47 protein-coding genes (2 of these 47 cut by a window edge) are annotated in these 57,671 nt (G+C 39.9%); 24 read left to right on the top strand and 23 right to left on the bottom strand.

Annotated elements, in window-relative coordinates; genetic code table 11:
* A protein-coding gene (locus NSMS1_RS00265; protein ID WP_224089656.1) for a DUF4351 domain-containing protein crosses the window boundary here: on the top strand, positions 1-226 show its 3' end. Its footprint begins 695 nt before the window's first position; 226 of the gene's 921 nt are visible here — the last part of the coding sequence; its start codon lies off the left edge, out of view; its stop codon occupies positions 224-226.
* Positions 227-306: 80 nt separating this feature from the next.
* Here NSMS1_RS00265 and NSMS1_RS00270 read toward each other — a convergent pair whose 3' ends face one another.
* Positions 307-1,146, bottom strand: coding sequence for a prephenate/arogenate dehydrogenase (locus NSMS1_RS00270; RefSeq protein WP_224089658.1), 840 nt, complete (start codon positions 1,144-1,146; stop codon positions 307-309).
* Between the two features lie 96 nt (positions 1,147-1,242).
* Here NSMS1_RS00270 and NSMS1_RS00275 point away from each other — a divergent pair, with 96 nt between their 5' ends.
* The 3 genes from NSMS1_RS00275 to NSMS1_RS00285 all read left to right on the top strand — a co-directional run bounded on the left by NSMS1_RS00275 (position 1,243) and on the right by NSMS1_RS00285 (position 4,468).
* On the top strand, positions 1,243-2,808 hold the full coding sequence (locus tag NSMS1_RS00275; protein ID WP_224095408.1) for a pentapeptide repeat-containing protein: 1,566 nt from the start codon (positions 1,243-1,245) through the stop codon (positions 2,806-2,808).
* A gap of 131 nt (positions 2,809-2,939) precedes the next feature.
* The gene (locus NSMS1_RS00280) at positions 2,940-3,521 is read left to right on the top strand and encodes a DUF1517 domain-containing protein (RefSeq protein WP_224089661.1); all 582 of its coding nucleotides are present in this window, start codon (positions 2,940-2,942) and stop codon (positions 3,519-3,521) included.
* 68 nt (positions 3,522-3,589) lie between these two features.
* Positions 3,590-4,468, top strand: coding sequence for a hypothetical protein (locus tag NSMS1_RS00285; RefSeq protein ID WP_224089669.1), 879 nt, complete (start codon positions 3,590-3,592; stop codon positions 4,466-4,468).
* A gap of 87 nt (positions 4,469-4,555) precedes the next feature.
* Here the strand turns inward: NSMS1_RS00285 and NSMS1_RS00290 are convergent, their stop codons facing one another.
* Positions 4,556-6,757: a PAS domain S-box protein gene (locus NSMS1_RS00290; RefSeq protein WP_224089671.1), complete on the bottom strand. Its 2,202-nt coding sequence runs from the start codon at positions 6,755-6,757 to the stop codon at positions 4,556-4,558.
* 539 nt (positions 6,758-7,296) lie between these two features.
* Here NSMS1_RS00290 and NSMS1_RS00295 point away from each other — a divergent pair.
* The 3 genes from NSMS1_RS00295 (at position 7,297) to NSMS1_RS00305 (ending at position 14,465) form a co-directional block, all read left to right on the top strand.
* Positions 7,297-9,846: a proteasome protein gene (locus NSMS1_RS00295; RefSeq protein ID WP_224089673.1), complete on the top strand. Its 2,550-nt coding sequence runs from the start codon at positions 7,297-7,299 to the stop codon at positions 9,844-9,846.
* Positions 9,847-9,889: 43 nt separating this feature from the next.
* The gene (locus NSMS1_RS00300; RefSeq protein ID WP_224089675.1) at positions 9,890-13,276 is read left to right on the top strand and encodes a molecular chaperone; all 3,387 of its coding nucleotides are present in this window, start codon (positions 9,890-9,892) and stop codon (positions 13,274-13,276) included.
* A 94-nt stretch (positions 13,277-13,370) separates the two neighbouring features.
* Positions 13,371-14,465: a hypothetical protein gene (locus NSMS1_RS00305; protein ID WP_224089677.1), complete on the top strand. Its 1,095-nt coding sequence runs from the start codon at positions 13,371-13,373 to the stop codon at positions 14,463-14,465.
* Between the two features lie 72 nt (positions 14,466-14,537).
* Here NSMS1_RS00305 and NSMS1_RS00310 read toward each other — a convergent pair whose 3' ends face one another.
* The 4 genes from NSMS1_RS00310 to NSMS1_RS00325 all read right to left on the bottom strand — a co-directional run bounded on the left by NSMS1_RS00310 (position 14,538) and on the right by NSMS1_RS00325 (position 20,021).
* Positions 14,538-15,197 (bottom strand): hypothetical protein, encoded by a 660-nt coding sequence (locus NSMS1_RS00310; protein ID WP_224089679.1) that lies wholly within the window; start codon positions 15,195-15,197, stop codon positions 14,538-14,540.
* 3 nt (positions 15,198-15,200) lie between these two features.
* Positions 15,201-18,251 (bottom strand): class I SAM-dependent DNA methyltransferase, encoded by a 3,051-nt coding sequence (locus NSMS1_RS00315; protein ID WP_224089681.1) that lies wholly within the window; start codon positions 18,249-18,251, stop codon positions 15,201-15,203.
* 36 nt (positions 18,252-18,287) lie between these two features.
* The gene (locus NSMS1_RS00320; protein WP_224089683.1) at positions 18,288-18,761 is read right to left on the bottom strand and encodes a hypothetical protein; all 474 of its coding nucleotides are present in this window, start codon (positions 18,759-18,761) and stop codon (positions 18,288-18,290) included.
* A 537-nt stretch (positions 18,762-19,298) separates the two neighbouring features.
* Entirely contained in the window at positions 19,299-20,021 is a 723-nt protein-coding gene (locus tag NSMS1_RS00325; protein ID WP_224089685.1) for a cytochrome b/b6 domain-containing protein, read from the bottom strand.
* A gap of 120 nt (positions 20,022-20,141) precedes the next feature.
* On the opposite strand from NSMS1_RS00325, the gene NSMS1_RS00330 reads away from it, so the two are divergent.
* Both NSMS1_RS00330 and trpD read left to right on the top strand, forming a co-directional pair.
* Positions 20,142-20,957, top strand: coding sequence for a DNA adenine methylase (locus NSMS1_RS00330; protein WP_224089687.1), 816 nt, complete (start codon positions 20,142-20,144; stop codon positions 20,955-20,957).
* 189 nt (positions 20,958-21,146) lie between these two features.
* On the top strand, positions 21,147-22,262 hold the full coding sequence (gene trpD, locus NSMS1_RS00335) for an anthranilate phosphoribosyltransferase (RefSeq protein WP_224089689.1): 1,116 nt from the start codon (positions 21,147-21,149) through the stop codon (positions 22,260-22,262).
* Here the strand turns inward: trpD and NSMS1_RS00340 are convergent.
* Positions 22,192-23,247, bottom strand: a complete 1,056-nt coding sequence (locus NSMS1_RS00340; protein WP_224095409.1) for a TIGR02281 family clan AA aspartic protease — start codon at positions 23,245-23,247, stop codon at positions 22,192-22,194. The genes trpD and NSMS1_RS00340 overlap by 71 nt on opposite strands.
* Positions 23,248-23,667: 420 nt before the next feature.
* Here NSMS1_RS00340 and carA point away from each other — a divergent pair, with 420 nt between their 5' ends.
* The 5 genes from carA to NSMS1_RS00365 all read left to right on the top strand — a co-directional run bounded on the left by carA (position 23,668) and on the right by NSMS1_RS00365 (position 27,717).
* On the top strand, positions 23,668-24,834 hold the full coding sequence (carA, locus tag NSMS1_RS00345) for a glutamine-hydrolyzing carbamoyl-phosphate synthase small subunit (RefSeq protein WP_224089691.1): 1,167 nt from the start codon (positions 23,668-23,670) through the stop codon (positions 24,832-24,834).
* A gap of 223 nt (positions 24,835-25,057) precedes the next feature.
* Positions 25,058-25,459, top strand: coding sequence for an STAS domain-containing protein (locus NSMS1_RS00350; RefSeq protein WP_190407893.1), 402 nt, complete (start codon positions 25,058-25,060; stop codon positions 25,457-25,459).
* A 300-nt stretch (positions 25,460-25,759) separates the two neighbouring features.
* A complete protein-coding gene (locus NSMS1_RS00355; RefSeq protein ID WP_224089694.1) occupies positions 25,760-26,245 on the top strand; it encodes a Mini-ribonuclease 3 in 486 nt (161 codons plus the stop codon).
* A 93-nt stretch (positions 26,246-26,338) separates the two neighbouring features.
* Positions 26,339-27,316, top strand: a complete 978-nt coding sequence (gene rlmB / locus NSMS1_RS00360; protein ID WP_224089696.1) for a 23S rRNA (guanosine(2251)-2'-O)-methyltransferase RlmB — start codon at positions 26,339-26,341, stop codon at positions 27,314-27,316.
* 98 nt (positions 27,317-27,414) lie between these two features.
* Positions 27,415-27,717, top strand: coding sequence for a DUF1816 domain-containing protein (locus NSMS1_RS00365; protein WP_224089698.1), 303 nt, complete (start codon positions 27,415-27,417; stop codon positions 27,715-27,717).
* Positions 27,718-27,813: 96 nt separating this feature from the next.
* Here the strand turns inward: NSMS1_RS00365 and NSMS1_RS00370 are convergent, their stop codons facing one another.
* Complete coding sequence (locus tag NSMS1_RS00370; protein ID WP_224089708.1) at positions 27,814-28,650, bottom strand: alpha/beta fold hydrolase; 837 nt, start codon at positions 28,648-28,650, stop codon at positions 27,814-27,816.
* Positions 28,651-28,973: 323 nt separating this feature from the next.
* Between NSMS1_RS00370 and NSMS1_RS00375 the strand changes: the two genes are divergently transcribed.
* Positions 28,974-29,987: an Npun_R2821/Npun_R2822 family protein gene (locus NSMS1_RS00375; RefSeq protein ID WP_411908656.1), complete on the top strand. Its 1,014-nt coding sequence runs from the start codon at positions 28,974-28,976 to the stop codon at positions 29,985-29,987.
* Between the two features lie 194 nt (positions 29,988-30,181).
* Positions 30,182-31,246, top strand: a complete 1,065-nt coding sequence (locus tag NSMS1_RS00380; RefSeq protein ID WP_224089712.1) for a hypothetical protein — start codon at positions 30,182-30,184, stop codon at positions 31,244-31,246.
* Between the two features lie 106 nt (positions 31,247-31,352).
* Here NSMS1_RS00380 and NSMS1_RS00385 read toward each other — a convergent pair whose 3' ends face one another.
* Together NSMS1_RS00385 and NSMS1_RS00390 are read right to left on the bottom strand one after the other, a co-directional pair.
* Entirely contained in the window at positions 31,353-32,000 is a 648-nt protein-coding gene (locus NSMS1_RS00385; RefSeq protein ID WP_224089714.1) for a CAP domain-containing protein, read from the bottom strand.
* A gap of 108 nt (positions 32,001-32,108) precedes the next feature.
* The gene (locus NSMS1_RS00390; protein WP_224089716.1) at positions 32,109-32,810 is read right to left on the bottom strand and encodes a CAP domain-containing protein; all 702 of its coding nucleotides are present in this window, start codon (positions 32,808-32,810) and stop codon (positions 32,109-32,111) included.
* A 304-nt stretch (positions 32,811-33,114) separates the two neighbouring features.
* On the opposite strand from NSMS1_RS00390, the gene NSMS1_RS00395 reads away from it, so the two are divergent.
* Positions 33,115-36,699, top strand: coding sequence for a response regulator (locus tag NSMS1_RS00395; protein ID WP_224089724.1), 3,585 nt, complete (start codon positions 33,115-33,117; stop codon positions 36,697-36,699).
* Between the two features lie 317 nt (positions 36,700-37,016).
* On the top strand, positions 37,017-37,499 hold the full coding sequence (locus tag NSMS1_RS00400) for a TerB family tellurite resistance protein (protein WP_224089736.1): 483 nt from the start codon (positions 37,017-37,019) through the stop codon (positions 37,497-37,499).
* Between the two features lie 157 nt (positions 37,500-37,656).
* Here NSMS1_RS00400 and NSMS1_RS00405 read toward each other — a convergent pair whose 3' ends face one another.
* Positions 37,657-38,340, bottom strand: coding sequence for an SDR family oxidoreductase (locus NSMS1_RS00405; RefSeq protein ID WP_224089738.1), 684 nt, complete (start codon positions 38,338-38,340; stop codon positions 37,657-37,659).
* Between the two features lie 84 nt (positions 38,341-38,424).
* A complete protein-coding gene (locus NSMS1_RS00410) occupies positions 38,425-38,670 on the bottom strand; it encodes a UPF0175 family protein (RefSeq protein ID WP_224089741.1) in 246 nt (81 codons plus the stop codon).
* A gap of 476 nt (positions 38,671-39,146) precedes the next feature.
* Between NSMS1_RS00410 and NSMS1_RS00415 the strand changes: the two genes are divergently transcribed.
* The 3 genes from NSMS1_RS00415 to NSMS1_RS00425 are packed head-to-tail and all read left to right on the top strand — an operon-like array spanning position 39,147 to position 42,593.
* Entirely contained in the window at positions 39,147-39,977 is an 831-nt protein-coding gene (locus NSMS1_RS00415) for a CheR family methyltransferase (protein WP_224089743.1), read from the top strand.
* The gene (locus tag NSMS1_RS00420) at positions 39,977-40,549 is read left to right on the top strand and encodes a chemotaxis protein CheB (protein WP_224089745.1); all 573 of its coding nucleotides are present in this window, start codon (positions 39,977-39,979) and stop codon (positions 40,547-40,549) included. The genes NSMS1_RS00415 and NSMS1_RS00420 overlap by 1 nt, the downstream gene beginning before the upstream one ends.
* Before the next feature lie 4 nt (positions 40,550-40,553).
* Entirely contained in the window at positions 40,554-42,593 is a 2,040-nt protein-coding gene (locus NSMS1_RS00425) for a response regulator (protein WP_224089763.1), read from the top strand.
* A 59-nt stretch (positions 42,594-42,652) separates the two neighbouring features.
* Here NSMS1_RS00425 and NSMS1_RS00430 read toward each other — a convergent pair whose 3' ends face one another.
* The 7 genes from NSMS1_RS00430 to NSMS1_RS00460 all read right to left on the bottom strand — a co-directional run bounded on the left by NSMS1_RS00430 (position 42,653) and on the right by NSMS1_RS00460 (position 50,354).
* Positions 42,653-42,943, bottom strand: coding sequence for a hypothetical protein (locus tag NSMS1_RS00430; protein ID WP_224089765.1), 291 nt, complete (start codon positions 42,941-42,943; stop codon positions 42,653-42,655).
* A gap of 199 nt (positions 42,944-43,142) precedes the next feature.
* Positions 43,143-43,763: a nucleotide exchange factor GrpE gene (locus tag NSMS1_RS00435; RefSeq protein ID WP_224089775.1), complete on the bottom strand. Its 621-nt coding sequence runs from the start codon at positions 43,761-43,763 to the stop codon at positions 43,143-43,145.
* Positions 43,756-44,370: a molecular chaperone DnaJ gene (locus tag NSMS1_RS00440; RefSeq protein WP_224089777.1), complete on the bottom strand. Its 615-nt coding sequence runs from the start codon at positions 44,368-44,370 to the stop codon at positions 43,756-43,758. The genes NSMS1_RS00435 and NSMS1_RS00440 overlap by 8 nt, the downstream gene beginning before the upstream one ends.
* 14 nt (positions 44,371-44,384) lie before the next feature.
* Entirely contained in the window at positions 44,385-47,114 is a 2,730-nt protein-coding gene (locus NSMS1_RS00445; RefSeq protein WP_224089779.1) for a peptidase M, neutral zinc metallopeptidase site, read from the bottom strand.
* On the bottom strand, positions 47,114-47,578 hold the full coding sequence (locus NSMS1_RS00450) for a LysM peptidoglycan-binding domain-containing protein (protein ID WP_224089788.1): 465 nt from the start codon (positions 47,576-47,578) through the stop codon (positions 47,114-47,116). The genes NSMS1_RS00445 and NSMS1_RS00450 overlap by 1 nt, the downstream gene beginning before the upstream one ends.
* A complete protein-coding gene (locus NSMS1_RS00455) occupies positions 47,575-49,785 on the bottom strand; it encodes an Hsp70 family protein (protein ID WP_224089790.1) in 2,211 nt (736 codons plus the stop codon). Before NSMS1_RS00455 ends, NSMS1_RS00450 begins: the two co-directional genes overlap by 4 nt.
* A gap of 149 nt (positions 49,786-49,934) precedes the next feature.
* On the bottom strand, positions 49,935-50,354 hold the full coding sequence (locus NSMS1_RS00460; RefSeq protein WP_224089792.1) for a DoxX family protein: 420 nt from the start codon (positions 50,352-50,354) through the stop codon (positions 49,935-49,937).
* 536 nt (positions 50,355-50,890) lie between these two features.
* Between NSMS1_RS00460 and NSMS1_RS00465 the strand changes: the two genes are divergently transcribed.
* Positions 50,891-51,484 carry a peptidoglycan-binding domain-containing protein gene (locus NSMS1_RS00465; RefSeq protein WP_224089794.1) on the top strand — a complete coding sequence of 198 codons (594 nt, stop codon included), beginning with the start codon at positions 50,891-50,893 and terminating at the stop codon, positions 51,482-51,484.
* Positions 51,485-51,554: 70 nt separating this feature from the next.
* On the opposite strand, the gene NSMS1_RS00470 is transcribed toward NSMS1_RS00465, so the two are convergent.
* From NSMS1_RS00470 to NSMS1_RS00485, 4 genes are all read right to left on the bottom strand, one after another.
* Positions 51,555-53,975, bottom strand: coding sequence for a sucrose synthase (locus tag NSMS1_RS00470; RefSeq protein WP_224089796.1), 2,421 nt, complete (start codon positions 53,973-53,975; stop codon positions 51,555-51,557).
* A 289-nt stretch (positions 53,976-54,264) separates the two neighbouring features.
* Positions 54,265-55,230, bottom strand: a complete 966-nt coding sequence (locus NSMS1_RS00475) for a LysR family transcriptional regulator (protein WP_224089806.1) — start codon at positions 55,228-55,230, stop codon at positions 54,265-54,267.
* Positions 55,231-55,512: 282 nt separating this feature from the next.
* The gene (locus NSMS1_RS00480; protein ID WP_224089808.1) at positions 55,513-56,190 is read right to left on the bottom strand and encodes a DUF305 domain-containing protein; all 678 of its coding nucleotides are present in this window, start codon (positions 56,188-56,190) and stop codon (positions 55,513-55,515) included.
* Between the two features lie 228 nt (positions 56,191-56,418).
* On the bottom strand, positions 56,419-56,574 hold the full coding sequence (locus NSMS1_RS00485; protein WP_224089810.1) for a hypothetical protein: 156 nt from the start codon (positions 56,572-56,574) through the stop codon (positions 56,419-56,421).
* A 113-nt stretch (positions 56,575-56,687) separates the two neighbouring features.
* On the opposite strand from NSMS1_RS00485, the gene NSMS1_RS00490 reads away from it, so the two are divergent.
* Both NSMS1_RS00490 and NSMS1_RS00495 read left to right on the top strand, forming a co-directional pair.
* Positions 56,688-57,488 carry an S-adenosyl-l-methionine hydroxide adenosyltransferase family protein gene (locus NSMS1_RS00490; protein ID WP_224089812.1) on the top strand — a complete coding sequence of 267 codons (801 nt, stop codon included), beginning with the start codon at positions 56,688-56,690 and terminating at the stop codon, positions 57,486-57,488.
* Between the two features lie 68 nt (positions 57,489-57,556).
* Positions 57,557-57,671, top strand: partial view of a DUF2301 domain-containing membrane protein gene (locus NSMS1_RS00495; RefSeq protein WP_224089814.1) — the beginning only. The gene runs 539 nt beyond the window's last position; the window shows 115 of its 654 coding nt (coding positions 1-115); it begins with the start codon at positions 57,557-57,559; its stop codon lies beyond the right edge, outside the window.

A 57,671-nucleotide genomic window follows, 5' to 3' on the forward strand; every position in this document is an offset into this window, starting at 1 on the left:
AGCTAGACAAGAAGGTATACAGCAAGGTGTACAGCAAGGAGAACAACAGCTAATTCTGCGCTTGTTAAATCGTCGCTTTGGAGAAATAGAGTCATCTTTAATCCAGCAGATTCAAGGATTATCTGTTGCAAAACTAGAAAATCTTGCAGAAGCGTTGTTAGATTTTGCCACAGTTACAGATTTAGAAATTTGGTTAAACCAACAACAAGAAATCGAAAATCATTAACTTGACAAAAGACTAATCTTGCTTACTTCGATTAGATGTAGAAGCGATCGCTTATCGTAAGGTAATCGCCTACCATATATCTAGTCAACAAAATCAGGTCTAGCGCGTTGTGTTGCTTGTAATTTAGCTTCTAAAGCAGCCCAATTTTCCTGCTCAATCAGATTAATTACCTCATCAAGATTGCGGCGATATTTTTGCAACGAACCCAACAGCGCTTGACGGTTGTATTGCGCCATCATTACCCCTAACTCTGGATTACCACCACCCACCCGGCTAGTATCTCGAAAACCTGAACTAGCTAAATTTTGCGCTAATTGTAAAACCTCTGGGTCATCTTCACTAATGCAGGCTGCAATTAACGAGGAACTCACCATTACAGGTAAATGGGAAATCCAACTCACAGCGCGGTCGTGTTGTTGGGGTTGACAATAGTAGAGATTAGCACCTAGCGATCGCACAATTTCCTCTACAATTGCGATCGCCCTTTTGGGTGTTGTCGCCTCTGGTGTCAATACATACGGTCTATCCACAAACAAATTTTTTTGAGCAGCTTCTATTCCACTATCTGCTGTCCCAGCCATTGGATGACCACCGACAAAATTTTCCCATAGGGGTGAAATTGCTTCTACTATCGGTGCTTTCACAGAACCAACATCAGTCACCACGGTAGACGGCGACAAATGATTAATCAACTGCTGCACTTGGGGAACAATAAGACCGATGGGTGTACAAATAAATACCACCTCTGCACCTGTTAATAAGTTCATATCAACAGCAGCTTCATCAACGCTACCTAAAGCTACGGCTGTCTCACAGGTAGATTGCTTGCGGCTAACCCCTAACACATGATGACCTTGCGATCGCAAATCATAACCCAATGAACCACCTATTAAGCCTAGACCTAAAATTCCAATTTGCATTTTTGTTATTAGTCATTAGTCATTAGTCATTAGTCCATAGTCGTTAGTCCATAGTCAACGGTTATTAATTGGTCTTAATTACGAATTAAATTTATGATGAATGTAGAGGAATTACTGACGAAATATGCGAATGGAGTAATTAATTTTAGTGGTATTGACCTATCAGAAGCTAATTTGAGTGGTGTTAAACTCTGTGGTGTGAATTTTAGTCAAGCTAATTTGAGTATAGTTAACCTGAGTGGGGCAAACTTAAGCGAAGCTGACTTCAGTTACGCCAAATTGAATGTAGCCCGGCTGAGTGGGGCAAACCTAACTAATGCTATTTTTAATTATTCTAGCCTCAATGTTGCTAATTTAGTTCGTGCTGACCTGAGTCGCGCTCAGTTGCGTGGGGCTTCGTTGGTGCGTGCTGAGTTAATTCGTGCTGAATTGAGTCGTGCTGATTTGTCTGAGGCGGACTTGGAGGGCGCTGACTTGCGCGAAGCTACACTCCGTCACGTTAATTTTCGCCAAGCCAACTTGAACGGAGTAATTCTTAAAGGTGCTTCTTTATTAGGAGCTAACCTGGAAATGGCTAATCTTAATGGGGCTGACTTAAGTCGTGCTGATTTAACTAATGCTAATTTGCGAGATGGCGAACTTAAACAGGTGAATCTCCGCTATGCAAATTTAAGTGGTGCAGATTTAAGTGGGGCTAACCTGCGTTGGGCTGATTTGAATGGTGCAAACCTGAGTTGGGCTGATTTAAGCGGGGCAAAATTGAGTGGTGCTAATTTAGTTGGTGCAGATTTGAGCAATGCTAACTTAACAAATGCCAGTTTAGTTCATGCCAATTTGATTCAAGCGAGATTAATTAAAACCGAATGGGTGGGTGCTGACCTGACAAGTGCTATTTTAACTGGTGCGAAACTTTACTCTACCTCTAGATTTGGTTTAAAAACAGAGGGTTTGATTTGTCAATGGATTGACTTAAGTCCAACAGGCGATCGCTCTATTATCCAAAAATTTGATAATGAAGATCCACGGGACTTTTTTAACGAAACACCCCCAACTATCCAAATTATCGTCGATGCAGCCTTAGAATCAGAAGCCAACTTCGCCCTTGCTGGTGCTTATTACCATATCGCCCAAGAATATCAATTACTACAACAACCCCCCAGCATGGAAATTACCCGTCGGCGGACTGTATTTACATTCTGCTTAGACAGTGACGCGGCTTTATTCACTACAGCTTGTATGGCAATCCTACCTTTTCAAGATGCTGCAAACACACAAAAAAATATTCATGCAGTGTTGACGATGATAGAAAAAGAAAATCTATCTTCCTCCAGGCTAAAAACACCCCAACGGGTGAAGCAATTGATGAGTGCGATCGCCCAAACTATAACTCAGGCCAAAACTATTAGAAAAACTAAAAAAAACCTACACTTAGCAGCTAAACTCAAATTTTTTCAAGCCCCAACCCAAACAATCTTAACTAATTCCAGCGCTCAAACTTTGATAGTGTATGAAAACCCTAACTTTGCTAAACGATTTATTAACTTTACCAATACTGAAACAGGTGTCTTGACTGATATATATAGTGAATCTGCTACATATACCCTACCTGGATTAAATACACTTATAGATTTTGTCAACAGTTTCCACTATGTGAATGAATAGTAGAAGAGCAGGAGGCAGGAGGCAGAAGGCAGGAGTTAATAATTTCTCCCTTGTCTCCCTCATCTCCCCCCACTCCCTACTCCCTACTCCCTACTCCCTATCAAACAAACCTATGGAGGCAACAAACTGATATGTTCAATAAAATGATGGGTAAGACTCGTTATGTAGTGTCTCGCTTGTTTCTGCACTTGGGCGGGTCTGATGTAGCGCCGATTTTGGGAGAATTAAACCGAATTGCACGAGATGCGATCGATGCGGAAGGCGAGATAGAAGCATTAGGGGAAGGATTGGTAGAACTGAGCGAAACCCTACTGCGTTATGATGAGTATTGGATCTCTGCTGCCAATGAAGGTGATGTATTCTGGAGCGAAGGCGAAGCAGGAGATTACGTCAACGATTTATTTAGCGATTCTGCGGCTAGATATGGTGCTGATTTAGAGTTAGATGGTGATGATTTCGATGAGCCTTTATCCTTACCCGCAACACGCAACATCGTCATTATGATTACAGTTGCTTTTGAGGGTGAAGTACCGGAATTAGAAACTGATTTGGCTAATATCCAAGCTTTAAAGGAAGGGTTAAAAGCCTTCATTAATTTACATTACAAACACAAACTCAGAGCTATACAGGTGCATTTCTCACCAGCACGATTAGGCGATGAACTGAGTAATGATCAGCTATTGCAATATTACCCAGAGTTGATACCTTTATAATTTGTGGGGTTGTCCGTACCTACGACCCATCAGAGAACTTGTTAAGCTCGAAAATAGATGACAATGCCATGATCATGACCATACTACGTAAATTTACAGTGCTTTTTTTAGCAGCTACTTTGTGTTTAACAACCGTCGCTTGTGGAGGAGGAGAACAAACCACCTCTACAAACGGGAATGTTAGACAAACTTCTGTTAGTACCAAACTCAATGACGGTCAGTATCAAGTACAACAAGCTACTTATGATGATGCTACCGGAGAATATACTTTATTTTTACTCAACAGCAAGCCCCCAACTTTTACCACCGAAAATTTACAAATGGCACGGCTGACTGATGAGGAAGTCAAAGAAGGTAAAAAAAGTTATTTGAAAGTTGAAAATGGACAGCCAGCTCTATACTTAACTGAAGATTTTAAGATTGAGTACGTCCATAACGTTACAGAGAATAAAACTAATCCCCAAACCGGACAACAAGAAACGGTTGTAGTTCGACGCGAAAATAGCTTTTGGGCCCCCTTTGCTGGTTCTGTAGCTGGTAGCATTGCGGGTCAAGCAATTGGTAATGCCTTGTTTAGACCCCAGTATTACGTTCCTCCTGTTTATCAGCCAGGTGGTATTAGCGGCTTTGGTGGATATGGTAGTAGCTACGACCAAGCAGTATCCAGCTATCGCAGCCGTTACAATGCACCACCCGCAGCCGTGAGAAATCGTACAGCTTTCCGCACCACCGGCACAATTAGAAGGTCGCCTACTACTCCTACCGTCCGTCGTACAGTACCACGCACCACAACCAACCGTCCTTCTGGTTCTGGTTTTGGCGGTAGCACCTTAAGACCTTCTGGCAATTCCAGCACAACCAGACGTAGCCCTAGTGGGAGCAGTTTTGGTAGTGGACGTTCTACCCCGCGTCGTTCCAATAGTGGCTTTGGCAGCAGAAGACGCTAAACAGTTGACAGTTGACAATGGACAATGGACAGTGAACGCTAAACAGTTGACAGTGAACAGTGGACATAACCTGTCAACTGTCAACTGTCAACTGTCAACTGTCAACTGATAAAGTGGAAGTGTAATGATAAACTCAGCCCCCTGTCTTGGTGCAGAGATACACTCTAACTGTCCCTGGTGATTATTGACGATAATTTGATAACTGATTGATAATCCCATGCCAGTGCCTTTACCTACAGGTTTGGTGGTAAAGAAGGGGTCAAATAAGCGAGTACGAACTTTCTCTGTCATTCCCGGCCCGTTGTCAGCAATATAAATTATTACCTGATTGTTAGTAGTAAGTTTAGTTTTAATTACTATTTGTGGATTGTTAATTACTGACTCTTCTAAAGCATCGATCGCATTAGTTAATAAATTCATAAATACTTGATTGAGTTGTCCGGCGTGACATACTATCTTGGGTAGGCTGCCGTACTCTTTGATTATTTGAATTGCTCTAGAATCAGCTTTAGCTTTGAGGCGATGTTGTAACAATAGTAATGTATTGTCAATACCTTCATGAATATCTGCCGGCTTCATGCCAGCTTCGTCTAAGCGAGAGAAATTACGTAAAGATAAAACTATCTGCCGGATACGTTCGGCCCCTATGTCCATTGAGTCTAGGATTTTAGGCAAATCTTGAGCGATAAAATCTAAATCTATCTGAGAAATTTGCTGATGAATTTCTGGTACTGGTGGGTGGTAGTGCTGTTGATATAGTTGGATTAAATGCAGTAATTCACAAACATATTCACGAGTATGGTTGAGATTACCATAGATGAAATTGACGGGATTATTAATTTCGTGGGCAACACCAGCTACTAATTGTCCCAGACTGGACATTTTTTCCGTTTGAATTAGTTGTGTCTGGGTTTGTTGGAGTTCTAATAAAGCCGCTTCTAGTTGCTGTGCTTTTTCTTGGGCAATTTGAGCAGCAATGCGATATTTGGCTTCAGATTGGCGTAATTCTTCTTCAGTTTGCTTGCGCTTAATACCAATGGCAATTGCACTAGCGGAAATACTTAAAGCATCCAAGGTAGACTGGTTGAGGGCTTGGCGAGAAAACATGGCCAGTACCCCAAATATTTCTCCTTCCACAATCAAAGGATAGCCAGCAAAGGCAATCATTCCCTCTTGCTTTGCCCATTCTTTATTTCCCACACGCGGATCTGTCTGCACAGAATTGGTAATGTGGGGTTTACCTTCTTCGGCGATTAACCCGATTTTGAATTGCCCAACTGGTACATATCTATGAGGCCCGTCAATGTGGGTATACATTCCCGAACTAACTTGCAGTTCAAGAACGTTATCTTGTTTATTGAGAGTCCAGATACGAGCAAAAGCTGCATCTAAATGTCTCACTATCGCCTGCGTACAGCCCTGCATTAAATTTTGTAAAGTATGGCTTTGAGAGAGAACCGAATCAACTTCAGAGCGAAAATCTGCTAATTTAACTCTCTGGGCTAATTCTGCTTCCGTGCGTTTGCGGTCTGTAATATCGTATGCTATACCCACAAAGTATACAACATTGCCATTCTCATCTTTAACCGGAGAGGAACTACTAGTATGCCAGCGCCAGCTACCATCCTTGTGTTTTGTGCGGTATTCTAAGGGAGCTTGCTTCTGCCCAGTTTTGACAACTGTTGATAGGTAGTCTGCACACACTGGCACATCATCGGGGTGGACAAAGGGAACAAAAGATTTACCTTCTACTTCCGCTATTTCATGCCCTAATAAATCAGTCCAATTAGGGGAAACATAAGAGAAAATACCCTCAAGTGTTAACACAAAAATAATATTATTGGCATTTTCGACAATCTGCTGAAATCTATGTTCACTTTCTAAAAGTGGTATTTCTCTAACGGGAGTGATATCACGAATTATAACTATAACTTCTTCGGGTGCTACAGATAGTAGTCTGGCGACAAATTTTTGCTCACCTGCGGGAGTGGGTTTAGTATATTCGCAATTTACTACGGTTTCGGTTTGCAGGGATTGGGCGATCGCCTGTTGAAAATTCTCTCTAACCTGCGGTGGTAAAAATTCCCAGATATACTTTCCCGTAATTAATTCTGGAAGATTATATAAGTTTTGTGTCGTCTCTAATTTGTAATCTAAAATCATGCCTTGAGCATTCAGGTGGAAGTAATCATCGGATATTAGTGGCAAAATAGCAACCAATTCCCGACTTTCTTGCCATCTCTGATGTTTGGTTGATTTTTGTTCTTTTAAGTAGTGTGGTGTATTCACTTTCTTGAACAAGAGTAGTTTTTAGAAGATTTGTTATGATTGTTTGTGATATTTTTTAGTAATTGCCTCGATTGAAAAACTAAATTTTAATTTTTTTATAACTTTTATAATAAATTTATATTTATACTAAAATTTTGCTATATGAAAATATTAGTTTTTTTCCTCCAATAAAGTATTCGGGAAAACACGTAAATTACTAATTCATGAATTAAAGCAAGGTGATATTAAATAAATTTAAGCAATAATTATTACATTAAATATTATTAGTTGTTTGATTATTTTCATTGCTCCGGCTTATAAGTTGGAAAATAGAAAAAACATAGAAAGACTGAATAGTAATAAAAAATACTCCTGAATCTCTTAACAAAAAAATAAAATCTTCAACTTCTGTCTTCGCTTGTATACCTTTGCGTGAGTAAATTACAACCTCATGCAGTAACGCCAAACATACTCATCAACAAAATGGCAGATAAGGAAGTGAAAATATTTTTTTTGTGTTATAAAACTCACAGAAATTTATCTTAGCGGAAGGCTACTCTATGGAGCCAGAGAAACTGGGAAGTTTTAAAGAGTACGGCGAACTGATTCTCCAAAAATTAGATTTTGTACCTCAATCTCCTTCACAACAAGAAGATTGGGTTCCAGCCAGCCTGGATGATTGTATTTTGCGCCTACGGGAAGCTGCGGTAAAAACTGTAGAATTGGCTACATCACCCGTAAAAATTGGCGTGATGGGAGAATTTAGTAGCGGGAAAACTCTCCTTTTGGGTAGTCTCATCGGCTATGCAGATGCTTTACCTATTAGCGAAAATCCCACCACTGGTAACGTCACAGCAATTCACCTCATCCCCCATCCTGGCTTTACTACTACCCAGGTGGATAACTTCACCGTTGAGTATTTGACACGGGAAGGGGTAAATGAGTGCTTGCGCTTCATGTTAGGAGAAGTAAACCGCCGCACAGTAGCAGCCGGACTCCCACCCCTGCAACCTGCTAAACTAAATTCTGGTAAGGATATTCTCGCTTGGTGCGAAGCTACTTGGAATAGTAGTAATAATTTGGAACTGCGTTATATTTTGCGCGAGTTGGTGTTATTTATCCGCGCCTACAGTTCCTACGGTGAAGCACTCTGTGGTGGAACCTACGAAATTGACCCCTCTGTCGCGCGTGAAGGTTTGCAGTTAGCCGAACAACCCCTGGCTATTCAAACTCTGCGCTTTGAAGATTTACCACCAGCACATATCCGCTTACCCAGTCCACCGCAAAGTTTACCCAGCAAGTTATTACAGAATAGTTTCCCGTTAATTCGTCGTGTTGATATTGAGGTTAAAATCTCACGGGAAATTTGGGATATTCCCGACGGTTGCGAATTTACTCTCTTAGATTTTCCGGGGTTGGGTGCGGCTAATTCTGGCGCGCGGGATACCTTCTTATCATTGCGGGAATTGGCGGAAGTACAGACAATTTTGGTGCTACTCAATGGTAAGTCGCCGGGCAGCGATCGCGCCAATAAAATCTTCACGATGATGCAGCAACAGCGTCCCGGACAAGACCTGAAAGATTTAATTTTGGTAGGGGTGGGGCGTTTTGACCAGTTACCATTGGAAAGTGAAGGCGGGGAAAGACTACTCGACCAATTAATTGATGAGAGTCAAACACCCAATTTAACAGCCGATAAGGTTTTGCAGAAACTGCGGGTGTTGCAAACCACCATCGACGGCGCGAGTGCATTCACTACCAACAAAGACCGCATCATTTTATTATCGCCACTGTTGGGACTGGCGGAATTAGCTAAACGTTCCAGTAGTATCAAAGCAGGTTCGCCAGAGTTTTTAGCTAACTTGGACTATCCTAGTTACTTGGAAAGACCAAAACAGTTGCAGCAAAAGTGGGGGCATTTGAGCGATCGCCTGTTAGAATCAGATCCACGCAGTCCGTTAAGTAGAAAATTAGGTTACTTTGCTCAAGATGGGGGTATCGCCAAGCTACGGGAATTGATTCAAAATCACGTCGCTACCCACGGACTTAAGCAACTGTATGCAGATGCCAGCCGCGCCGCCGATAATTTACAGCAACAACAGGATAACCTCAAAGCTATCATTGCCGAAATTCATGAGCAAGGTATACCCACCGGCGATAGTCCAGCTTTAATTGAGTTGCGTCAGGCGTTGGAGAATTTAGATAAAACCTATCGCAATTTCCAGAAAGATTTGGGTAAGGAACCACTCAAAGACAGACGGGGAACTGTGGTTAGTGATGTGGTTAAAGATGAGTTAACTTTTAGAGTTTTGAGTTGGAATCATTGGACTTTGTTATTTAATAAAGCGCACAATGGGACAATTACAATTACTGAATCAAAAGGTGCAGCCGGGAAGTTATTTGAGCGCGGAAATAGAGTTAATACAAGTATACCTACCAAGAGTGATGACTTTTATCCAGCCTTTGAAAAGACTGTCAAAGATGTAGAGGAATTTGCCCGCGATCGCATCCGCCAAGCAGTGGTAGATTTATTAAGTAAATTGTCCCAACAAATCGCTCCAGAAAGAGAGCGTTTGTTATCACTCCTCAACCCAGAAATAGAACAAGAGATTGAAACAAAATTTGGTGCGGAAGAAGCAGATTTATTTTATAAATTGTTATTAGGAAGTGACCCTACCCAATGGCAAGCGGCAATAATTGAGGAAATTAACCATCAAGAAAAATTCCTTACTCCAGAAATTATGTTTCCTCTGGCGCGTCAGGATGAAAAACATAATATTGGTCAAATATTTGACTGGTCGCCAGAAAAAGCCCAAGCCATATCTAAGTCTAGCAATCATCAAATGTTTGTTTTACGACTGCGTGATGAAATTACTGCCAGCGCCAGTTTACATTTAGTGCAGTATGTAAGCGAAGTTAATCAAAGAGTTAATGCTGAATTAGAAGGCATTCTCGACCAAATTATCCCCACCTTACAAAACATCTCTAAAAAAGATGGGTTGTTAAGGTTTATCGCTGCTGGTGATACTCAATCTCCTGGTGCAGTACCTACTTGGTTACAGAATCTCTCAGAAATTGCCGATTTAGCAGTCAATTTCAGTAATGAGTAATTAGTAGCAACCACTAATTACGACTGCATAGGGAATCGATAAAATGCCTGTAAAAATTCAGCTTGCACCACGCTTTCAGATGCGGGTTAATGAAAAAAAATATCTAGAACTTCCCACTATTCAATTAATTGGTATTGGGAACAACGTTCCCCATATTTCCCGCATAACCTGCACTGTTAAAGGCGCATCAAGCGAATTGGCATCAAAGATAGAAAAATCCTATAGACAATTTGATTCGGCAATACCTAAAATTTCCCAAATTGGGCAATTAGAACAGTATCCTTGTAAATTAGAGCAACCTTTAACACAAGCAATCAACTGTAATTTACAGGTCATTGTCGAGTATTTTGATTCCGATTTATCAGGAAATCCCCAGTTATCAGCCCGAAAAAAAATAGCAGCCTATTGTCATCTGTGGTCACTACCTATGAACCCTATCACACAACCTGAACCTCCCCAACAAGTCCGCAATTATCATGAAAAGCAACCTGATAGTAAACCTCGAAAAAGGTTTCCTGGTTGGTTTGCTTTAGATTTTGGTACATCTAATTCTACGGTGACACTTTTTGACCCAATTGAAGTACCAATTGCCGAAGTTTTACCGAGAGAACAGGAATTAAGATTACGCGATCGCCTTTCTAGTTGGTTGAGTTCACCTGCTGCTATTGCTTTACCAGAAGTAAGCGAAAGTGAGTGGGAAAAATTTCTCACTGATATTAGTAAAAACTTAGAAATCACACCCAGCCAATTAAACGAAGTTTTTGAAACTGATAATAAAGATAGATTTTTAGAAGCAATTCGACAAATAGAATTATGTTTGGGAAATAGTGATAGATTTCGGCACGCTGTTAGCAAAAAATTATATAATATTTATCACGAAGTTTTTCGCGTTCCTACTTTAGAATCACAAAATCTCATTCCTGTAGTTTTAGATATTGACCGTCGTGATACAGAAATTCCTAGTGAGTTAGAAATCTCCAGTTTGGCAGATTTAAACATTCGCATGGGTCGAGAAGCAAGGGATAATAGAAAAAAGGCGATCGCTCAAGGAACCAGCAGTTCCTTAAAAGAAATTATCAGTAGATTCCACCATTCACCCAAACGTTATTTTGGGCAGAAGCGTGATTTCTCAGTCATATTAGATGGTCAAGAACAAACAATTAATGTTAACCAACTTGTACAAGCTGCTTGGTCACATTTAATAGATTTAACCGAAGATTATCGCCAACGCGCTAGGAGGAGATTTTCGGAAGGGGAATTTCTCACAGCCGTCGTCACCTACCCCACCGTTGCACCTCCCGTTGTGCGGAAAGAAGTTAAAGAATTAATCGAACAAATTGGCATAGATGATGTCCAAACCGCCTACGATGAAGCCGTATCCGTAGCCATCTTCTTTTTATGGCGTGAGTTTGGCGGTAATTTGAATATTGGCATTGAATCTTTTAAAACCCGTTGTCGGCAAGAAAATAATAAATGGTCGCAAAATGTTCTGGTATTAGATATCGGTGGCGGGACAACAGACTTAGCTTTAATTGAACTCACCCTAGAAGATAAAACCCCATCTTTTGGTAGTAATGAAGATAGAGGATTAGGCGGACGTTACTATAAACTTACCCCAAAACTGTTAGGTTCATCTGGACATTTACAACTGGGTGGTGAGTTAATTACCTTGCGCGTGTATCGGCTGTTAAAAGTTGCGATCGCCGATGCTTTACTCACAGCCATTACCCTTGGTAACATCGAAAGCGACAAACTAGAAGATTTAATTAGTTCCGAATTAAACGAACGCTTTTTAGAACAAGGCAAATTCAAAAGCAGTAGTTTGTTGAAATGTTTAGACAAAGAAAACCCCGAAGGTGACGCAGCCTATAAAGACGCTTTAGATACCGCCGAGAAAGTCATCCCCACTCGTTGGCAACAAGCACCCCAACGCCTGCAAACCTTTTATACTTTATGGGATCACGCCGAAGCAGCCAAACTCAAACTTGGACAAAAATCACCTAATAATACTCCCCTTACCTTTACCCTTAGCGAACAACAAATAGCCGAACTGCTTACCCAAAGCGCCATCAAATTCCAAGTCAAAGAACTAGACACCCTCAACGTCACCTTAGACAGCCAACAATTTGAACGCGCCGCCGCCTCCGCCATCAAGGAAGCAATTGGTATAGCAAAGGGACTAATGCAAAGCCGCTTACGTCCTGAAGATAACAATATAGATTCTTGGAACACCCATAAAGTAGACTGGCTAATTCTCTCCGGTAAAACCTGTAACCTCGACCTAGTACAGCATCACATCTACCAAGAATTTAGCACCTCTCCCTACTTCGTCTGGAACCCTGAACGCATCACCTTTGTCTTAGAATATACCAAACTCGCCACCTCCGCCGGGGCTTGCTACGCCGAGAAACTGCGGAGACTAAGATTCGACCCCGAAGAATCAAAAGCTTTGCTACGTAAAGGCGCAAACCAATTAGAAATAGATGTAAAAAACCTCTTTTATTACCTCCCCTGCAACTTCAAACGCAAAACCCAAAGCAACGAACTCTTAACAGTATTCAAAGCTGGACAAGAACTCTACCAACTCACACCAGGGGAAAACGTCGCCAAAGTCCGCACCGAATGGCAAGGGATACAGTTAACTAACATCATCTACCGCCAAGACTACGAAGACGGAGACTTGCGCCTGTGGGGTAGCTTCGACGGTAAAACCCTCATGGAAAAGCTGGGGATGGATGAAGGGGAATTTCTCAAAAAAATCAAAGTCCAATTTGAGATAGACCAAACCTTACAATTCAATGTCCTGCTGTGTCAAGGCAACCCCCATTATTTAATCGATGTTCCCGGTATTGATGTCAATTCTGCTATATCCGCAGCCTCCGACACATCCACCTTGTTTGCTGATGGTGACTTAAAGTGGAACATCGCCGTTGAACGCCCTGATAAAGACTTAAATGATGGTGATATTGCCGTTAATGTAATCGAATCTGCCACCGTAGATCAACCAGATGCCTATCATTTAGTCTTTGCTATGGACAAAAACAACCAAAAATCTCTGCAAACATTCCATTACCTCCGCGATGGTTCCCAACCACCAGGCGCAGGCTTAATTAGCAACCCCCTTCCCCCCTTCCCCCAAAGTGGACAGCACACCTTTTATGTATACCAAACCGACATCGCCACCAACACCAAAAAATGGATACGTATCGGCGGACTCCGTAAACCAGATGTGAGTACAGACTACCCTTGCCAATATCGCGTCACCCTTGACAACAGAGGGATTTTACGCATTCATGCAGGAGATGTACCTTACTGGACATCGACAGATAGAGACTGTCTGCAACAGGAAGGTTGTGTTTATCACGCTGAGTTAGATTTGCAGCCGAATGAAGTTGATAAGGAACGCGATCCTTTCTGTGGGATACATTAACTGGAATTTAAACGCAGAGGGGCGCAGAGGTTAGCGCAGAGAGGCGCGGAGGATTTCTTTGCGCCTGTGCGTGAGATAAAAAAAGGACATACTAATGCAGCACTTACGTCAGCTACTAACAACACAAAACTCAGAATTAGCGCGGCTATTGCGGTTTAGCCTGCATGGAATTGAAGCATCCCTGAAAAAAGCCCAAGCAGAATTACCACAAGATCCTGGCGCGGTGGTATGTGAACAAGTGCTGCAAGAATTACAAAATCTTTTGCAAGAAGAAGCACAGGAATTAACTTTTATCCAGCATCCTGGTGAATTAAAGTTAGATTATCTGCGAGAGGCTTTTGATTCTGACCCAGAACTAGCTTTATATTTAGGAGATTCACTACTACAAAGCTATACAGATGCCGATTTATGGAACGAAATTCACCGTAAACTATTACGAGTTCCCGAAGATTTAGCCCAAGTTTGGCGACAACGCGCTTTAGATTTTGCTCAAGAAATGGGCGCAGTAGAAGATAATGAATATGTCTATCATTTACCTTTTATTCGCAATGAAATTATTTACCCTGGTTTAAGTGGTAGTGTGAATGCTCAAGGTTTATGTTTATCCCAAAAAGCATTTTTTCATAATAATATTATTCCTAATAACGCCTCAGAAGAACTACATTTATTAGCCAGTTTCTTACTTTTATGGAGTAAATTTATTGAAATAGAACAAGACTTACATCACGCACTAAAAAGCGTTTTCAGCTTCGATGTTGTTTCCTTGCATTCCCAACCAGAACAACAAAATCAATACATCGACACCTTAATAGACCGTTTCCAACGTACCAAAAAAGCCGAAGAAATTGCCGATCCCTTATCAACTTTACGTGCTTGGATAGATATGGATGAAGCAATTAATTCTTTAGTATTTGTACCACCCTCAGAACGCTATTCTTGGTGGGGTAAACTACAACAAGAATCCAGACGCGCTTTAAAAAAGATAGCTGATAGAGCCATCAATGCAGGTTATGATGTACGCATTCGCCAATTAACCGGACTTTACGCCGATATTTGCGCCTTTTCTAAAGACGACTTGCAATTAGACTATGGCGGTATTCCTGGCGAAGTTTTAACCTGTCTGCGAGTCTATGCACGCATTAACCAAGAAGAAATCCCCGGACGAGTCATCTTTCGTTCATCAAGGTAGAAAAGTATAAATTGTAGCGGTATAAGCGACTGCTACCATACCACAGTTAAATTATACAGAAATGATAAAAATTTAATTAATTACAAGAAATAAATGAAGAATTGTCATTAAATCATTTTGACCGTCTTGAACATGACGAGTACGATATATGTTTTGTTTTGTACTAAAGCTTGGCTCATCTGACCAATCTTCTTTTAAAGAGATATCATTTTTATATTTATTCAGGCGAGCGCAAATCAAACTAATACACTCACTAACTTTCCCATCAATCACAAAACCTAACATTGCTGCATAGTCATGACCTAAACTATAAGTACCTACAATAAATCTTTTTATACCTTCTAAAACGTACTTTGTTGCTAAATCTCTATCTGGTTTCGTACTGCTTATTTTCTTACACTCTATACCAAAGTAATCTTCAAGACTATTGCATGAGTAAACCATTTTAAAATCTATAAAACCATCTGGCTTTAAGCTTTTGTCAGAACGTCTTGTTGCTGCTTCATTCTCAATTCTTGGTGGCCCATGTATACCTCGACGCTTCTTTTCAGCCCACATCTCATTATGTAATGCTCCAGCAATAGTATCTTCGTCACTTTGGGTATTAATTTCTGGTTTTTGACATACTTTAATCCAAGCTGCTTGGATGAGATCAAGGACTGTTGCAATAATGTCATATCGCTGAATAAATGATGGTTCTCCAACAGCCCCTGAGTCATCCAATGGCAACATAGCTCAATTTTTCCTAAAGTGTTCAATTAAAACAGTATCAGCATCATTCAACCCAACAGAACGACTCCAGTAACGCAGTTGAGCAGGTTTAATAATATACAAGTATTCACCTGCATAAATTCTGGCATTTCGTCGGGTGAAAACGCGGTCAGCCAATTGTGGCGGTAATTGTTCCGCAATGCTTTTCAGCACAGTCACCAAATCCCCAGTCTGAACAGTTTGTATAACTGGCTCACGACCTGGATATGGTACTATGCTAAATTTAACCACCTGTAATGGTGTTTTAGGAATAGTAAATATATCAGCAACTATACTTCTTTGGTTAAGTGTTTGAAGAAAAGGTTTGATAACACTCATGAATTGTATAGCATATGCTTCTAAATCAATAGCTAGAGGTGTTTTTAAGGCTACTGACTTCTTTCGTTTGTTCCATATCTCAATCGTAAACTTTAATTTATCTTGAATTATAATTTTTTCTTCCTCATTTAAACCGTATAGATTAAATACAGCTTCGTCAAGTTGTCGTTGAAGATTTACAGATATATCTTGATTACTGAATTCACATAGTTGTCTTTCTATCTCAATAATTCGGTTGATGATTACATCATTAGTTTCATCGGGGAAAGGAAAAGGTAAGCGTTCTAAATCTTGAGTTTTTATTTCATCCCTCTCAATTCCCCATGAAGAAGCTGTTAAAAATAAAAAATAATTTGTTAAAGAAGAATTAAGAACACCATTGAGATAATGAGCTAAACTTGTTTGCTCATGTGGAATCGAAATTCCAATGTAAGTATCTACATAAACAACATCTTCTTCACTAAAAGCTGAGAAGAAACCTGAAGTTTTTAGTCCTCTAGTTGCAATTACTAAGGGACTTTTATAGATATTAAAATTTCTAGGACGTTCAAGCTTATTTATCAATAGTGGTTGTAATTTATTCATATCTATTTTGTATCTTGGCATTTTGCTAGAGGGGAGAAATTTCTTACCGTATAGCTCTGGAACTTCATCTCCTCCACTGCCAGCAAAAAAACCTCTTCCAAAATTCCAACCTTCTTGATTAAGAAGTTCCGACAAAGGTGGAAAAGACTGACGCAGACACTGAATTATGTTCAAATCTCTGGCATTACCCCAAGAAGCTACTTTGAGCATATCAGAGTCAAATGCTGCTTCATATATTGATAGCTTTTTTATATTCTCTTGCCCAATTTCAATGATGCCATGTCTCCTAAATGAATCTAAATAACTCTCAGGATAAATAAAGTAAAAAGAATCTTGAGGTTGAGATTGTTTATTTTTTGCAATCAGCACCATAGCAGGTGCAGTAGAATTTGGAAATAATCTTTCATTTCTTAACTTAGAAAAGTTAATAATTACTTCTGGTTTAAACCTCAATAAAAGAGATTTTTTTGCCTCCTGAGCTTTAGATGCAGGACTAAAAAAAGGTTTTCCATGCAAAATTAAACCAATCCTAGCGTTATCTTTAGCGAAATCTCCAACACGCCAAAGAAAGGCTTGATCAGGGTTGTCACTTCTAGCTATGGGATAACCATTTGAATAACCTATCTCTGGGCGCTTACGCTTACAGTATTGAGATGCCAATTGGTTTGATTTTGATTTTGATTTTGTCCAAGGTGGATTACCAACAATTACATCAAATTTTTTCTGTGCAAATTGTTCTATTCTGTTAAAATCAGAGGTTTCATCAAATGCGTTATTGGCAAATAAATTTTTACCTATCAGCTTTTGAAATTTTAAATCATCTGTTAATTGGCGATTTTGTTCTAACTCATAATCTAATTCCAAAGCAGTCAGATAAAGACTAAAAGCGGCGATCTGAACTGCTTCAGGATTAATATCTACACCATAAATTTGATTGTAAAGAGTTTCTCGAATTAAATTACGGGTTTGTGTTTCTCCATTAGCCCAGCGTTTAACAACTAATCTCCGCAAAGATTCTACTAAAAACACCCCTGAACCACAAGCCAAGTCTAGAACTTTAGCATTACCATCAAGTTCTTTAAATACTTCAGAAAGTACCAAATTAACTAAATTTATAGGCGTATAATGAGTACTATTTTCCTTTGCAGATTTGCGATCATTCGCATGAATAAAACTTTCATAAATTGAGCTTATTAGTTCTATGGGTATAACTTTAAAATCGTAAGCTCTCCATAAGCGCTGTTGACCTGTTGCTATTTCTTCGACACCACCTATTAAACTTTGTACAACTTCAAGATGCTTTTTCTTTACATCATTCTTTTCTTCTGGAGTAACAGGAAATAAATCACCATTAAAAATTGTTTGCAACCAATCAAATAACTGATAAGTTGCATTTTTATCCTTTAGCAGTTCATTAAATGAATCTACTCCAAAACGATTCTTAAAAAATTCTTGGGTTAAAATACCTCTATCTTGAAGATAAGCAACAAAAACTGAACGTATTAAAATAGCATGAGCAAATCGATTCTCTAATTTTTTCTCTTTAGTTAACTTCTCTTCCGCCTCATTTAAATCTCTTACGAGAACAGAATCTACTCTTTGCTGACGGTCAATTTGCTTTGCTTTTGCCCATTGCCAAAATTCACCTGAATCAATCTGCAAACGACTAGCAAATTGATTCATACGTTGCAAATCATTATCAGTAGTTTCAAAACTCTCGATTAAATGCCGATTTGGATTATTTTCATCTTGTTTTGTAGGTTGAGAATAGCAATTATAAAGTAATACTTCATTAGGTGTAATCACCCATAACATCGGGGCTAAACCATGATTCCAAGACAGTTTATGTAGTTTAGCTAACTCTCTAGGATTGGGTTCATTTAATTGAGTAAAATAAATACAAGGTGAACCAGATAATTCGTAGATAGCTGTAGCATTAATTTGTTCAGTATCAATTACTGCACTATATTTAATGCGTTTTTCTAAATATTGGTGATTATTGCGAATATCTTCCGCTTCTGTAACGCCTGTAGTCGGTACACCATCAAGATAGAAGCCAGTATGCGCCATTACTCGCTGGTATATTTGATTTACAGCTAAATTAGAACTCATTACTGCTTCCTCCTTGCCATTACCGTCTGATTTTTCTTACCCCTTTAAAACTATTCCTGTTCGTTTATCAAAATCTAAAACATGATGTTTCTCTGCTTCTCTGGCTAACTCTGTAATTACATCTCCAATTTCTCCAATTTCATTAATTACAACTTGTCCCTGATTTTTACCAGATGTTTCTAAAACCATCAAACCAAAATCTTGCATATCTTCAATTAAATAAACTTGTGAATTAACAAGAACAAGACGATGTTGAAAAAATGAATATTCATAATTTCTTGATTTTAAAAAGTTTAAAACTCTTCTAATTTGTTGTAATGGAAGCTTCTGACTTAATATTTCAATAGTTTTTATTTCTAGAATTTGTTGCCATTTATAAATAACTTTAGGGTGCTGAGGATTACCAAACTTTTCTGGCACTACCAACCCAGTTCTGTCTAAGTAACTGAGTCTGCCAGATTTGATGCCAGTCAAGGCGATGGTTTCTTGTCTAGTAAATCCACTAGCCATAAGAAGTTCTGCACTCCATCGAAAATATAGCGATGTTTTGTTTAAAAGCTAATCTATTTTTTAAACACTTATTTTAAGTATACCCTAAAGTTAAGATATCTTTAAGTTTTTGTTTAAAAACCTTCAGCTTTACTTCAGAGGTTTTGTAACTCTTAGCCTCACCCCTTCAGCATTTGTAGATATCTCTGCACATCAGCTAATACCCAGCCCACAATAACCCAACTTCTGTCGGTTCCACTGCCAAACTCAATATTGCTAACTATTGACTACCCTTTGCATGAGGACGCTACATGAGAAGCCATTGATAAAGTCAATATGAAGTAGGATGTGTTAGACGCAAGCAATACACACCGTCTGCTCTAGCAGTGTTGAGGCGCTTAAATCTTGCTTTTGACAAAAAATCATTTCAAAATATACGCCTAACATACCCTACGGTAATTTTATTTTTACTTTATAAATACTAATGAACTAATATTAAACTTTTTGGTTCTTCCGCGTAAACCTCAGCGTCCCTCCGCGTTTAAAAATAAAATCTCCCTATTCCCCACCAGCAAATAAGGGCAAAATCAAAGCAGCCAAAATTCCCCCCACCACAATTACCTCAATAACTCCAAGAGGGAAATTATTCTGCATGAAATGATTAATTCCTCCCCCAGAATTAGCTGATAAATTACTCAACCAATTTTGCAACCGACTAAACCATTGAGTAGGGCTATCCTCTGGGCGTACTTTCCACGAAAATATAGAAAGTAACAATGGCACACCACCCACGTTGCTAGACATTAAAATATGAAGTGCCAAGCAACCAACCATGAAAACCCAACCAATTAAATGTAGATAGTACCAAGCATGATTTAATTGTCCTGTTGGCAACCATTCTTCTTTCATCATTCTGCCAGACAACACAGCTAAAACAGATGCTATTAACATGAGTGTATTGGCTATTTTTTGCAGGCTTACCCACCAAATTGGTCTACCAACTTGAGTTAAGTTTTGTAAGGAATTTTGTTGTAACAGTCGTTTGTCTCCTGCATGAAAACTGTAGAGGGCGAAGGCGGGAAAGATAAAGAAGAAAAAGACTGCAAATGTGCCGTGGATGTCGATAATTGTACTAATGCGGGGAATCGCTAACTTACCGAATCTACCATCAAAGGTATTGTAAACTAAAAAGCCTGTGATAATGGCGGCGATCGCTAAAATTCCACTCACACCATGAAGAATTTTTAACCACAATGGTTGATAAGGCGCAGAACGAGACATAGTTGCTATTTTCAGCAATATTTACAAAAATATTATTGAATAATAATAGCCTTTTGCCAATAGTTATACTAATTAAAAATTAACTACCGATATTAAAAATAGATTTATATTTAAAACTTTATGATTAAAAGTCCACTTCGGTATCCTGGCGGTAAATCAAAAGCAATCAAGCAAATAATTGAATATTTACCAGAAAGTTTTAATGAATTTCGAGAACCATTGGTTGGTGGTGGTTCTGTATTTATTTACTTAAAGCAAAAATTCCCTAATCTAAAGATTTGGATTAATGACTTAAATACTGAGCTATATCTTTTTTGGAGATATGCTCAGACTAACCTATCTCAATTAGTTGCAGAAGTACGTAAAATTAAAGATAAATGTCAAGATGGAAAACTACTATTTTCAGAATTGACAACTCTTGATGTAAATACATTGTCTGATTTTGACAGAGCAGTTAGGTTTTTTGTTCTCAACAGAATTACTTTTAGCGGTACTGTAGAATCAGGTGGTTTTTCTCAAGAAGCTTTTCATCAAAGATTTACCTATTCTTCTATAGAAAGATTAGAAAAACTAGAAAGTATTTTAACAGAAGATATAAAAATCACTAACTTAGACTATAACCAAGTATTAAATACAGGAGGTGAGAAAATATTTATATTTTTAGACCCACCTTATTTTAGTGCTACAAAATCAAGATTATACGGAAAAGATGGTAATTTACACACTTCATTTGACCATCATAAATTTGCTCAATTACTAGAACAATGTCCCTATAACTGGTTAATTACCTATGACAACTCGCCACAAATTCGAGCCAATTTTCCTTTTGCTTATATCTATGAATGGGAATTACAGTATGGCATGAATAACTATAAACAAAATGTTGCTGCCAAGGGCAAGGAGTTATTTATTACCAACTATATGATTACTATTTAATCTTTGAATATATACAGGTTCTTAACTCTGTGTCTTAGGGTCTCTCTGGAATAATGATTTTTACCACATAGACACAGAGAGTTTTAAGTCAATTAATGTGTTGGCTAGATGAAAAAATTGTGGCTCTTTCGCGTTATTCTAAAAATTAATTTTTTGCATTTAAAATTGCCTCTCAACACACATTAAGCTATGACGACTTCCCCAATACTTACCCAAGATTCTACTAGCTGGTATCTCTTATTACAACAACTCATAGATGGCGAATCTTTAACCAGAACTCAGGCGGCTGAATTAATGCAAGGTTGGCTAAGTGAAGCCGTCCCCCCAGAATTATCAGGAGCAATTTTAACTGCACTCAACTTTAAAGGCGTTTCCGCCGATGAGTTGACAGGGATGGCTGAAGTTTTACAATCTCAATCAAAAATGGGGAGTAGGGAGTGGGGAGTAGGGAGTGGGGAAAATTCTACTCAATCCTCACTTAGCACTCAGCACTCAATACTCAGCACTGTGATTGATACTTGCGGCACTGGTGGCGATGGGTCATCAACTTTTAACATTTCTACCGCCGTGGCCTTTGTGGCAGCTGCTTACGGTGTACCTGTAGCCAAGCATGGTAATCGTTCTGCTTCCAGCTTGACGGGTAGTGCTGATGTGTTGGAAGCCTTGGGTGTCAATTTAAGCGCTCCTAGCGATAAGGTACAAGCCGCACTGCAAGAAGTCGGGATCACATTTTTATTTGCCCCTGGTTGGCATCCTGCACTGAAAGCGGTGGCTGGTTTGCGCCGAACATTAAGAATACGTACTGTATTTAATTTGCTGGGGCCGTTGGTAAATCCTCTGCGTCCTACTGGGCAAGTGGTGGGGTTATTTACTCCCAAACTTTTGACAACTGTTGCTCAGGCTTTGCACAATTTAGGCAAGCAAAAGGCGATAGTTTTACATGGACGAGAACGGTTGGATGAGGCTGGGTTGGGTGATTTAACTGACTTAGCGGTGTTATCTGATGGTGAGTTACAGTTAACCACTATCAATCCTCAAGAAGTGGGCGTTTCACCCGCTCCTATTGGCGCACTCCGGGGTGGGAATGTACAAGAAAATGCTCAGATTCTCAAAGACGTATTACAAGGTGAAGGAACTCAAGCACAAAAAGACGCTGTAGCTTTAAATGCTTCATTGGCACTACAGGTGGCTGGTGCAGTTCCCTTTTTAGACCACGCGCAAGGTGTAAGTGTGGCTAAGGATATATTAAAGACTGGTAGCGCCTGGAAGAAGTTAGAGGAATTGGTACACTTTCTTGGGAGTTAGCGTCTGAGTGCGACTGGCGGCGGAACTCTACAACATTACGCTTGATAGTGACATCGTAATTACCAAAAAAGTCATGCCCTAAAAGCCCAGTTTCCAGTTCCGCCCCAGCGATCGCTACTGGTACTTTATTTACTATTACCCCTCCTACTGCCATCGAATCTACATAACCAATCGGAAATTCCACACCCTTAGAACTAGCGGTATTAGCCTTGGCTTTACCGACAGTTACAACCCCCAAAGCATTCGCCATCTGTTGGGTAATCACAGTCCCACTTGCGCCAGTATCGACAATCATGTCAAATTGCTGCTGACCATTAAAAGTTACAGTCACAATTGGCGTACCTCCCATTCTTCTTTTAATGGGGGCGATAAAAACTTCTTGTTCTGAGCTTAAAGCGGCTGATATGGGTATATCTATTTGCTCAGATGGTAACTGTGTACTGTTAGGTGGCGGTACAGGGATGACATACTGAGGTGAAGGGGATGGCTGGGGTGCAGCAACCGCTACCCTCCTGGGATTGGGTGAGTTTGGCAATGGTCGAGCGATCGCATTAGCTTGGCGCACAGCATACCTAATTTGACGCTGATACTCAGAAATTTTAGTTTGAGCGATCGCAAATTCAGGACTTTGTTTATCCACCTGTTTCATCAGAGCGATCGCATCATTGTATTGACTAGCCACCAAATACCAATCATCAGGTGACTGCGCCGATTGGCTAATACTCACAGCACCAGCCGCCTTATCTAACCCCATCTCAAAAGAACCCGGTTCCATTTGCGACGGTGGCACATCTACCGACGCTGGAATAGTGGGTGCTGCTTGCGGTTCATTAGGTGCTGGTGCTGGCAAATCCTCAGTTACCACAGACTGCTGATTACGAAGAATAGCCGTTTTCTGATTGCCTTCGCTACAAGCAACACTCAAAACAGCTACAGTACCAGACAAACAAATCAGGATTGCGCGAGATAAAAAAGGCTGAAGCATAATCTCAATCTTACCTGTTCCAGCGAAGGCATTTAAACATTGGGGAGTAGGGAGTGGGGAGTGGGGGAGATGAGGAAGTAGGGGAGGTGGGGGGAGAATTTTTAATTTTTTGTCTACCTTGTCTACCTCATCTCCTTCATCTCCCTCATCTTCCTCATCTCCTTCCGCAATAGTTGTGGCATTTTCCCATAATTTCACTATTTTGATTTTAAGTTTTAATTAATTTACTTGCGAACGTCTAATTTACAAACTCATGGGATAATTAACACTCGCAGTATTATAGGGACTGGGGACTAGGAGCTAGAGACTAGGAAATTACAGAGAAGACGATAAGAGAGAAACTCCCCGCTCTCCCTCATCTCCCTCATCTCCCCCACTCCCCACTCCCCACTCCCCACTCCCCAATTCTATTCATCGCTTATGCCCTTGTCTGACGCAATCCCCGCTCTCCTTGTTTTAGCAGATGGAACCGCTTACCGTGGTTGGTCTTTCGGTGCGACGGGAACCACTATAGGCGAAGTTGTGTTCAACACTGGTATGACTGGATATCAAGAAGTGTTGACCGATCCTAGTTACTGCGGTCAAATTGTCGTGTTCACCTATCCCGAATTGGGGAATACAGGCGTTAACCCAGAAGACGAAGAATCAGAACGTCCGCAAGTGCGGGGTGCGATCGCCCGTAATATCTGTTATAAACCCAGTAACTGGCGATCGGCACAATCCTTACCCGACTACCTCAAACAGCATCAAATCCCTGGCATCTTTGGCATTGATACCCGCGCTCTTACCCGCAAAATTCGCATGTACGGAGCGATGAATGGTGGTATCTCTACAGAAATTTTAGATGAAGCGGAGTTGTTAGAACAGGTACAAGCAGCCCCCAATATGAGCGGCTTAAATCTAGTTAGAGAAGTCACCACCTCTCAAGTTTACGAATGGTCAGATCCGACAACCTCAATTTGGGAATTTAACCCAGAAGCTCAGGTAAATAGTCAGGAATCCTTGACCGTTGTAGCTCTAGATTTTGGTGTTAAACGTAATATTTTGCGGCGTTTAGCCAGTTATGGTTGTCGAGTCATTGTTGTACCTGCCGATACATCACCAGAAGAAATCCTCAAATACAATCCAGATGGTATTTTCCTATCTAACGGCCCTGGCGATCCCTCGGCGGTGACAGAAGGAATTACCACAGCCAAAGCCTTGCTCGAAAGCCAAAAACCCATGTTTGGTATTTGTATGGGACACCAAATTTTGGGTCATGCTTTAGGGGCAGAAACCTTTAAGCTGAAATTTGGGCATCGGGGTTTAAATCAACCTGCTGGTTTACAACAACGGGTAGAAATCACCAGCCAAAACCACAGCTTTGCGATTGACCCAGATTCCTTACCTGAGTCGGTTGTAGAAATCAGCCACCTCAACTTAAACGATCGCACAGTCGCCGGTTTACGCCACAAATCTCTCCCCGTATTCTCAGTCCAGTACCACCCAGAAGCCAGCCCAGGCCCTCACGACGCTGATTACTTATTTGCCCAGTTTGTCCAAGAAATGCGAGCAGCAAAACAAGCAACCACAGCCCAAGTGAGTTAAAACGGTACAAGAAACTAGGGATTAAGGACTGGGGAATATAATAAAACCCGTATAGCTTATTTCAAAGTCTCAAAAATTCTTAATTTTGAATTTTGAATTTTGCGGAAAGTTCTGTAGGTGGGTTTCCCACCGTAGGAAACTTTCCAAGACGAATTTTGAATTTATTCCCCAACCCCCCATATCTCAGCAGGTTGTAGACAACGCGCCCAAAAACCATTTATACTTGAGCGTTCACTTTAACGACGAGGAGGGAATTATTGCTGAACCACTAAATCTAACCGTAAGCCTGAGAGGGACTCGTGAAGCCCGCGATAACTATCAGCTATTCCGCCTCACAGGTCTGTTAGATGCCTTTTCTGAGCCGACGTTTCGCAAGGTACTTGGCGGCAAAATTGATGAAGGCCCAAAGCATATTATTCTGGATCTTTCGCAAATTGACTTTGTTGACAGTTCCGGCTTGGGCGCTCTAGTGCAACTAGCCAAGCAGGCACAAAATGCCGAAGGAACCTTGCAAATTGTCACCAATGCACGAGTCACACAAACGGTCAAGCTCGTTCGCCTAGAGAAGTTCCTCTCACTGCAATCCACGGTTGACGCAGCTGTAGAAAACATAAAGGGTGCTTGATCTATAGAAAAATTAAGCTATTCCGAGCTTTTCGGCATAGCTTAATTTATAGGTGAGTAATAAGTGCTGTTAGCGGTAGCGGCGCGTTTAGCGCGTGCTGAGTAATAAGTGATAAATATTGTTTGTCTCCCTCATCTCCCCCACTCCCTTATCTCCCCCTATAGATAGATGCTTGATAAATAGAGTAAAGTATAAAGACAATAGAGATATCGTTGAAATTTATAAAAAACTACTAGAATTAGGTATCCCAAACATTTAGCTTTTGCTTTCAATAATACCCAGTCAAGGAATGATGAATTTGTGAAGTCCCAGGAGGAAGAGTTATTAGATAAACAAGATGAAGACCTCAAGCCGGATTTATCTTGGAATCAAGCACTCTTGGCAACCACTGCGCCGTTAATCCAAAATATTTCTCAAACACAATTGCAACAACTTTCCCCGGCGGCTTTGGCTTATTTAGGGGATGCAATCTATGAACTATATGTTAGAATGTCTTATCTGCTACCACTGAAGCGATCAGATGCTTACCATCGATTAGTAGTAGCACAAGTAAGAGCAGAAACACAGGCGCTACATTTGCGATCGCTGACTCCTTACCTCAAGGCAAGTGAATTAGAAATTGTCCGCCGAGGCCGTAATGCTGCCACAGGTCGCCCCAAAAGGGTTGATCCCGAAATATATCAACAAGCAACTAGTCTTGAAGCTTTAATTGGCTATCTTTATCTGACTGATTTCCCACGTTTGACCGAACTTTTACAGAAAATCTATTTAGAGACAGAAGAATAAATTAAAGATTTCATCTCTGGCAAAATTTTTACGTCGAGGTTCCGTACATCCAGGAATCGGATTGTCTACCCATGCGCCATACGTCAAAATCCTATGACTAATAAACCTAAAAAAATCAAGACCTCAAGCGAAGCAAATCGCGGACAACCAATCAAAATCAAAGGTAAGCGAGTTCTAGCTAATCCTATTCGTAGTTCTCGTCCAAGTAGTGAAGGTAATTCTTCCACTTCTTCTAAGCCTCGTCCGCCACGCCCTCAGCGCAAATTTGTAGATACAGCCCCCACACCTAAACCACAAGAAGATAGCGACGTTATTTATGGTCGTCATCCCGTGTTGAGTGCCTTAGAAAATCAACGTGAACTCAACCGGCTCTGGGTAACGCCTCGCCTCCGTTACGATCCCCGATTTCATAATTTGATTCTGCAAGCCAAAGAAAATGGCACAGTCATTGACGAAGTAGAACCCAAACGCTTAGACCAAATTACCAATCAAGCTAATCACCAGGGTATAGCAGCCCAGATTGCGCCTTATTCATATATTGAGTTATATGAACTAATTGCCCAAGCTAAATCTACTACCGATCCGGTAATTGTTGTAGCTGACGGCATTACAGATCCTCATAACTTGGGTGCAATTATCCGCACAGCCGAAGCAATTGGCGCTCAAGGGTTGGTCATTCCTCAAAGAAGGGCATCAGGGATCACTTCTACAGTGGTAAAGGTAGCAGCCGGCGCTTTAGAAAACTTTCCTGTCGCTAGAGTAGTAAACCTCAGCCGTGCTTTAGAAGATTTGAAAGAAGCTGGTTTTTGGATTTACGGTACGGCGGCTGGTGCTAGTGAGCCTCTGCATACAGTCAGCTTTCGTGGGCCGATAGTTTTGGTTGTTGGCTCAGAAGGGGAAGGGTTGAGTATGTTAACTCAGCGCTCATGTGATGTTTTGGTATCAATTCCTCTGGTGGGTAAGACCCCTAGTCTCAATGCCTCTGTTGCAGCAGGAATGGCACTTTATGAGATTTTCCGCCAAAGATCACTAAACACTTTGTACTTAGATAAATTACCAAAACCTCTATGAAAATCATCAGTAAAAGAGTATAAAGAAATGTAACAACAAAAAATATTAATAATCTGTTGTTAAACATTCAGTACCACTTTGATCAATTGGCAACAACCATGACAACAATTTGGCAACACCTGAAGGAAATTACAATTAATAGTTTCAATTCATTAGGCTTGGCTTGGTGGGTAGAAATTACCACCCAAAACCCTCGCTGCACATACTATTTCGGCCCGTTCCTGAGTTCTGCTGAGGCAAAGGTAGCTATCAAAGGCTACTTAGAGGATTTAGAAAGCGAAGGGGCGCAAGGGATAGGTATAAACGTGAAGCGCTGCAAGCCTGAGAATTTGACAATTGCTGATGACCTGGGGGAACGTCTTGACCGCAAAGTAAAGCCTGCCTTTAGCGGTCAGATGTAGATTAGGCAATTAGTCAATAGTGATTAGTCATTAGTCAATGGTCATTAGTCATCAGTTATTGTATTTGACTTTTGACTATAGACTATGGAGTCTGGACTATTGACTACTAATTACCTGTGAGTTGTTTGCTAACCACAGGTCAATATCGCTTAGTACCTGTTGGGGTATTTCCCAAGGGAAAAGATGAGCGGTATTGAGGTAGCATTGCCATTGGCTATGTTTGATGTTTTGTGCTGTTTCTAAACTGGAAGCGGCTGTAATGTGTCTATCAAGAGCGCCAGCAAGCACTAAACTAGGACAGTGAATTTGCTCAAGGTCGGCGACACGATTGTATCCTAAGCGGAGGGCGCTGTTAAGAGCGCGAGTTGCAAATGTAGAAGTTTGCAAATAGGCTGGGACTGCTTCTTGGGCAATGTAATTATAAGCTGTGGGTGTGTGTTGTTGGATGAGGTAGCGAAAGAGCGATCGCTTACCAAAAGTTTCGATATTCCAGCCCCAACTCGGTTTAATATAATTCAGTAGAGCCGCAATACCTGTATAAAGGTTATCTTGCCAGGAAATCGGCGGGTGATTTCCTCTCGGTCTAGCGGCTGTAGCCACCAAAATCAATCCGGTGATCCGTTGCGGGAGGCGCAAGGCTAACTCCATTGCTAAAATTCCACCCAGCGACCAGCCTAATACTAGGCATTTTTCAATTTGCAAGTCGTCTAGTAAAGCTTCTAGGTCAGTTAAATGATCCTGCATAGTAAAATCGCTACGAAAGCGACTTTTGCCGTATCCACGTAAATCAGGGGCAATAGTTTGGTAGCGTTTTGATAAGTGATTGGTAAATACAGAAAGGCTGCGACCGCTACCAGGATGACCATGTAATCCTAAGATGGGGAAGCCTTGACCTTGAATGTAAAAGTTGAGTTTTTCAGCCACAGCAATCATCAGGTTAATTAGTGGGACTTAGACAAAAGTAAACCCGAACTGACTTGATTTTTTATCTAGTTTGCCGGAAAGACCCCATATGTATCTTGCGGAATACGGGGAGCGGCGATTTTTAAATTATTTTTACTTCTTAAAAGTCATTTTAGTTAAAATGTGACTAAATCTTTCTATAGATTAGTGCTTGATTATACTGTAAACTCAGTTTAATAATGTAAAAGCACACCATCGACTAATTGAGCGATCGCAAAATTTCTCTCATTCCCATTAAATAGAAAAACGCTACACTCTCTACATCATTATTTTTTAACCAGGAGTTGATGACAATGAGAGGTATCTATACCCTAGCGAATGATAATGTCTACGATCAGCTAATAGCTTTTATCAATAGTTGTCACATAAATGTTGGTAAAGATATTCCAATATGTGTTATTCCCTACAATAACAATATGGATAAAGTTAAAGCAATTACCCAACGTTATCCCAATATAACAATTTTTGATAATCAAGAGGCAATTGCGCAATGGGATAAATTTTATTGGGAATGTTGGAATGCTCATCCCATGAGTCAGGCTTCAAGATGGCTACGTCCTAGCTGGTATAAAACTAACGTTGCTCGCAAACTAGTGGCTTTTGATGGCGAGTTTGATGAATTTATTTTCTTCGATGCTGATACTTTAGTTATGAAATCAGTTGATGATGTCTTTGATAAACTCAAAAGCTATGATTTAGTTTTCGATGATTGGGAACACAAGAAAAGAGAACCATTAACAGAACTCGATATTAAACAAGTAGCTCAAGACTTATCTATAGCAGAAGAACAAATTTACCCTGTAATACATTGTGTGAGCTTTTGGGGTTCTAAACCAGGTGTTTTTAGTTATAAAAATTTAGATAATTTACGCAAAAAGCTGATTACTGAGAAAAAGATATCTTGGATTAAGGATAAATCTTGGTGGTCTGATTCGGCTTTATTCTGTTGTATGACCCTCATAAATAAACCAAGCCGGTTCAACTTTACCCAAAGTGATGATTCTCGACAACGAACTGGCAATTGTGCTAATGCTGACAACTTTGTGACTATTGATAATGTGCTTTATAACGAAGACGGATTAAAGCCTATTCATCGTCTCCATTATATGACTTATGGAGTTTCTCAATTCCAAAATCTCTGCAAGGGTATAGATGAACCAATTCAATATAAAGATATTTTCTTGCACTATCGCTTCATTTTTGAGCCTGAACACAAGCCTAGCCAGTTGCGTCCTAAAAAAGTAGGAGAAGTGATTATTGAAAAAGTTAAAAAATTACAAGGAAAAATCAAGCGTGCTTATATGTAATTTCTGATTTAATGCTGATTTTGGCTGTTACTCTTTTAAGTCTTCCAAATGAAAAATATTCAAAATGTAGGGTGCGTCAGTACGATAAAACCTAGCTACACCAAAAAATACTTAAACTGATGCACCCTATTAACACTCAATTTGGATAGTTTATTTTTTGGTGTTACCTTTACGCAATAGTAAAACTAAATTATATGAACATTATTCAATTAGTCCCTCATCTTCCTCCAATAGCAAGTGGAATCGGAGATTATTCTTTGACTATTGCCCAAAAACTCTTGTCGGAACATGATATATTTACCTACTTTATAACTTATGAGCTATGGTTTGCCAAATATGTTAAAGAGCATCCTTATCTTGAGCAATTTCCTGTTAAAAGAATAAAAGAAAAGCGTACAGAGCATTTTCTTACTCTCCTTCCAGATGACTTTGAAGCTATCGTGCTTCATTACAACTTTGTCGAACAACAAGAAACTGCCTTTTGGTTATTACACAATTTAAGGGTAGCGCGAAAACAGCATCCTTTTAAGCTAACTGTTATGTTTCATGAGTTAACTACTCAGTTTAAAAGAAAAGGATTATATTTACCTGCACCTAAGCATATTGTTTCTTGTCTAAGTACGGCAGGAATGGCTAATCATATCCTGACGAATAATTTTGTTGCACAAAACTATCTGTCAAAATGGTTAAATCGATCAGTTATTTGTATTCCTAATTTTTCTACTATTGGAGAACCTGCTCAAGTTCCTCCTCTATCTGAACGAAATCGGACAATGATTGTATTTGGTTCTAAATCTCGTCGTACAGTTTATCAAAAATTCTATCCGCAACTTTTAGAATGTTGTCATGCTTTAGGCATTGAAAAAATTTGTGATATTGGACCTCCTTGTGGTGTAGCTTTAGCAGATTTTCAAGAAATTCCTTTGGTGGAAATGGGGGTACAACCGCCAGAAGTAATCGGTGAGTTAATGTTAAGCTCTTTGGCTGGTTTTGTTGATTACTCCCATGCAGCAGGAAAAATAGGCAAATCAACTATCTTTGCTGCTTACTGTAGTCATGGTCTATTACCAATTAGTTCTGATGATATTCAGTCTGAAGGGGATGGATTGAAAGTTAATACAAATTATCTTATCCCTAGTAAACAGTTAACACAATTGACTAGTGATCAACTTCAAGAAATTGCAAACAATTCTCACCAATGGTACATTCAACATGATTTAGGAAAATTGGTACAGACTTTTGCATCTTGTTTGTTGTAAATACTTTTTAATCAAGTGGTGATCATTTAATGTCTAAACTCCTTAATTGTGTAGCTTGCTTCTGTTAAAGTATCGTCTAAGCTATTGAGAAACCGCTAATATACGCCTACAATTCTATGTTGGTATAACCACCAGCATAGGTAATTACACAAATTTGTCTGTAAGTAGCGTGGATACCAAAGGCTACTCCTGTAACTTTGAATGCAGGATTGAAAATATTGGTACGATGACCGCGTGAGGGTACGCCATCATCAATAATTAACTGCATGATAATATCTTGGGCGGTGTTGGAACCGTAGCTGATGTTTTCGCCTGCTGTAACTAGCCAATTACCGTAACGATTTAGTCTAGTGAAGGGATCGCTACCATCACTCCCATCATGTCCTGTAGCACCTGTTTTACCTTGGTCTTTGACGTGATCTTTGGCAGCTAAAGACATACCTAGAGATATATCTAATGTTCCCACAGGATGGGCTGATTTGAGAAATGCGATCGCATCATCTACTGCTTTTGTCCCTTCCTGTGTTTGCAAATAAACGTAATCTGTCAGCTTAACTCTGTCTCCTTGAAAGCACTGGCGGTAACTTTGCAAAATTGGTAAGTATGCTTGAGGATTTGTCCGTACTTTGTTCATCTCCTCTACCACTCGTTGTTCTAACGGTGAGAGAGTATATTTTTGTGGTGATATCTCACGGCTGTTTTGAGATGCTTCGGGAACAGACTTCCAAAATTGCAGATTGTTCAGTAATGTCATGATCACAGAGGTTAGAGTAAAACACTGCATCTAGATGAAAAGTGCTGTATTTAGCTCCACAAAATGGGTAAAGTTTTTCGGAAATCTGATATATTCACCCTTAGCTTCTCATTTCTCTAAATATCCCCCAGCATAGGTAATCACACATATCGTTCTATAAGTTTTGTGATTTCCATAAGCAACGCCAGCAACGTTAAAAGCACCGTTAAAAATATTGGTGCGATGACCGCGTGAGGGTACGCCATCATCAATAATCAACTGCATGACAATATCTTGTGCTGTATTTGGGCCGTAACTGATATTTTCCGCAGCCGTGATTTGCCATTTACCATAGCGATTAATGCGTGTGAAGGGGGTGCTACCATCGCTACCATTATGACCAGTCACACCTTTTGGGCCTTGGTCTTTAACATGATCCTTAGCACCCAAGGACATTCCCTGAGATATTCTCAATGTTCCCACAGGACGGACTGACTTGAGAAAGGCGATCGCTTCATCTACTGCTTTGATTCCTTCTTGCGTAATCAAATAGGTATTATTAGATACTTTTACCCGATTGCCTTGGAAACGTTTTCGATAATTTTCTATGATAGGGATGTATGATCTAGGATTTGTCCTGACTTTGTTCATCTCCTGAATCACTTGTTGTTCTAGTGGGGAGAGATAATTTGCTGCTAGTAAAGTGGAACTACTTGTGGGAAGGATTGACGGCGTTGATTGTGCTAACGAGGAATTATATGTAAACAGTGGGCAAGCAAAAAGAGTTACTAAACTGGTAAAAATAAATATACGATATTGATTGTGAAGCATCCATGACCTCAAATTTTATACTTTGGTATTAAGTTGAGAATGATGAAAAGCAAATTTATCTAGGGTTTTGAGGTTATCCTACATAAAAATACTTGTATTTTGCTTTATGTTGTAGCATTTGCAACTTACAAATGTAAATGTTGATTTTACTTAGTCTACTTTTTTAGATTTTAATTAAAGATGTCTTAAACAAGTTGATTCTAGATACTTTAATTACTATTTATAATTGCAAATTTATATAAATTCGCAATGAATTGATAAATTAAATAGTAGTAGTAAACTTAGCTGAAATTAAGCCCGAATAATGTTGAACCGTCTAAAAATTGGCTCTAAAATTGGAGCAGGCTTTACTATAAGTATTGTGATTTTGAGTACGATAGGTTTTGTTTCTTATCAAAGTATTCAAGAATTAATAGCTGCTTCCCGAAAAGAACAACATACTTACCAAGTTCTGAGCCAATTGGCAGAGCTTAATAGTTTATTATCTACAGCAGAAACGGGACAACGTGGTTACATTATTACTGGAGAACAGCGATATTTAGAACCTTATCAAGTAGCTACAAAATCACTTGATAAAACAATTCAAGAATTGCAAAGATTAACATCAGATAACCCAAAACAACAAGGTTATATTGATAAACTAGAGCCACTAATTAATCAAAGAATAAATGTTATGCAAGCCGTAATTGATTTGCGGCAAAATCAAGGTTTTACGTCTGCTCAAAAAGCAATGCTTTCAGATAGCGGCAGAATCTTAATGTTGCAAATCCGCAACATTAGTCAGCAAATGAATGCGGAGGAACTAAGATTATTAGAGCAACGTACAGCCTTAGCAAAAGCAGCTGCCAGTAATACCCTTGCCCTTATTACTTATTTTATTCCATTAATAGCTTTGATTCTGGCTCTAATTGGATATATATTGACCAGACATATTTCTTCACCCTTACGACAAATTTCTCATGCTGCTCAAAAGATGTCTAATGGGGATTTATTTGTTAGTTTACCAGATAGCGATCGCCAAGACGAAATCGGTGTGTTAACACGTACTTTTAATCAGATGTTAGCTAACCTCAGAATTACTACAAAAAAAAACGAGGAACAAAATTGGCTCAAGTCAAATATAGCTGAATTTACACAATTACTACAAGGGCAGCGTAGTCTGGAGAGTGTTGCTAATTTGATTTTATCCAAACTCACACCACTGGTAGATTCACAGCAGAGTGTGTTTTATGTGCTTGATAAAACTAGCGATGATCCTGTCTTTAAATTAGTTAGTAGCTATGCTTTTAACGAACGTCGACATTTAGCTAATCGAATACGTCTGGGTGAAGGATTAGTAGGACAATGTGCCTTAGAACAACAAAGAATATTATTAACTGAAGTACCTAGTGATTATATCCGCATTAATTCTGGCTTAGGTGAAGCTTTACCACTCAATATTATAGTATTACCTGTGTTATTTGAAACAGAAGTAATTGCGGTAATTGAAATTGCTTCTTTTCACCGCTTTAGTGAGTTACATTTGACATTTCTTGAGCAGTTTAGTCAAATTATGGGCGTATTTTTAAATAGCATTGCTGCTAGCGCTCAAACACAAAATCTTTTGGATGAATCTGTGGCTTTAGCGACAGAACTCAAACAAAGTAATCAACTTTTAGAACAGCAAACACAAGAATTAGAGGATTCACAACAACTACTAACACAACAACAGCAAGAATTGCAGCAATCGAACGAGGAATTACAGCAACTCAATGAAGAATTAGAAGAAAAAGCCGAGTTACTGGAAATCCAAAATAAAGAAGTTGCCCGGAAGAATCAAGAAATCGAGAAAGCTAGAAAATCTATAGAAGATAAGGCAGAACAGTTAGCGTTGTCTTCCAAATACAAATCTGAATTTCTGGCAAATATGTCTCATGAATTGCGTACTCCACTGAATAGTTTGTTAATTTTAGCAAAACTACTAGCAGATAATTCAGCAGGTAACTTAACTAATAAACAAGTAGAATATAGTCAAACAATCTACTCGGCGGGAACAGATTTATTAGAATTAATTAATGATATTTTAGATTTAGCAAAAATTGAATCAGGCACTTTATCAGTAGAAGTAGAACAAATCGATTTTAGAGAGTTATATCATTATTTAGAAAGAACATTTCGAGAAGTTGCCCAACATAAGGGTCTAAGTTTTACTATTAAACTTGACGAAAATTTACCACAAACAATATCAACTGACCCCAAACGTCTACAACAAATCCTCAAGAATTTGTTAGCTAATGCTTTCAAGTTTACTGAGCAGGGAGGGGTAACTTTACAAATTGGGGTAGATAAAATTAATAGCAATAATCTCATGATTATATTTGCTATTAGCGATACAGGTATTGGTATTCCGCTTGAGAAACAACAAATTATCTTTGAAGCCTTTCAGCAAGCAGATGGTACAACTAGCCGCAAGTACGGCGGAACAGGCTTAGGTTTATCTATTAGCCGTGAACTAGCGTATATGTTAAGTGGTAAATTGGGACTTGTCAGTCAACCAGGACAGGGAAGTACTTTCACGTTGTATTTACCCCAAATTTACCCAGGAACTAAGGCAAAAGTAACACCCCAGCTATCACCCATTGTTCCAGAAATTTTACCAGCAACGTCTACAGAAGAAATACAACCCGTTGCCTATACTAATATTATTGACGACGATCGCCAGATAATTCAAAAAGGCGATCGCATCTTATTAATTATCGATGATGACGAGAAATTTGCTCGGATCTTACTAGATATAGCAAGGCAACAAGGCTTTAAAGGTATAGTTGCTTTAAATAGTAGACAAGGTTTAGCCTTAGCACGACAATATCAACCAAATGCCATTACATTAGATATTTATTTGCCAGATATGGACGGGTTAACTTTGCTAGACCGCCTCAAGCATGACCCCCAAACCAGACATATCCCTGTTCATATCCTCTCTGTAGATGACCGCGAACAACAAGCGTTGCAGTTAGGCGCAATTACTTTTTTACAAAAACCAGTTTCCCCAGAAATATTAAATCAAACATTAACTGATATCAAAACTTTCATTGACCGCAAAGTAAAACGTCTTTTAGTTATAGAAGATGACGCTATACAAGCTCAAAGTATTATTGACCTCATTGGTAATAGTGATGTGCAGAGTATGGCGGTGAATACAGGATCTGCTGCCTTAGAAATTATCCGCTTACAACACTTTGATTGTATAGTGTTGGATTTGGGTTTACCTGATATGAGCGGCTTAGAACTGCTAGAAAAAATTAAACAAGAACCTAATTTATCAAAACTACCAATTATTGTTTATACAGGTAAAGAAATCAGCCGTCAAGAAGAAACACAACTACGAAGTTTAGCCGAGAGTATTATTATTAAAAATGTGCGATCGCCAGAACGTTTACTAGATGAAACTGCCCTATTTTTACATCGAGTCCAGGCAAATTTACCCCAGCCACAACGGCAAATATTAGAACAACTGCATCAAACCGACCCAGTATTAGCAAATCGCAAAATCTTAATTATCGATGATGATTTGCGAAATATCTTCGCCATCACCAGTTTGTTAGAAGGCTACCAAATGCAGGTAATATTTGCCGAAAATGGTAGAGATGGCATAGATAAGTTGCAAACCAATCCTGATGTTAATGCTGTATTAATGGATGTGATGATGCCAGAAATGGATGGTTACGAAACAACACGCCATATCCGCCAACAAGCACAATTCCGCACCCTACCTATTATCGCCTTAACAGCCAAAGCCATGCCAGGCGATCGCGAAAAGTGCATCGAGGCTGGCGCTTCTGATTACATTACCAAACCAGTAGACACAGAACAACTATTATCTCTATTGAGAGTCTGGTTGTATCGGTAGTCATTCATTAATCGTTACTTCAAGACCAAAGTAGGAAGCATAAAAGGTTAAAAATCTAGCCAGCGTGTAAATATAATTGAACAACTATAAAAAATAGTGCGTAAAAAGGTAAGAAATTGAGGTTTAAATAGTTAGCTGATAGATGTTTAATATCAAGCATTTTGCTATTAAATCTTTTCAGGCTAAAATATTCTTTGTTAACTGTCTTAACTGTCTCAAAATTATTTTTTACTGTCTTAAATGTCCTTGAATTTTTACTCTATTACTGAGAACATTCCAGAAGAATTTTATTCTGGTAGTAAATAGCAGGAAAACTCATGTCTGACAATAGAAAACTTGGTCAAGCTTGGACATTTAACTGGTTCTTTGGCTTTAGTCAGATACCTACAGATGAAGATTGTTGCATTTATATGAAATCAGTTTTATGTTGTGCTAAAGGTGATGGAACTCTCTCAAGCGAAGAAAAGAATTGGGCAATTGGATTCTGTGCATCTTGGGGAGTAGCAGACTGGGTAATTGAAGAATTAAAAGCTTACGAAGCAGATGAAAATTTAGAAGATGTCATTGCTCGCTCTCCTCAAGTATCCATAGCACAAAGAGATTTACTTCTCACCGCAATTAGAGCTTGTGCTGCTGATGGAGAAATTCATGAACAGGAAAAGGCAAAAATTCGGCAAATGGCTTCTATTATAGGAGTACAAGAAGAGATAGTAGGGCAGTTAGAGCAGCTACACCAAGAGGAATTAGCATTACACCAAAAGCGTGTTAAGTTGCTATATCCAGAGAAAAGCCCTTATTAACGTGAGTTCGATGGATGAGATTTGACCCCTCTCCAAACCTCTCACGCCAGTTGCTACAAGTCGGCATTCGCCCTTGGCGTTGCCGGAGGCCAGCCGCCCAACGCACTGGCTCCCCGACGCGGGGAGAGGCTTAAAAAGCTCATTTTACTTAACTCCATTAACTAGAAACTGTCAGTGGTACACCGTTATCTGTGGGTTTTAACTGGAGAATAAATGGTGCAGCTTTTAATACCCATTGAGAAATCGGTGTATAATTAGCTGCTTCTTCCCCAAAACAAACCTCTAACATCTCAGTATGAATAATTCCTGGATTGAGGGGAATAGCCGCCATTCCCACAGGTAATTCTTGTGCTAACGCACGAGTTAAGCCTTCAATTGCCCATTTTGAGGCGCAGTAAGGAGCAACTAAGGGTGAGGTTGAACGTCCCCAGCCGGAACTTAAATTAACAATAATCCCGCGCTGTTTTTCTATCATTGCGGGTACAAAATGGCGAATTATATGCACCACGCCTTTGATATTGATATCAATTAACTGGGAAAACTCCTGGGAGGGAACTTCCCATAAAGGCGCGGGTTGATTAGCGATCGCCGCATTATTAATTAACAAATCTGGTGGTTCATACTGCTTAAGTATATCCTCTGCCCAAGCTTTTACTTGTGCCTCATCTGCTACATCTAGAGCCGCGAAATTGTGGGGAGTACCAAATCTCTGAGTTAATTTCTCAACAGTGCTTTGAGAACGAGCGCAACCAATAACAGTATGTCCCTCCTCAATAAATTTTTCTGTCAAGGCATAACCTAAACCTCGACTGATACCAGTAATGACGATAAGCTTAGTCATACTTTTCTTTTATAAATGAAGTAATTGATAGCATTGTATTTTGCCAATTTTATCAATGTTTAATTATCTTCCTACTAACTACAATCACAGCAGACCCATTGATTGCAATGTCTGTAAATCAGCTTGAAAGTCTTCAACATCATAGTTGGTATATAAGCTGCGTTTTGCTAGTTCATGTTGAAACTCTAGTACGGTGATTCCTAACCAAGTTCTAACTTTACCAGCGCTAATTTTCCCTTGCTGATAAAGCAATAAGGCAATTTCTAATTTAAGTTCATCCTTAGTCATGTTCGATGCTCGAAGGATATCATCGGGAATTATGACACTCATTAGCTAAAAATCCAAATCTAATTTTTATTTTAAAACTACAGTTGGTGAGCATGTGATGTCGCGTTGGGCGATCGCAATCTCAGCCAACTTAGCAATTAAACTGTTACTTATAATTGTTAACCTCCATTAAGCTGCATAAATTTCCCACTGTTGGCTGATTAGTTAAATATAAAATGCCCTCCTAGATGTAGTTCCCCCTGAAATTCAGGGGGATTTTGCTGTTTTTAGTTATTCCCTGCATATAGAAGTTGTGTAAAGAAATTCCTTCTAATGTAACAAGCCAAAGATTTGCATTCTATAAGATTATTAATAAAGATATAGGACTCATATTTGATTTGAGAAGAAACTCAGTATATGCCTAAATCTCTTCCTTCCTGTTCCCCGCACCCTCTCCCCAAGGGAGTTAATAAATCATAATACTCATAAGCAACTAGCTTTTTAGCCTGTTCCCTATTACGTGTTCCCCTAAATTATTTATGATGTTATTTAAACCTAACCTAGAAGATATAGAAATCAAGTTACTTTTAGAAGGAATTTACCAATACTACGGTCATGATTTCCGTAACTATGCTGTGTCTTCACTCAAACGCCGCATACATAGTTTTATCCGTTTGGAGGGTTTAGAAAATATTTCCGCATTACAAGAAAAATTACTCCACGATCGCACTTGCCTAGAAAGATTTTTACTCAGTCTCACAGTCAATGTCACATCAATGTTTCGTGATCCTAGTTTTTATCTAGCTTTTAGGAAGCAAGTTGTGCCATTACTGCGGACTTACCCATTTATCCGCATCTGGCACGCTGGCTGTTCTACCGGAGAGGAAGTTTACTCAATGGCCATCCTCCTACAGGAAGAAAATCTTTACCACCGTTGCCGGATTTATGCCACCGACACAAATGAGAAAGTATTACAGAATGCCAAAAGTGGGATTTTTCCGCTCAAAATGATGCAGGAATACACTCAGCTTTATTTAAGGGCAGGTGGCAAGCAGTCTTTCTCGGAATACTACACTGCGGCTTATGACCACGCCATATTTCGTGCTTCATTGCGCGAAAACGTTATCTTTGCCCAGCATAATCTAGCTACAGATAGTTCTTTTAATGAGTTTAATGTTATATTTTGCCGGAACGTTTTAATATACTTCAATCAGGTACTGCAAAAACGTGTACATACGCTCTTCCATAACAGTTTATGCAGCTTTGGGATTTTGGGTTTAGGCAAGCAAGAATCCCTCCGATTTACTTCTTACGAGCAGTACTATGAAGAAATAGCCAAGGGTGAAAAGCTCTACCGGAGGCTAAATTAGTGTCATTTAAAATAGTAGTTATGGGAACGTCTTTAGGAGGATTATCCGCACTGCAAACGGTTTTAGGAAATTTACCTGCTGATTTCCCACTACCAGTAGCAATTGTTCAACATCGTCACAAAAATTCTGACGACACTCTCAGGGGGATGATTCAAGAATACACTTCTTTACCCGTGCGAGAGGTGGAAGATAAAGATGAAATTTCACCAGGAAAAGTCTATTTAGCCCCAGCTGATTATCATTTATTGGTTGAACCTGGTTTTTTTGCCCTTTCTACTGATGAACCCGTTTCCTATGCTAGACCATCTATTGATGTACTCTTTGATTCTGCTGCCGATATTTATGGGGCGCAAGTGATTGGTGTAATATTAACAGGCGCTAATCAGGACGGGATGCAGGGACTAAAAAAAATCAAAGCTCAAGGGGGTAAAACTATTGTACAAGAACCCAGCACAGCCGCTAGTTCTATCATGCCAGCCGCAGCAATATCTGCTGTTGCAGTAGACTGGATTTTATCACTCCCAGATATTGCTCCTTTATTAGTAAATCTTGGTTATTCTATACGGAAATGAATCAATGCAGCCAGAACCCAATGTAAACATCCTCCTAGTGGATGATAAAGTGGAAAATTTACTGGCACTAGAGGCGATTTTAGAGCGGCTAGGCGCTAATTTGGTGAGGGCAACTTCGGGAGAGGAAGCTTTGCGCAGCTTGCTGCATCAAGATTTTGCGGTAATTTTATTAGATGTGCAAATGCCGGGGATGGATGGTTTTGAAACAGCTACCCTCATTCGTAATCGTGGCAGGTCGCGTCAAACTCCGATTATCTTTCTCACAGCTTTTAGTACCAGCGACCAAATGCTATTTAAGGGTTATGCCTTGGGAGCAGTTGATTATCTCCTCAAACCCATAGATGCAAATATTCTCACTTCAAAAGTTACAGTATTTGTTGAACTATTTAAGAAAACTCAAGCCATCCAACGCCAAGCAGCCCAACTAGCAGCAATTAATCGTGAACTCAGGCAAAGTGAAGAACGTTTCCGTTCCTTAAGTACCTCCTCACCCATAGGTATTTTTGAAATTAATACAGAAGGGCGTTGTAATTATACTAACCCCCGCTATCAGGCAATTTGCGGTTTGGATGCCACCGAGAGCATAGAGCAAAGTTGGCTAGATTCGGTTCACCCAGAAGATAAAGAAAGAGCGATCGCTAGTTGGTCAACTTATATCTACCAAGGCGGCGACTATTGTGATGAGTTTCGGTTTCAAACAGTTGATGGTAGCCTGCGTTGGGTACAAGTACGCTCCTCACCCATGCTTTCCGGTAATGGCGAACTACTTGGTTATGTTGGTACACTCGAAGACATCACCGAGCGTAAGCAATCCGAAGAAATCCGCGCCCAAGTCATCCGCGAACAAACCGCCAGACAAGAAGCAGAGGCGGCAAACCGGATGAAAGACGAGTTTTTGGCTGTTCTGTCTCACGAACTGCGTACACCCCTAACTTCGATGTTGGGCTGGTCAAAAATTCTGCGTTCTAAAAAACTAGACGAAAAAGCTACAGCCAAGGCATTAGAAGCAATTGAACGCAATGCCAATTCACAAGTGCAACTAATAGAAGATATTTTAGATGTTTCCAGAATTATTCGCGGTCAGTTACGGCTGAATTTATGCCCCGTTACCTTAGTAAATGTAGTAGAGGCAGCCTTAGAGGCAGTCCGTCCTCTGGCGGAGGCAAAAAATATTAAAATTCACACACTGTTAGACTATAGCTTAACCCACGTTAATGGTGATGCAACACGGTTACAACAAATTGTCTGGAACCTGCTGACGAATGCAATTAAGTTCACCCCAAAAGATGGTGAGGTAGATGTAAAGTTAGAAGGGGTATATGATGAATCAACTGGTGATTTAACCCACGCTCAAATCCAAATCATTGATACAGGGGTTGGTATTGAACCGGAATTTCTCCCTAAAGTCTTTGAGCGTTTCCGTCAAGCAGACTCTACCACAACGCGATCGCACAACGGACTAGGGCTAGGGTTAGCAATCGTGCGCCATTTAGTAGAACTCCACAAAGGCACAATATTGGCAGAAAGCCCAGGTGTAGGGCAAGGAGCCACTTTTACAGTGAGATTGCCCCTCATTCAAGAAAACCGGAAATCTCAACTACTACCAACAGATAATTTTCCTGCGGACGACGATAAATCTGCCCCCCTTGTTGGTTTAAAAGTTCTCATTGTCGATGATGAAACTGATAGCCGCAACTTTTTGGCGTTCCTGTTTGAAGAATATGGAGCGATCGCCTCAACAACTGCATCAGTAGAAGCTGCATTAGCCGTCATTGGACAATTAAAGCCACACATCCTCATTAGCGATATCGGCATGGCGGAACAAGATGGTTACACACTCATCCGCAAACTACGCTCCTTATCCCCAGAAGAGGGAAGCGAAATTCCGGCGATCGCCCTGACAGCATATTCCAGGGAAGAAGACCGCCAACAAGTTTTAGAAGCCGGATTTCAGCATCATTTAACCAAACCTGTTGACCCAAGTAAATTAATATCGGTGGTAGCTAGTATGTTGAAACTTTCTCCCCCAGTGGAGGTTAGTTGAGAGATGAGGGAGATGAGAGAGATGAGGGAGTGGGGGGAGATGAGGAGAAAAAACAACTGTCAACTGTCAACTGTCAACTGACTACCTTTCGATTGTTGCCAGACGATAATTTGTAGGGGAGAACAGTAGCATGGGCTATTGCTGATTTCTGATTCGTTTTGGGCTAACCAATCATAGATTTTTGCAGCTTTTGCCAATGCCAGCTTTTCGGAACGATAAAGTTGAGGAGTAGGGCAGTAGGCTTGACCGTTTAAGTGTATAGCTGCTATTTGCCAGTAATCGCTGCTTTCACCTTCTGGTAAAACTTCTAAAAATCCGTTGTTGTAAGGCTCGATTATTCCTATGTTCATCTACAACCATTATTAAACGAAGTCCACAATATGAGATGCCAGCCAGCTTTTCAAAAAAGAAAGCTGGAATCACCAGGGTATACAGTAGCAACCCTTGTTAATGATTGTGTGTTTATAGCCAATGGAAATCTGACTTATTGGTCACTTTTTTAGGTCAGGGGGAATATTGTGATGAAATGACAAGTAATACAGCCCTACTTTAGTCTTCAGCCTGTTCCTTATCTTCTATCTCCTGTAATGGCTGTTCTAATTTAGATGTAATTATTTCTGTGGGACGTAAAACTTTCTCACCGATGAGAAAACCTTGACGAACAATTTTAGTAATTGTTTGGTCTTCTACATCATTTCTAATTTCCCGATCTACTACTCGGCAGAAATTAAAATCGGGTTGGTTACTCTGCAATTCTATTGGGGTGACTTGGCGTTTGCTTAATACACTGATAAATTTGCGATAAACTGCACCTACAGACCTGGGTAAGCGTTGAATAAATTCTGGGCTGGGGTCTGGGTTGTTTTCTAAATAATTCAATAAAGCTTCGAGGGCATCAGTAACTTCTAACAGTTCTAATAATAAATCTTCTGTATTAGCTGCGGCTTGAGTTTGTTGTTCTCGCAAGGACTGTTCGAGGGTGGTATTTTGCTTTTGTAAGTCGCTAAATTCTTGTATTAACCAGTCGCGTTGTTCTTGGGTGAGAAAATAGCGGTTAGCGATGAAGGTGGGTACATCTTGGGGAGATGAGGAGATATCCGGCTTGTTACCAGGGAGTTTGGTTTTAAGCCAATGGGTAAATTGGAGATAGATTGAGGGTGATTCAGACACGGGAAGTTTCTTTAGATAACATAGGTAAGGTTTTGTTTGCCCAATTTTGGACTTGGGGATGGGGATGATTGATTAACATTTGGCAGAGGGCGATCGCTCGTTGTAATTGTCCACCAAGCTGATAAGCTCTAATTAACCACATCTGGGCTTGAATATATGCCTGAGTATTCCGGTCTGGAGATTTGTGGCAATAGTCTTCTAAGTATTTTATGGCTTTGGGGTAACGTCCTTCTTGGCAAGCTGTCACGCCTTCGCTAAAAAGTTCTGATATGGGTGATGTGAGAGGTTCTCGTTCTCGATGTGCTTCTTGGGTAGATTGGGCGATCGCTTTTTCTAATCCATCGAATTGTGGCAATATCACTAAGGTAGGGGCAGACTCTGCTAAGGCTGATAAATCACTGTACTTGAAACGTTGGATAGGAGGCAATACGGGACGCAGATAGTCAGCGACAATGCGTTCTTCTGGCTTCATCAAGCTTTTTTGCGCTTTCGCAATCACATCTACAGGATACTGCTTGCGCTTCATTGCTATGGATACAGCTTTGGTAATTTCCGCCTTTGATGCTGCTTGAGATACACCCAAAATATCATAAGGATTATGTTCCATCTCTCCCCCTCATTTTAAAGAATATTTAGCCGACGGTAAATTTCTTGATAGTCTGGGTCATCAGGACAAAGTTCATAAACCCAATGACCTAATTGATCAGCTACATGAACTGGTAATGATTGATTTTGCATTCCGTTGAGCAAAATCATCATTAAATAATCACCGACATAGGCACTAACAGCATCATATTGGGAATATTTAGCACGATAGACAGCTTCGTCGTAGCGATCGCTTTTAATAAAATGATAAATATTATGCAGTTCTTGGCTGATGGTATAAAATCCCTGAACATTTTGGTTTTGCGGACTCAGTTCATAAGCCCAGCCACCTAATTCATAAATTTCTGTAAATCCTAATTTCCTAGTTTTAAATCCTTGAATTAATATATCAATAAAAATATCCGCTAATATATCTTTAACTTTTTGCTTACCAGTTTGTTGAGCATAATTAACTGCTTCTTGGAATCTATTATTGTTTAAAAGTCCATCAATCACTTCTCCCGCTAGTGTAACTTCTATTCTTTCAATTAAGTCCAGCACAATAGGATTTTCATCATCAATTAATTTAATTTTCTCTAGTTTTTTTAGGGCTTGCTGTCTAGAAATTTGGTGATTTGCTAATTCTTCTCTGATTTCTTCAGCTTTATATTCAGCTAAATAAGTTCTAGAATTGCGGCTTTCTAAAATATCATACCAAGCCTGAGCAAAGGTCAGATGTTCCTTGTCTTCAGAAATATTTTGACGCTGTAAACTACAAAGTCTATCTATTTCTTGTCGCCATTCTTGATTAGTTTCAATTTCTGATTTTGCTTGCTTGAGTGGCTTGATGGCTTCGCGCCATTTTTGCTGTTGTAAGTAATAACAGCCTTCGTGGTAAGCCACAAACTTACTAGCAAATATTTCTAAATCAGCACTGGGGTTTGTTGCTGGTTTTAATTTAATTGCCCGTTGGCTATCTCCGGCGATACAAGCTGCAACTGCTAATCCCCAAGTTGTATATAAGCAATGCAAGATTTTTTGGCTGTAATCTATTTTTCTGCTGTGATTTGGTTGGGCAAAAGTTAGATAATGTTTATAACAACCAGGGGTACAAAATATCTCATGGATTTTACTCCCTCCTTGTGCTGGTTGCCCCATTAAATCTAGGGCTGCTGCCTCTAGTCTCCACAAATCACGATATTTTAAGTAATGCTCTATATTTTTATCTTTAAAAGTATCAATCAATGATTCTAAACGGTGCTTAACTTGATTAAATACTAATTTAAAATCTACAGGTTGATTACCCAGCCAAGGCACATCCTGAAGGCTAATATCGTTATGAATATTTGCTAGGGCAGTTGATAAGGAAATTATTAAATCTGGTATTTTATTTGTTTCTTTCTGAGCATAATAGTAATTAGCAACTGCCCAATTATGTAAGGTAATAATATCAGGTTTGGTTAGCCATTCTTGTTTGGCTTGTTCGCTAATCAATTGCCAATCATGACTTTGCCAGAATGTTGCTTCTAAACGGGGTTGGATGTGGTGTTTGAGGTTTTCTTCTACTAATGGATGGGAACCAAATTTTTGGATATATTCTGTACTGGATGTTTTTGCTTGCTGCCAATTTTCAGTTTTAACTAATTGTTCAATATTTTGCAGAGAAAGCAGGCGTTGTCTTTGACTGAGCTGCTTGAGAATTTCTAGCTGTTGACTGATTTCAACACTTGATAATCCTTGCCATTCTCGATACGCTAGTTGTAAATTTTCTAGTTTTGCATAAGCAAATCCGCGTAGATATGCGGCTTGTTCTCCTGGTAAATCTTGTAAATAGGATAAAGCAGTTTGCCAATCTTGGGTTTTAATTGTGACTAGCCCTAATCTGATGCGGCAGTTTGTATTATCAGGTAATAGAGATTTAGCATTTTCATATAAACAGATAGCTTGCTGAAAATTATTAACCTTCTCTGCGGCTAAACCTTGACGGAAAAATTCTCTACCTTGGAGTAGCGATCGCAGTTTGTCTAATAATTCTCGTCCATCGCTGCGGGGAAACTTAGCTAAAGCAGTTTCTAAGGTGGCGATCGCACCTCTTAATTTTCCTTCTTTTGCCGCTTGTTGCGATCGTTGTAAATTAGAGTAGTAGGCTTGTTCTTGGGGAATTTGGGCTTTAGCTGCGGTGATGGCTTGGGTAACAGCTTGGGTGGAGTAGAGTTGTTGCGCTTGCTGGTAAGAAGCGATCGCTTCTTGAAAAAACAGATTCCCAGCTTGTGATTGCGCCTGCTGTACTAATTCTTGGAACTGTTGACGTTTTTGTAGTTCCTGTTGACATTGGTTAATTTCTTCCACCATCGCTGCATCATAGATGATTTTGCTACAACGTTGATAAATGGTGATAACATTTGTTAGTCCTTGAGTTTCCCAAGGATCACCAGTATCTTGTTTAAGCAGAATTTTGGCATTAGCAGCTAGTTTGTCAACTGTGGCTATCTGTTTACGCCAATCTTGCAATTGCCCAGTCAGTTGATTGATTAGATTACCCAAGAGTAAGCGACAAATCCACCGTTCACAAAAACTTGGTTTTCTTGACCACAAAGATAGGGTTTTTTCTGCTACAGTCACCGCTTCCCGCAGGTGTTTTTTTTGGGCTAGTTGTGTAGCTTTTTGACTAGCGGCTTTAGTTTGTGGTGCTTGTTGCCAAGCATCGATAATTCCTATGCCTAAAAGTTTTTTGCTGAGTTGATTTAACTGGTGCAGAAGGTTCATTAAATCCCCTCCAGGCAATGGGGAATTTTCAACACCTCACCCACCTTGAGATAGTTTTCCTTACCTTGGAGTTGGGGATTAGCTTTCAGCATTATCTCCCAAGTGGTTTCTTTACCGCATAGCTTTTGGGCGATCGCACTTAGGTTATCTCCCGGTTGGACTGTGTATGTAGTGGGTGCTGAGGATGGCTGAGGAGGAGTTATAGGTTGATGAACGGGACTAGGAGCAGAAACAACGACTGTATTAAACTGGGGTGGGGAAAATATCCAACTACTCGCAACCCCTAACCCAATACCAATAATCAACAATAATAAGGTGATTCTTAATGGCCATACCGATGACTTGGGAACATGGGGTAATTCTTGCAGCATCCGAATTACCCGCAAGTCGGCATCACAGTTAGGGCAAGTATCCCCTGTAATATTTTGGTAACTGCACACAGGACAGTTAAGCTGAGTATTCATCGGCTAATTCCTGTGGCAATAATATTGCTGGGTAATTCTTGATTTAGCCAAAGTTGCACATCTGGTTGCAGTTCTTGCCACAAACGTTCAGCTTCTTGTCGAGAGTCTCTTTCCATCGCATCTAATAAGCGATAGAATTTATCAGCCATCGCGCTGGCTTGGGTGGGGGCAATTTGCCTTGCTTGGCGGATAGCTAACAGACTAGCTTGAATAAGTTGGGCTTCATCCGGGAGATTGTTGAGTTCTCGTCTGGTGTCTTCGCTGTAAGCTTCCATCCGTGATAAGTCATAGGCGCTAATTGCCGCTTTCAACTCTTGACTCTGTTTTTGTAATCTTTCCTGCTGTGGTTGGGGAATGAGAAAAGGACAAATGGCGATGAGGCGATCGCATTCAATCGCTAAAGATTCGGCTTCCAAAGATTCCTTAGACATTGAGATTTGAAACTTCCGCAAACTTTCCCTAGCGCGATCGCGGATATCAGGACGCATCTCGTTAGTTCTGGGATCTATAATCTCATTAGCTGACTGGACTATCGGCACGGCTAACTTTAAGGCTTCTTCTACACCGAGTTGGGTTAAGTCTTGATTATTGAGTTCAGCGATCGCTTGTTCTAATTCTTGATAAATCCTCTCGTCTGGGTTCCCATGCGAAAACGTACAACTCACCCTTTCCGAAGGGTCATTTTTTAAGGTAGCCGTCATTTTCAGGTCGCTATTTTTCTCATCCAACTCTAAGTTGACTAAAATTTCCGTTCCCCGTGGATAAACATGGTTTAATCCCAACCACATATCCCCGATACTTTCCTCTTTATATACCCCATCTAATTTCTCACCAACTTGGTCAGGGTTAACAAATTTAAAGTGAATCAACCTTTGTCCATCAGCCACAGTTTTGAAGGTGTGTGATGTAAGTATAGGCAAAATATCATTGCGGCTAATAACTTTATAAGTATCGTCTACCAACTTGATATAGTAATCACGCGATACTGTTGTCACTTTATCAGTTTGCCCAGCTGCCACAATCGCTGCACCCTCAGCCACCGCATACATCGGGCGGGGATGTAGAACAACCTTATCGTTACCAAAAGCTTGTTTCACCTTGTGCTGTACTAGGGGAATTTGCGAAGAACCACCTACAAGTAGCACTATATCCACCATCTCCATGTGGTAGCCTGCATCTTGAATAGCGAGGCGGCAAATTTGCACCGAACGATCTACCATATCGCTAATCATCGCCTCAAATTGCTGGCGGCTAAGTTCCACCTCAATGGGAATAGCAATTCCTAATTCATCCAACAGAGGTGTTGACGGACTAATTCGCGCAGTCAGGGAACTGCTTAATTCCACCTTGGCACGTTCCACAGCGATTTTCAGGTCAGCATTAAACCTCAAACGTTGATAGTGAGGCATTTTGGCAATTAAGCCATCAATATCAGCAATTTTTTCTTCCTTGGCGACTTGGGTTTTGACATAGTTGATAATATGCGAATCAATATCATCCCCACCTAACCATAAATCCCCAGCTTTCCCTTGTTCAATAAATGAACTACCAGCCGCCGTAATTAGAGAAGCATCAAACGTACCGCCGCCAAAGTCGTAAACTAAAATCGTCTTCACATCTTCGCTATTGGGTGAGAAACCGTAGGAGATAGCCGCAGCCGTCGGTTCTGGTAGTAGTTCTAGGGGGGTAAGTCCAGCTTTGAGGGCGGCGGTACGGGTGGCGTACCGTTGTTGGTCGTTGAAGTAAGCAGGGACAGTAATTACAGCTTGGTCGATAACTTCATCTTTACCAATACCTTGACGGTAAGCTTGGGCATTCCGCACCATTTTCTTGAGGATTTCGGCTGAAATCTCCTCTGGGCTATATTCCTTACCACCTAGCCAAACAGCGATACTATTCTCAGTTCCTTGGCTGGGTTCAGTAATTTTGTAACTGACTTTTGCTTGCTGTTCCTTAACTGCGGGGTCACTAAAACCCCTACCCATCAAGCGTTTAACAGAGAAGATAACATTTTCCGGGTCAGCCCGTAATTGGTTGTAGGCTGAATCTCCCACTAATAATTTACCTTGGTCGTAGGCAACAAGCGATCGCGTGAGTTTTCTATCTGGGGGTGTGTTATCGTTAGCCGTCACCACCTCTACTTCTGCTAACTTAAAAGCACCAACGGAATTAGTTGTTCCCAAATCAATCCCTATTGCCTTACCCATTGCCGACCTTAAGATTGCTTGTATAAATTATTTTTTGTAACTAAGCTAATGCACAAGCAAAACCTATGTTAGTTAAGGATTTTCATGCCTTACTTAGATTACATTATTTCAATCTTATACAAGATAATAGTCCGACAACATCAGCAAAATTACTGTCTATCGTCTACACCAAATTCTTCTGTTCTGCGAGTGTACCAGTATGCCCAGGCAATCAAAACAGCCTGAAATGGTAATCTTGCTATATAAAGCAATTGGTTCTGCGGAATGCTATCAATGGGGATATTATGCAGAGTCATATAGATATTGGCCGGGAAGACAGCAATAAATAAAGAAATTAATCCCCATGCTGCGGCAACACTCACGGCTGGAATCATTAAACCAATGCCACCTAAAATTTCCAATACACCACTCAGATAAACTGATGCGAATGGTGGGAATATTGGCGGTACAATTCGCGCATATTGCTCTGGTCGTAGAAAATGGGTAATGCCGACGATGATGAGACACACGGCTAAAATACCACGCAGCAATTCTTTACGATGATAGGCTTGGTCAATTACAGAAGACATAGACAGATAGAGAATGTACTGACCACATAGTAAAGATTGCCTTGCTGCCGTACTTCTACCCGAAGTTAGCTATTAGAGATTATTTGTAGTGGCGTGGCAAGCCTAAAATTTTGCATTCATTAACCACAGAGGCACAGAGATTTATTGAGCCAGTTTCAGCAACAGGAAAGTTTAATAGTAATTAAAATTGCTGAAATTAACATTATTTTTTCTAATGAAAGTAGTTATTAATACTTGACTTAAAACATAAGTAATCTACTAATACACAATCAAAAGAAATTGCCTATATAACTACTGCTAAAGGTGGAACAAATTTTTTCGTATCTAGAGTTTATTGTTCTTGAACACTTAAATAGAGGAACCGATAGAAAAATATTTAATCTATAAATAGAAACAGTGTGCAGAGAGAAGTATCAAAAAAATAATAATTTGTCATAGCTCAAAATTTAACAAATGAGATTTAGGTATGCCTAATTCCGGAATAATCTATTTTTTTACTGTGAAAGGAATTATGGGTCATAGTGACATCAATTACCATGAATGAAATTGTCTTGCTGATGACGGGCGTATTAGCAACAAAACAACCTTCTACGTCCATTGTACCCAAACAGCCTGCAATTCAGCTTGACAATGGCGTGAAAAACTCTACACAGGGTGACTCATATCAATTAGTAGCAAGTGCCAAAATCACGCCACCTGAATTTACGCAGCTTAGTGATATTTCCTCAAATATTAAAGCGAATTATCAACCGGGAAATTACAAATCCTTCTTAAAAAAGACACACAAAGTTGTAACAAAAGATATATATAGCCCAGATGAATTTAACAATTTTCAAGCTGTTAGGGTAAAATTTCCGCGTGAACCACGTCTTATAGCCCAACAGTTTGGAAACAGGGTGCTAATTGCTAGAAGGGCTACTCGCCGCAATTTACCAATACTAAGTTTTGGTAATTCTGGTATGGCTGTCCGGGCTTTGCAAAGGTTATTAATAGCTAAAGGCTATGCTATTCGTGTTGATGGAAATTTTGGGGCGCTGACAGAAACGGCTGTCAAAGCGTTTCAAGATCAGCGCAATCTCGTAGCAGATGGTGTAGTCGGCCCTAATACTTGGTTTTCGTTGACAAGATAATTATTAGTCATTAGTCATTAGTTAATTAGTTTTTACTGTTGACTATTGACTATTGACTGTTGACTATTGACTATCTATGTTTATGCTGCTCTAATAATTGTTGCGCTCTGGGTTTGTAAATTAAATAGAATAGAGATTCAAGGTAGCGCAATAAATCCTCGCGGTTTTCTTTGGAAATAAAATTCCAGAATCCGTAAATTCGGGCTAATGATAATAGCTTGGTGGTGTGAATTTTCCAAGTATATGTACTATATACTCGGTCGATCGCCTGTTTAGAAATGGTAGACCAGTAGTTGGGGTCTTGTTCGCACTTAGTGACGAAATCAACAATTTTCTGGGCTGTTTCTTCTAGATGGGTGGGGTTAATGTAAAAGCCATTAACCCTATCTTGAATAATCTCTAACGGCCCACCAAATTGAGTGGCGAAGGTTGGTAAGCCAGAAATCATTGACTCCAGAATTGTCAAACCAAAGGCTTCAAATAATGCAGGCTGAACAAAAAAACCTTGGCGGTCAGCAATGACACGGTAAATTTCGCCTGAATCATTTTTGGAGAGGCGGACACCAAGCCAGCGAATCTTACCATGTAAATTGTATTCTTCAATGATGTGGTAAAGTTTGACGATTTCGTCGCGTTCTTCGTTATCGCCTGACTCTTCTACGCGCAATTTACCCGCAACTAAAATTAAGTTGCAATGTTCTTGTAAGTCTTTACTTTGACCAAAACATTCTGCTAAACCGGTGAGATTTTTAATCCGGTCAAGACGCGCCATTGAGAACAGAGGGCGTTTGTTGGGGTCGTCGAGTTTACCGAAAATTTGGCTAGAATCTTCTAGAGTAAACAACATTTCTTCTAAACGAGCGCGATCGCTTTCTACTCTATCTTGAGTCCGGGTGTAAGGGAAGTAGGCATTTTCATTCACCCCAGGCGGAACAACGTTAAATTTAGGGCTAAATAATTCAACTCCGTTCACCACATGATACAGTTCTGGCATGGTGAAGCATTTGTAAGATTCATACTGCCCCACACTATCGGGTGTACCCACAATTTCTTGATAGGTGCTGCTAATGACGAAGTTAGCCGCATTCATGGCAATTAAATCTGCCGTGAATTGTAATGAGAAGTGATATTTTTCTTCCAAATCTTGCCAGTAGAGGTTACTAAACAAGTATTTGGATTTTTCCAAAGCGTGGGCGATGTTGCACTGGGTAACTTTCATCCGTCGCGCCAATAGGAACGCCACCAAGTTACCATCGGTGTAGTTACCGACAATGAGGTCTGGTTTACCTTGAAATTCTGCGAGGAGTTCCCTTTCTGAGTCGATGGCGAAGGTTTCGAGATAAGGCCAAAACTCAAATCGAGAAATCCAATTTTGCGTCATGTTGGGGTTAAACTCCCGCAGAGGTACACGCAAAATCCAAGCGTTTTCCGTACCGTAGACTTTCTCTAACCTTTGGTTACAAAGAGTTCCATCGCTGTTAGGAATCAAGCGGGTGAGGATAATTACCTTGGGTTTGACGTTTAACTCACCTAAACCAGCTAACTCCACATCTTCTTGGAGTTGCTTTTCCAAAGTTTTGGCTTGGTCGAGGACATATACAACCTGACCACCAGTATCGGGACGACCCAAAACACCCTCTTGTCCAAACCAGCCATGTGCTGATACGAGGACAATTCTGAAAATCATCGGGATACGGGAGATGAAAGCTTCCAGGGTTTGGGGGTCTGGGGAGTCAATCAACTCATCGAGAATGCTTAAGGTTTCGCGCACACGGGAAGCTGTATTACCCCAACCCGGTTCAAAACCCATCGTTTGCAATTGTACACGGAATTGTTCGTAGGGTTCATCATCGGGGCGATCGCTAACAAAGGTGATAGCTTTTTTTACTTGCTGCGATAACTGTTGCTGTGATTGAATTTGGTAGTTAATTAGTAGCTGGATACCGTTATAGTTGTGGAGACGCAAGAAGTCAAATAAACTTTCTAGCCATTGTTTAGCGTCTTGAAAAAGTTTACTAGATAAATAGCGGTTGAGATACTGCACACCCTTACCGATATTTTTGGGGTCGCGGATGGTTGGGGTGTAGTCGTAAAAGGGGCCGAAGTCCAGTTCTAGTATGTCGCCTTCATTGGGATGTGATTTTTGAACTAGGCGATCGCGCAGATCCAACAATTCCTGCACACTCATCGCTTCCGCAGCTAATTCGGAAGTAATACGATACACTTCTTGACTAGCAATTTTAGGACGAATGATGAAGCAAAAGTTGGAATCTTCTTGAATTATTTCTTGAGTATAGTAGATGAGTTTACCTAGATTAGACGATTTATAAAATGTTTCTGGTTTATTTGACTTAGAGCAGTATTCACTATACACATTCAGGATGTCATTCCGTAGCAGGTAATTTTTGTCTTGCTGACGCAATTCGCTAATAAAAGCACGCAAATCATTTTTCTCTTCACTATCTAAGACTGCTTGAATCAGTTCTGACATATTCACCCCTTAAATGAAGATGTGATTTATTTGCTTTCTAGGGCTGGTTTATCACCTAGAAAATAAACACGTACAAACGCAAAAAAACACAGATAATCTTTTCTACCTGTGTTTTGATCAGCCGTATCAATTCGTGTTCTTATTTACCTAGAATATCGACAACTAGGTATTATTAACTCTAACTAAAGATAGACAATTTTTTATACTATAGATATAGTTTAGCTCCTTCATACTTTATCTAGCGTATTTATACTAAGCTAGTAAACTTATAAGTTAGATGAATGCAATTTTAGCTGGCACTGAGTAGAAAGCTATCATTACTATTACTTACACTCCCTTGCTGTAAATAGTTTAAAAAAGTAATAGCTACCGGAGATAACCATTTATTTTTCAGATAAATTATTTGCCACTTCTGAAAAATAGGAAATCCCTCAACGTTTAAAATAGATATTTGATTTTGTTCTAGTTCAGGATGTAAGGTATGTATCGATAATACTGCTAGGCCTAAACCGCTAAGTACTGCTTGTTTAGTTGCGTTATTGCTATTCATCTCTAATTGAAACTGAATTTTTATTCCATGTTCAGCAAGTAAGGTATCTACAGCCATACGATTTTCCGAACCTTGTTCTTGGATAATCAATTTTTCTTTAGCCAACTGTTTTAAGGAAATATACGACTGATTAACAAGAAGATGATTTGATGGAGCAACTACCACCAAAGAATTACCCATGAATGGTTTGATTTCAAAATCTTCTTTTTTTGGCGGATAGGCAAGAATATAGAAGTCATCCACATTTTCCTGTATTCGATTCAATATTTCTTCATGATTAATAAAATCTAGTGCAATTTTGACATCAGGATGAAGTCGGCAAAATTGTTCCAAAAACTTAGGAATGACATACTGAATAGTTTTAACAGCAGAGGCTTTTAAGTGACCCTGTTCTACATGGTTCAAATCAATTAATTTGGTATGAAAATCTTTTAGAGAATGAAAAATTTCCTGGTAGATGATTAAAAGTTCTTCTCCTGTTGGCGTTATTTGAATATGGTTATCTACATATTCAAAAAGTGGTACACCAATTGTTTCAGTTAACTGTTTAATATGACGTGATACCGAAGGTTGAGAAGTATACAATTCTGCTGCTGCACGAGTGAAACTTTTGTTTCGTGCAGTTGCTTCAAAAATTCTCAGATGTTCTAAGCTCAAGGAGTTTAACAAGCTATCTCTGTGAATTAACCCTGAATAACTAACCATATAAATACTTTTAGAGACAAGCTAATAAAGAACAAAATTAACCTGAATTTAGTTGTGTCTGAATCTTAAGATAATAAATGTGAGGAATTTGTGAAGAATAAATTATATTCCTCCGTAACTTATAAACTTATTTGTAGAGTTAAGTTGAAATTCAAAAACAATAATATATATCTTTACTTTTATGTAATTAATGTTCTACAACTCCCCTAGTCCATCAATGTCAAGCTTTCATGATAAAGCGATCGCCTCAGTTAAAATAGAGCGATCGCTTTTTGTTACTGACTACTTCTTATACCAAGTTGTCCGCCACTGTTTCATCTCTTTAATTTCCCCTTCCTGCGCTTTAATAATGGCTTGAGCTAAGTTTTTAATTTCCTGATGTTGGGACTTCTGTAAAGCATCTTGTGCCATTACTACAGCACCTTCATGATGGGGAATCATGGCGTTAATAAAGCGTAAATCAAACTCAGCATCAGCGTTGCCTAAATCCTGGCTCATCATCATGCCTTGCTGTTGTTCAGACGACATCGCCATCATATGACCCATTGTGGCATCATAAGCCATTGGTTGATCCCCTGCCTTGGGATACCAAGCTGTGCGCCATTGTTTCATTTGTGAAATTTCCTGGTTTTGGGCTTTGATAATATTAGTCGCCAACTGCTTAATTTCCTTCCGTTTTGACTTCTGCTGTGCAACATTTGCCATATCCACCGCACCTTGATGGTGCATAATCATCGCATCAATAAAACGCAAATCATAGTTAGCATCTGCTGGGCCTAAATCCATTGCCATACTGTGATTGTGATGCTGCTGGGTACTAGCATCAATTGCAGTAGGTTTTGGAGTTTCATTTTGAGTTTGAGAATTTGTAGAACAAGCCGTCAACATCCCTCCTGTTAGAGATGTCAGCACTACAAAGCCAAGCGCCAAAAAGCTATTTTTTACATCGGGGCGTAACATTCAATATTTTCTCCACAGCGTTCTACTCTCTCCATTGTGGACTCTCCAGTTGGGTGGAGGGTCAAGTTTTTTGGGAGAGAGGGAGATGAGGGGGATGAGGAAGCAGGGGGAAATAACTATGGACTGTTGACTGTTGACTAATGACTAATGACTAATGACTAATGACCAACAAAAAAACCCGCCTTGGCGGGATAACACAACAACACTATGAACTATGAACACTGAAATTTAAGCAAATTGCCTTAATTCTGCTTCTAATTGACGAACTAGTCTTTCATCGCCTTTAGCTCTAGCTACTTCCAAGCGATGCTCGATATTTCTTTGAATATTTTGTCTGTGGACTTCTTGTGTAGCACTATTAGCCTTAAATCTACCTTGGCTCATAGAATTAACCTCTTGTCATTCTTCTCTATTATGTCTGTTATTCATAACATAGCATAAATTTAGTAGTTTATGCTACAGAAAATTTTAGTTCTATATACATATTTTTGCAAGTTATGTCAGAAAATTACAGAAAACAGACCTTTGTAACGTTATTGAGCGATTTTGGTGATCGCGACGTTTATGTGGCTGTAATGAAGGGAGTCATAGCCCAAATCAACCCCAACCTGAAGGTAGTTGACTTAACCCATCAGATCCCGCCACAGAATATTGCGGCTGCGAGGTTTTGTTTAATGAATGCTTACCTTTACTTCCCTGAAGAGACGGTACATATAGCCGTAGTAGATCCGGAGGTGGGTGGGAAAAGACGAGCGATCGCTGTACAATTTGCAGGTGGATTTCTAGTAGGGCCGGACAATGGCATATTTAGCGGTGTATTAGCTCAAAGTCCCGCCATTGCAGCCGTTGAACTCACTAATTCCCAATATTGGCGCACCCCTGAACTTAGTAAAACTTTTCATGGTAGAGACATTTTCGCCCCAGTCGGCGCTTATCTTGCCGATGGTGTATCATTGCAACAATTAGGAATTGAAATTGACCCAGCTAGTTTGATACAGATGAGCCTGGAAAACTGCACCCAAACAACAACAGGTTGGTCAGGCTGCATACAATATATAGATTACTTTGGGAATTTAGTCAGTAATATTCCCGGTGATTACACCAAAGGTAGAAAATGGGGTGTGCAAGTTGGTGGTTTGACGATTCCAGGATGTAATACCTACAGTGAAGTACAGACGGGAGAGGTATTAGCTTTAGTTGGGAGTCATGGCTGGGTAGAAATTGCCATCAATAACGGTAACGCACACTCAAAGCTACAAATAAATTTGCAAGACCCTCTAGAACTAATTAGTTATTAGACTAGATAACAGTTGACCGTTGACCGTTGACTGTTGACTATGGACTATTGACTATGGACTATTGACCAATGACTACATCACTACCTACATCAGACGTTTATCAAGGTCAGTTTGGAGAATTTACTATTGATCAGAGCGATCGCAATGGTGTGATAATCTACCGTGCTGGTTTAATGGTAGCTG

The organism is Nostoc sp. MS1, from assembly GCF_019976755.1.
Lineage (GTDB): Bacteria > Cyanobacteriota > Cyanobacteriia > Cyanobacteriales > Nostocaceae > Trichormus.

Excerpts from the sequence above, each read along its gene's own strand:
- NSMS1_RS00270 (WP_224089658.1), bottom strand. The coding sequence starts at position 1,146 with ATGCAAATTGGAATTTTAGGTCTAGGCTTAATAGGTGGTTCATTGGGT.
- NSMS1_RS00275 (WP_224095408.1), top strand. The coding sequence starts at position 1,243 with ATGAATGTAGAGGAATTACTGACGAAATATGCGAATGGAGTAATTAAT.
- NSMS1_RS00280 (WP_224089661.1), top strand. The coding sequence starts at position 2,940 with ATGTTCAATAAAATGATGGGTAAGACTCGTTATGTAGTGTCTCGCTTG.
- NSMS1_RS00285 (WP_224089669.1), top strand. The coding sequence starts at position 3,590 with ATGATCATGACCATACTACGTAAATTTACAGTGCTTTTTTTAGCAGCT.
- NSMS1_RS00295 (WP_224089673.1), top strand. The coding sequence starts at position 7,297 with ATGGAGCCAGAGAAACTGGGAAGTTTTAAAGAGTACGGCGAACTGATT.
- NSMS1_RS00300 (WP_224089675.1), top strand. The coding sequence starts at position 9,890 with ATGCCTGTAAAAATTCAGCTTGCACCACGCTTTCAGATGCGGGTTAAT.
- NSMS1_RS00305 (WP_224089677.1), top strand. The coding sequence starts at position 13,371 with ATGCAGCACTTACGTCAGCTACTAACAACACAAAACTCAGAATTAGCG.
- NSMS1_RS00310 (WP_224089679.1), bottom strand. The coding sequence starts at position 15,197 with ATGTTGCCATTGGATGACTCAGGGGCTGTTGGAGAACCATCATTTATT.
- NSMS1_RS00315 (WP_224089681.1), bottom strand. The coding sequence starts at position 18,251 with ATGAGTTCTAATTTAGCTGTAAATCAAATATACCAGCGAGTAATGGCG.
- NSMS1_RS00320 (WP_224089683.1), bottom strand. The coding sequence starts at position 18,761 with ATGGCTAGTGGATTTACTAGACAAGAAACCATCGCCTTGACTGGCATC.
- NSMS1_RS00325 (WP_224089685.1), bottom strand. The coding sequence starts at position 20,021 with ATGTCTCGTTCTGCGCCTTATCAACCATTGTGGTTAAAAATTCTTCAT.
- NSMS1_RS00330 (WP_224089687.1), top strand. The coding sequence starts at position 20,142 with ATGATTAAAAGTCCACTTCGGTATCCTGGCGGTAAATCAAAAGCAATC.
- trpD (WP_224089689.1), top strand. The coding sequence starts at position 21,147 with ATGACGACTTCCCCAATACTTACCCAAGATTCTACTAGCTGGTATCTC.
- NSMS1_RS00340 (WP_224095409.1), bottom strand. The coding sequence starts at position 23,247 with ATGCTTCAGCCTTTTTTATCTCGCGCAATCCTGATTTGTTTGTCTGGT.
- carA (WP_224089691.1), top strand. The coding sequence starts at position 23,668 with ATGCCCTTGTCTGACGCAATCCCCGCTCTCCTTGTTTTAGCAGATGGA.
- rlmB (WP_224089696.1), top strand. The coding sequence starts at position 26,339 with ATGACTAATAAACCTAAAAAAATCAAGACCTCAAGCGAAGCAAATCGC.
- NSMS1_RS00365 (WP_224089698.1), top strand. The coding sequence starts at position 27,415 with ATGACAACAATTTGGCAACACCTGAAGGAAATTACAATTAATAGTTTC.
- NSMS1_RS00370 (WP_224089708.1), bottom strand. The coding sequence starts at position 28,650 with ATGATTGCTGTGGCTGAAAAACTCAACTTTTACATTCAAGGTCAAGGC.
- NSMS1_RS00375 (WP_411908656.1), top strand. The coding sequence starts at position 28,974 with ATGAGAGGTATCTATACCCTAGCGAATGATAATGTCTACGATCAGCTA.
- NSMS1_RS00380 (WP_224089712.1), top strand. The coding sequence starts at position 30,182 with ATGAACATTATTCAATTAGTCCCTCATCTTCCTCCAATAGCAAGTGGA.
- NSMS1_RS00385 (WP_224089714.1), bottom strand. The coding sequence starts at position 32,000 with ATGACATTACTGAACAATCTGCAATTTTGGAAGTCTGTTCCCGAAGCA.
- NSMS1_RS00390 (WP_224089716.1), bottom strand. The coding sequence starts at position 32,810 with ATGCTTCACAATCAATATCGTATATTTATTTTTACCAGTTTAGTAACT.
- NSMS1_RS00395 (WP_224089724.1), top strand. The coding sequence starts at position 33,115 with ATGTTGAACCGTCTAAAAATTGGCTCTAAAATTGGAGCAGGCTTTACT.
- NSMS1_RS00400 (WP_224089736.1), top strand. The coding sequence starts at position 37,017 with ATGTCTGACAATAGAAAACTTGGTCAAGCTTGGACATTTAACTGGTTC.
- NSMS1_RS00405 (WP_224089738.1), bottom strand. The coding sequence starts at position 38,340 with ATGACTAAGCTTATCGTCATTACTGGTATCAGTCGAGGTTTAGGTTAT.
- NSMS1_RS00410 (WP_224089741.1), bottom strand. The coding sequence starts at position 38,670 with ATGAGTGTCATAATTCCCGATGATATCCTTCGAGCATCGAACATGACT.
- NSMS1_RS00415 (WP_224089743.1), top strand. The coding sequence starts at position 39,147 with ATGATGTTATTTAAACCTAACCTAGAAGATATAGAAATCAAGTTACTT.
- NSMS1_RS00425 (WP_224089763.1), top strand. The coding sequence starts at position 40,554 with ATGCAGCCAGAACCCAATGTAAACATCCTCCTAGTGGATGATAAAGTG.
- NSMS1_RS00430 (WP_224089765.1), bottom strand. The coding sequence starts at position 42,943 with ATGAACATAGGAATAATCGAGCCTTACAACAACGGATTTTTAGAAGTT.
- NSMS1_RS00440 (WP_224089777.1), bottom strand. The coding sequence starts at position 44,370 with ATGGAACATAATCCTTATGATATTTTGGGTGTATCTCAAGCAGCATCA.
- NSMS1_RS00445 (WP_224089779.1), bottom strand. The coding sequence starts at position 47,114 with ATGAACCTTCTGCACCAGTTAAATCAACTCAGCAAAAAACTTTTAGGC.
- NSMS1_RS00450 (WP_224089788.1), bottom strand. The coding sequence starts at position 47,578 with ATGAATACTCAGCTTAACTGTCCTGTGTGCAGTTACCAAAATATTACA.
- NSMS1_RS00455 (WP_224089790.1), bottom strand. The coding sequence starts at position 49,785 with ATGGGTAAGGCAATAGGGATTGATTTGGGAACAACTAATTCCGTTGGT.
- NSMS1_RS00460 (WP_224089792.1), bottom strand. The coding sequence starts at position 50,354 with ATGTCTTCTGTAATTGACCAAGCCTATCATCGTAAAGAATTGCTGCGT.
- NSMS1_RS00465 (WP_224089794.1), top strand. The coding sequence starts at position 50,891 with ATGAATGAAATTGTCTTGCTGATGACGGGCGTATTAGCAACAAAACAA.
- NSMS1_RS00470 (WP_224089796.1), bottom strand. The coding sequence starts at position 53,975 with ATGTCAGAACTGATTCAAGCAGTCTTAGATAGTGAAGAGAAAAATGAT.
- NSMS1_RS00475 (WP_224089806.1), bottom strand. The coding sequence starts at position 55,230 with ATGGTTAGTTATTCAGGGTTAATTCACAGAGATAGCTTGTTAAACTCC.
- NSMS1_RS00480 (WP_224089808.1), bottom strand. The coding sequence starts at position 56,190 with ATGTTACGCCCCGATGTAAAAAATAGCTTTTTGGCGCTTGGCTTTGTA.
- NSMS1_RS00485 (WP_224089810.1), bottom strand. The coding sequence starts at position 56,574 with ATGAGCCAAGGTAGATTTAAGGCTAATAGTGCTACACAAGAAGTCCAC.
- NSMS1_RS00490 (WP_224089812.1), top strand. The coding sequence starts at position 56,688 with ATGTCAGAAAATTACAGAAAACAGACCTTTGTAACGTTATTGAGCGAT.